At 64.3% G+C, this 57,510-nt stretch carries 48 protein-coding genes (1 of these 48 only partly in view); 30 read left to right on the plus strand and 18 right to left on the minus strand.

Annotation, left to right across the window (positions count from 1 at the left end; all coding sequences use genetic code 11):
• From ACLFLU_RS14195 to ACLFLU_RS14265, 15 genes are all read left to right on the plus strand, one after another.
• Window positions 1-1,814, plus strand: partial view of a circularly permuted type 2 ATP-grasp protein gene (locus ACLFLU_RS14195; protein ID WP_426412793.1) — the 3' portion only. The gene continues 709 nt to the left of window position 1, outside the view; only the last 1,814 of its 2,523 coding nucleotides appear in the window; the start codon falls outside the window, past its left edge; the stop codon is at window positions 1,812-1,814.
• Window positions 1,811-2,689 (plus strand): transglutaminase family protein, encoded by an 879-nt coding sequence (locus ACLFLU_RS14200; RefSeq protein ID WP_426412794.1) that lies wholly within the window; start codon window positions 1,811-1,813, stop codon window positions 2,687-2,689. The genes ACLFLU_RS14195 and ACLFLU_RS14200 overlap by 4 nt, the downstream gene beginning before the upstream one ends.
• A gap of 161 nt (window positions 2,690-2,850) precedes the next feature.
• On the plus strand, window positions 2,851-3,525 hold the full coding sequence (locus tag ACLFLU_RS14205) for a formyltransferase family protein (RefSeq protein ID WP_426412795.1): 675 nt from the start codon (window positions 2,851-2,853) through the stop codon (window positions 3,523-3,525).
• On the plus strand, window positions 3,522-5,156 hold the full coding sequence (locus tag ACLFLU_RS14210) for a tetratricopeptide repeat protein (RefSeq protein ID WP_426412796.1): 1,635 nt from the start codon (window positions 3,522-3,524) through the stop codon (window positions 5,154-5,156). The genes ACLFLU_RS14205 and ACLFLU_RS14210 overlap by 4 nt, the downstream gene beginning before the upstream one ends.
• A 315-nt stretch (window positions 5,157-5,471) precedes the next feature.
• Window positions 5,472-6,299, plus strand: a complete 828-nt coding sequence (locus tag ACLFLU_RS14215) for a metal-dependent phosphohydrolase (RefSeq protein WP_426412797.1) — start codon at window positions 5,472-5,474, stop codon at window positions 6,297-6,299.
• A gap of 119 nt (window positions 6,300-6,418) precedes the next feature.
• Entirely contained in the window at window positions 6,419-7,315 is an 897-nt protein-coding gene (locus ACLFLU_RS14220) for an alpha/beta fold hydrolase (RefSeq protein ID WP_426412798.1), read from the plus strand.
• A gap of 78 nt (window positions 7,316-7,393) precedes the next feature.
• The gene (locus ACLFLU_RS14225; protein ID WP_426412799.1) at window positions 7,394-8,917 is read left to right on the plus strand and encodes an FAD-dependent oxidoreductase; all 1,524 of its coding nucleotides are present in this window, start codon (window positions 7,394-7,396) and stop codon (window positions 8,915-8,917) included.
• Window positions 8,918-9,021: 104 nt separating this feature from the next.
• Entirely contained in the window at window positions 9,022-9,597 is a 576-nt protein-coding gene (locus ACLFLU_RS14230) for an HdeD family acid-resistance protein (RefSeq protein WP_426412800.1), read from the plus strand.
• Between the two features lie 114 nt (window positions 9,598-9,711).
• Window positions 9,712-10,923, plus strand: a complete 1,212-nt coding sequence (locus ACLFLU_RS14235) for an ABC transporter substrate-binding protein (RefSeq protein ID WP_426412801.1) — start codon at window positions 9,712-9,714, stop codon at window positions 10,921-10,923.
• A gap of 28 nt (window positions 10,924-10,951) precedes the next feature.
• Window positions 10,952-12,169, plus strand: coding sequence for an acyl-CoA dehydrogenase family protein (locus ACLFLU_RS14240; RefSeq protein ID WP_426412802.1), 1,218 nt, complete (start codon window positions 10,952-10,954; stop codon window positions 12,167-12,169).
• A gap of 151 nt (window positions 12,170-12,320) precedes the next feature.
• Complete coding sequence (locus tag ACLFLU_RS14245; RefSeq protein ID WP_426412803.1) at window positions 12,321-13,571, plus strand: efflux RND transporter periplasmic adaptor subunit; 1,251 nt, start codon at window positions 12,321-12,323, stop codon at window positions 13,569-13,571.
• Window positions 13,568-16,723, plus strand: coding sequence for an efflux RND transporter permease subunit (locus ACLFLU_RS14250; protein WP_426412804.1), 3,156 nt, complete (start codon window positions 13,568-13,570; stop codon window positions 16,721-16,723). The genes ACLFLU_RS14245 and ACLFLU_RS14250 overlap by 4 nt, the downstream gene beginning before the upstream one ends.
• Before the next feature lie 81 nt (window positions 16,724-16,804).
• Complete coding sequence (locus ACLFLU_RS14255; protein ID WP_426412805.1) at window positions 16,805-17,491, plus strand: hypothetical protein; 687 nt, start codon at window positions 16,805-16,807, stop codon at window positions 17,489-17,491.
• Between the two features lie 334 nt (window positions 17,492-17,825).
• Window positions 17,826-18,317, plus strand: coding sequence for a septal ring lytic transglycosylase RlpA family protein (locus tag ACLFLU_RS14260; protein WP_426413990.1), 492 nt, complete (start codon window positions 17,826-17,828; stop codon window positions 18,315-18,317).
• Between the two features lie 41 nt (window positions 18,318-18,358).
• On the plus strand, window positions 18,359-18,877 hold the full coding sequence (locus tag ACLFLU_RS14265) for an AAA family ATPase (protein WP_426412806.1): 519 nt from the start codon (window positions 18,359-18,361) through the stop codon (window positions 18,875-18,877).
• 169 nt (window positions 18,878-19,046) lie between these two features.
• Here ACLFLU_RS14265 and ACLFLU_RS14270 read toward each other — a convergent pair whose 3' ends face one another.
• Window positions 19,047-19,955 carry a LysR family transcriptional regulator gene (locus ACLFLU_RS14270; RefSeq protein ID WP_426412807.1) on the minus strand — a complete coding sequence of 303 codons (909 nt, stop codon included), beginning with the start codon at window positions 19,953-19,955 and terminating at the stop codon, window positions 19,047-19,049.
• 190 nt (window positions 19,956-20,145) lie between these two features.
• Between ACLFLU_RS14270 and ACLFLU_RS14275 the strand changes: the two genes are divergently transcribed.
• On the plus strand, window positions 20,146-20,559 hold the full coding sequence (locus ACLFLU_RS14275) for a (R)-mandelonitrile lyase (protein WP_426412808.1): 414 nt from the start codon (window positions 20,146-20,148) through the stop codon (window positions 20,557-20,559).
• A 2-nt stretch (window positions 20,560-20,561) separates the two neighbouring features.
• Entirely contained in the window at window positions 20,562-21,578 is a 1,017-nt protein-coding gene (locus ACLFLU_RS14280) for a zinc-dependent alcohol dehydrogenase family protein (protein WP_426412809.1), read from the plus strand.
• Here the strand turns inward: ACLFLU_RS14280 and ACLFLU_RS14285 are convergent.
• Window positions 21,556-22,050 (minus strand): low molecular weight phosphatase family protein, encoded by a 495-nt coding sequence (locus tag ACLFLU_RS14285; protein WP_426412810.1) that lies wholly within the window; start codon window positions 22,048-22,050, stop codon window positions 21,556-21,558. The genes ACLFLU_RS14280 and ACLFLU_RS14285 overlap by 23 nt on opposite strands.
• 234 nt (window positions 22,051-22,284) lie before the next feature.
• Window positions 22,285-24,024: a methyl-accepting chemotaxis protein gene (locus ACLFLU_RS14290; protein ID WP_426412811.1), complete on the minus strand. Its 1,740-nt coding sequence runs from the start codon at window positions 24,022-24,024 to the stop codon at window positions 22,285-22,287.
• Between the two features lie 274 nt (window positions 24,025-24,298).
• Between ACLFLU_RS14290 and ACLFLU_RS14295 the strand changes: the two genes are divergently transcribed.
• The 4 genes from ACLFLU_RS14295 to ACLFLU_RS14310 all read left to right on the plus strand — a co-directional run bounded on the left by ACLFLU_RS14295 (window position 24,299) and on the right by ACLFLU_RS14310 (window position 30,804).
• Window positions 24,299-25,681 carry an ethanolamine ammonia-lyase subunit EutB gene (locus tag ACLFLU_RS14295; protein ID WP_426412812.1) on the plus strand — a complete coding sequence of 461 codons (1,383 nt, stop codon included), beginning with the start codon at window positions 24,299-24,301 and terminating at the stop codon, window positions 25,679-25,681.
• Window positions 25,682-25,863: 182 nt separating this feature from the next.
• Window positions 25,864-27,450 (plus strand): B12-binding domain-containing radical SAM protein, encoded by a 1,587-nt coding sequence (locus ACLFLU_RS14300; protein WP_426412813.1) that lies wholly within the window; start codon window positions 25,864-25,866, stop codon window positions 27,448-27,450.
• The gene (gene eutC, locus ACLFLU_RS14305; protein WP_426412814.1) at window positions 27,447-28,232 is read left to right on the plus strand and encodes an ethanolamine ammonia-lyase subunit EutC; all 786 of its coding nucleotides are present in this window, start codon (window positions 27,447-27,449) and stop codon (window positions 28,230-28,232) included. Before ACLFLU_RS14300 ends, eutC begins: the two co-directional genes overlap by 4 nt.
• 205 nt (window positions 28,233-28,437) lie before the next feature.
• On the plus strand, window positions 28,438-30,804 hold the full coding sequence (locus tag ACLFLU_RS14310) for an efflux RND transporter permease subunit (protein ID WP_426412815.1): 2,367 nt from the start codon (window positions 28,438-28,440) through the stop codon (window positions 30,802-30,804).
• 84 nt (window positions 30,805-30,888) lie between these two features.
• On the opposite strand, the gene ACLFLU_RS14315 is transcribed toward ACLFLU_RS14310, so the two are convergent.
• A complete protein-coding gene (locus ACLFLU_RS14315; protein ID WP_426412816.1) occupies window positions 30,889-31,386 on the minus strand; it encodes a hypothetical protein in 498 nt (165 codons plus the stop codon).
• Between the two features lie 467 nt (window positions 31,387-31,853).
• Between ACLFLU_RS14315 and ACLFLU_RS14320 the strand changes: the two genes are divergently transcribed.
• The 6 genes from ACLFLU_RS14320 to ACLFLU_RS14345 all read left to right on the plus strand — a co-directional run bounded on the left by ACLFLU_RS14320 (window position 31,854) and on the right by ACLFLU_RS14345 (window position 37,994).
• Window positions 31,854-32,087, plus strand: a complete 234-nt coding sequence (locus ACLFLU_RS14320; protein WP_426412817.1) for a hypothetical protein — start codon at window positions 31,854-31,856, stop codon at window positions 32,085-32,087.
• Between the two features lie 188 nt (window positions 32,088-32,275).
• Window positions 32,276-33,160: a squalene synthase HpnC gene (gene hpnC, locus ACLFLU_RS14325; protein ID WP_426412818.1), complete on the plus strand. Its 885-nt coding sequence runs from the start codon at window positions 32,276-32,278 to the stop codon at window positions 33,158-33,160.
• Complete coding sequence (gene hpnD / locus ACLFLU_RS14330) at window positions 33,150-33,989, plus strand: presqualene diphosphate synthase HpnD (protein ID WP_426412819.1); 840 nt, start codon at window positions 33,150-33,152, stop codon at window positions 33,987-33,989. Before hpnC ends, hpnD begins: the two co-directional genes overlap by 11 nt.
• Window positions 33,989-35,245 carry a hydroxysqualene dehydroxylase HpnE gene (hpnE, locus tag ACLFLU_RS14335; RefSeq protein WP_426412820.1) on the plus strand — a complete coding sequence of 419 codons (1,257 nt, stop codon included), beginning with the start codon at window positions 33,989-33,991 and terminating at the stop codon, window positions 35,243-35,245. Before hpnD ends, hpnE begins: the two co-directional genes overlap by 1 nt.
• Before the next feature lie 50 nt (window positions 35,246-35,295).
• On the plus strand, window positions 35,296-37,248 hold the full coding sequence (shc, locus tag ACLFLU_RS14340) for a squalene--hopene cyclase (protein ID WP_426412821.1): 1,953 nt from the start codon (window positions 35,296-35,298) through the stop codon (window positions 37,246-37,248).
• A complete protein-coding gene (locus ACLFLU_RS14345) occupies window positions 37,245-37,994 on the plus strand; it encodes a phosphorylase (RefSeq protein WP_426412822.1) in 750 nt (249 codons plus the stop codon). The genes shc and ACLFLU_RS14345 overlap by 4 nt, the downstream gene beginning before the upstream one ends.
• A 201-nt stretch (window positions 37,995-38,195) precedes the next feature.
• On the opposite strand, the gene hpnH is transcribed toward ACLFLU_RS14345, so the two are convergent.
• Both hpnH and ispH read right to left on the minus strand, forming a co-directional pair.
• On the minus strand, window positions 38,196-39,356 hold the full coding sequence (hpnH, locus tag ACLFLU_RS14350) for an adenosyl-hopene transferase HpnH (protein WP_426412823.1): 1,161 nt from the start codon (window positions 39,354-39,356) through the stop codon (window positions 38,196-38,198).
• A 35-nt stretch (window positions 39,357-39,391) separates the two neighbouring features.
• Window positions 39,392-40,318 carry a 4-hydroxy-3-methylbut-2-enyl diphosphate reductase gene (ispH, locus tag ACLFLU_RS14355; protein ID WP_426413991.1) on the minus strand — a complete coding sequence of 309 codons (927 nt, stop codon included), beginning with the start codon at window positions 40,316-40,318 and terminating at the stop codon, window positions 39,392-39,394.
• Between the two features lie 461 nt (window positions 40,319-40,779).
• Here ispH and ACLFLU_RS14360 point away from each other — a divergent pair, with 461 nt between their 5' ends.
• Window positions 40,780-43,368 carry an MMPL family transporter gene (locus tag ACLFLU_RS14360; RefSeq protein WP_426412824.1) on the plus strand — a complete coding sequence of 863 codons (2,589 nt, stop codon included), beginning with the start codon at window positions 40,780-40,782 and terminating at the stop codon, window positions 43,366-43,368.
• On the opposite strand, the gene ACLFLU_RS14365 is transcribed toward ACLFLU_RS14360, so the two are convergent.
• Entirely contained in the window at window positions 43,336-43,971 is a 636-nt protein-coding gene (locus ACLFLU_RS14365) for a DUF2147 domain-containing protein (protein ID WP_426412825.1), read from the minus strand. The genes ACLFLU_RS14360 and ACLFLU_RS14365 overlap by 33 nt on opposite strands.
• A 142-nt stretch (window positions 43,972-44,113) precedes the next feature.
• Here ACLFLU_RS14365 and hpnO point away from each other — a divergent pair, with 142 nt between their 5' ends.
• Window positions 44,114-45,505 (plus strand): aminobacteriohopanetriol synthase HpnO, encoded by a 1,392-nt coding sequence (gene hpnO / locus ACLFLU_RS14370; protein ID WP_426412826.1) that lies wholly within the window; start codon window positions 44,114-44,116, stop codon window positions 45,503-45,505.
• 9 nt (window positions 45,506-45,514) lie between these two features.
• On the opposite strand, the gene ACLFLU_RS14375 is transcribed toward hpnO, so the two are convergent.
• The 8 genes from ACLFLU_RS14375 to ACLFLU_RS14410 all read right to left on the minus strand — a co-directional run bounded on the left by ACLFLU_RS14375 (window position 45,515) and on the right by ACLFLU_RS14410 (window position 51,624).
• Entirely contained in the window at window positions 45,515-45,820 is a 306-nt protein-coding gene (locus ACLFLU_RS14375) for a HigA family addiction module antitoxin (protein WP_426412827.1), read from the minus strand.
• 12 nt (window positions 45,821-45,832) lie between these two features.
• A complete protein-coding gene (locus ACLFLU_RS14380) occupies window positions 45,833-46,114 on the minus strand; it encodes a type II toxin-antitoxin system RelE/ParE family toxin (RefSeq protein WP_426412828.1) in 282 nt (93 codons plus the stop codon).
• Between the two features lie 68 nt (window positions 46,115-46,182).
• Window positions 46,183-46,947, minus strand: a complete 765-nt coding sequence (locus ACLFLU_RS14385) for an anti-sigma factor family protein (protein WP_426412829.1) — start codon at window positions 46,945-46,947, stop codon at window positions 46,183-46,185.
• Window positions 46,944-47,492 (minus strand): sigma-70 family RNA polymerase sigma factor, encoded by a 549-nt coding sequence (locus tag ACLFLU_RS14390; RefSeq protein WP_426412830.1) that lies wholly within the window; start codon window positions 47,490-47,492, stop codon window positions 46,944-46,946. The genes ACLFLU_RS14385 and ACLFLU_RS14390 overlap by 4 nt, the downstream gene beginning before the upstream one ends.
• 139 nt (window positions 47,493-47,631) lie before the next feature.
• Window positions 47,632-47,961 (minus strand): cupredoxin domain-containing protein, encoded by a 330-nt coding sequence (locus ACLFLU_RS14395; RefSeq protein WP_426412831.1) that lies wholly within the window; start codon window positions 47,959-47,961, stop codon window positions 47,632-47,634.
• A gap of 24 nt (window positions 47,962-47,985) precedes the next feature.
• Complete coding sequence (locus ACLFLU_RS14400) at window positions 47,986-48,930, minus strand: metallophosphoesterase family protein (RefSeq protein ID WP_426412832.1); 945 nt, start codon at window positions 48,928-48,930, stop codon at window positions 47,986-47,988.
• Between the two features lie 177 nt (window positions 48,931-49,107).
• Window positions 49,108-49,944: an alpha/beta fold hydrolase gene (locus tag ACLFLU_RS14405; protein ID WP_426412833.1), complete on the minus strand. Its 837-nt coding sequence runs from the start codon at window positions 49,942-49,944 to the stop codon at window positions 49,108-49,110.
• Between the two features lie 60 nt (window positions 49,945-50,004).
• A complete protein-coding gene (locus ACLFLU_RS14410) occupies window positions 50,005-51,624 on the minus strand; it encodes a GMC family oxidoreductase (protein WP_426412834.1) in 1,620 nt (539 codons plus the stop codon).
• Window positions 51,625-51,798: 174 nt separating this feature from the next.
• Between ACLFLU_RS14410 and ACLFLU_RS14415 the strand changes: the two genes are divergently transcribed.
• Entirely contained in the window at window positions 51,799-52,971 is a 1,173-nt protein-coding gene (locus ACLFLU_RS14415) for a M20 aminoacylase family protein (protein WP_426412835.1), read from the plus strand.
• Window positions 52,972-53,047: 76 nt separating this feature from the next.
• On the opposite strand, the gene ACLFLU_RS14420 is transcribed toward ACLFLU_RS14415, so the two are convergent.
• From ACLFLU_RS14420 to ACLFLU_RS14430, 3 genes are all read right to left on the minus strand, one after another.
• On the minus strand, window positions 53,048-54,670 hold the full coding sequence (locus ACLFLU_RS14420; RefSeq protein WP_426412836.1) for an inorganic phosphate transporter: 1,623 nt from the start codon (window positions 54,668-54,670) through the stop codon (window positions 53,048-53,050).
• 126 nt (window positions 54,671-54,796) lie between these two features.
• Complete coding sequence (locus ACLFLU_RS14425; RefSeq protein WP_426412837.1) at window positions 54,797-56,239, minus strand: UdgX family uracil-DNA binding protein; 1,443 nt, start codon at window positions 56,237-56,239, stop codon at window positions 54,797-54,799.
• Entirely contained in the window at window positions 56,239-57,474 is a 1,236-nt protein-coding gene (locus ACLFLU_RS14430; RefSeq protein WP_426412838.1) for a putative DNA modification/repair radical SAM protein, read from the minus strand. Before ACLFLU_RS14430 ends, ACLFLU_RS14425 begins: the two co-directional genes overlap by 1 nt.
• Window positions 57,475-57,510 lie beyond the last annotated feature (36 nt).

Raw genomic sequence — 57,510 nt, forward strand, 5'->3', positions numbered from 1 at the left:
GGGCCGATCGCGACGAGCCGCGGATCGGCGTGCTCTCGCCCGGTAGCTTCAGCGAGACCTATTTCGAGCACGCGACGCTGGCGCGCTATCTCGGCTTCCTGCTGGTCGAAGGCGACGATCTCGCCGTCAGCGACAATCGCATCCACATCCGGACCGTCGCAGGCCTCAAGCGCCTCGACGTGCTCTTGCGTCGTGTGGATTCCAACTCGCTCGATCCGCTCGAGCTCGACGCCTCCTCGCATCTCGGCGTGCCCGGCCTGATCGACGTGCTGCGCAAGGACGGCGTCGTCGTCGCCAACATGCCGGGCTCGGGCGTGCTGGAGGCGCGGGCGCTGCTCGGCTTCCTGCCGGCCTTGAGCCGCCGCCTGCTCGGCGAAGAGCTGAAGATGCCGCACATCGCGACCTGGTGGTGCGGCCAGCGCTCGGCGCGCGACGAGGTGCTGTCGCGGCTCGATGAGGTCGCGATCGAAGGCGCTTACCGCCGCGGCGTTCCCGGCTTCGACAGCAACGGCCCGGTGCTGGCGAGCGAGCTCGACGCCGCCGGGCATCAGCGCCTGGTCGACGCCATCAGCGCGCGCGGCATGGATTATGTCGGCCAGGAGGTGGTGCGTCTCTCCACCATGCCGGTGTGGGAGCAGGGGCAGCTCACGCCGCGTCCCTTCGTGCTGCGCGTATTTGCCGCCGCAACGCCGGACGGCTGGGCCATCATGCCCGGCGGCTTCTGCCGCATCGCGGAGCAGGCGGATGCGCGCGCGGTGTCGATGGGCGACGGCGCGCATGCCGCCGACGTCTGGGTGGTCTCGGACAAGAAGGTCCCGACCGCGTCGCTGCTGCCGGCGACCGACAAGGTCCGTATTCGCCGCATAGCCGGCGTGCTGCCGAGCCGCGCAGCCGACAATCTGTTCTGGCTCGGTCGCTATCTCGAACGCGCCGAAGCGACGCTGCGGCTGGTCCGTGCGCTGGGCTCGCCGAGTGGGCCCAACAAGGGCACTGCGGCCTCGCTGCAATCGACCGAACGGATCCAGCGCCTGCTGGTGACCTGGGGCGCGATCTCGCAGACCTCGCGCGCGGCACCGGGGCGCATCGTCGCCGAAGCCTTGCAGAGCGAGGCGCGTTTCGGCTCGGCGCTGTCGCTGGTACGGTCGGCGCAGCGCACCGCGACCTCGTTGCGCGAGCGGCTGTCGCCCGATGCCTGGCAGGTCATCACCGAGATGGCCGATCGGCTCTCCTACGAGGTCGAGGACGACGACAGCGTGCTGAGCGCGGCCGAGCTGACCTTGCAGGAGCTTGCGAGCTTCGCCGGCCTGGCGCAGGAGAACATGAACCGCGCCGCCGGCTGGCGCTTCCTCGATATCGGGCGCCGCACGGAGCGCGCCATCAACACGGCGCGTTTTGCGCGGCAGTTTGCTTATGATGAGGCCGGCGACGAGGATCTCGACATCCTGCTGACGCTGGTGGATTCCCAGATCACCTATCGCTCGCGCTATCTGCTGGCGCCGATCCTGGCGCCGGTGCGCGACCTTGCCGTGCTCGATCCCTACAATCCGCGCTCGGTGGCGTTCCAGGTGACGACACTGAACGAGCATATCGCCGCACTTCCCAGCCTGAAGGAGCACGGCCTGATCGAGCAGCCGCAGCGGCTTGCGGTGGCGGTGCAGTCCATGCTGGCGACCGCCGAAGCCGAGAAGCTCGAGGTCAAGACGCTGTTCGCGCTGGAGCAGGATCTGCTCAGCCTCGCCGAGGCGATCGGGCTGCATTACTTCCCGCACGGCACCAATGCGAGCCGGCCGGAGAAGCTGACGGGGCTGGCGTGATCTACGACATAAGGCACGTCACAACTTACGAGTACGAGAGCCCGGTCAGCTTCGCCCGCTGCACGTTGCGGCTTGAGCCGAAGGACGGCAACGGCCAGGAGCTGATTTCGCACAAGGTCGAGATCCGTCCGCGTCCGTCCGAGCGCCACGTCCGCCGCGATTTCTTCGGCACGCTGACCGAGAGCATCGTGATCGAGGCCGCGCATCGCAATTTGCGCATCGACTCGCGCTCGCGCGTCTCCGTCGAGCGGAAGCCACCGGCGCGCGATGCCGCGAGCCCGTCCTGGGAGAGCATCCGCGACATCGCATTTGAAGCGACAAGTCTCGGGCCGTCCTCGCCGGTCGGTTATGTCTTTGCGAGCCCGCTGGTACCGGTGCTGCGTCCCGTCAGCGCCTATGCTTCAGAGAGCTTTGCGCCGGGCGCCTGTATCCTCGCTGGCGCAGTCGATCTCATGCATCGCATCCGCACCGAGTTTCGCTACGACCCCAAGGCCACCGTGATCTCGACACCGCTCAACGAGGTGTTCGACAAGCGCCACGGCGTTTGCCAGGACTTTGCCCATGTGATGATCGCGGGCCTGCGCGGGCTCGGTCTGCCGGCCGCCTATGTCAGCGGATATCTGCGCACCATTCCGCCCGCGGGGCAGCCGCGCTTGCAGGGCGCGGACGCGACGCATGCCTGGGTGTCGCTGTGGTGCGGGGCGGAGCTCGGCTGGATCGACTTCGATCCGACCAACGATCTCCTGGTCGCCAACGACCACATCGTGCTGGCGGTTGCACGCGACTTCTCCGATGTATCCCCCGTGGACGGCATCATCGTCGGCTCGCCGAAGCAGAAGCTTGGCGTGGCGGTGGACGTGCTGCTGGTGGAGTGACCCGTAGTTTCACCGCTCCCGCCACGGCAACGACTACATCCAAGTGCGGGAAATTTGTTTCGGGGTGTTTCCCCAGTGTGGCGAACGGCCGTTCATTAACACGCTGTTAACGCTATCCCGCGACATATTGGCTCACTTTCAACGCTGCTGAAGCCGAGGCGATGGTCGAGGGACTTGCATTGCTGACGGACGCCGCCGAACAGGTGGCGCTGTCGCGGATCTTGCGAAGTTTCAGGCCGGATCTGACGATCTGGCCGGTGTCGGGGATCGAGCGGCTTCGCAGGATCGAGCCCGCTTCTCTCCGCAAGGCCCGGCTTGTCGCCTTCGCGTCCGGCGCCATCGTGCCGGCCGACCTGCTCGCACGCTTCGGCCATGGCGCCTACAATTTTCATCCGGGGCCGCCGAACTATCCTGGCTGGGCTCCGGCCCATTTCGCGCTCTATGACCGCGCAGATGCGTTCGGCGTGACCTTTCACGCTATGGCCGAGCGGGTCGATTCCGGCGCGATCCTCGACGTCGTCTCGTTCCCGATTCCACAGGCCTGCACTCTCATGGGGCTCGGCGAACTCGCCTATGCGCACCTGCTGCAATTGTTCGAAGTGTGGGCGGAGCCTTTGGCACGCGAGACGTCGCTGACGCCGCGCTGTGCGTTGTCCTGGAGCGGCCGCACCAATACGCGCCGCAGATACAAGGACGCTTGCGACATCCCGCTGGACATTTCCAGGGACGAGCTGTGGCGCCGCATGCGCGCCTTCGGCGGTAACCACTACGGCATCGCGCCGGCGATCAATTTGCATGGTGTCACCTTCACGGCGTCACCTCCGGAGAGAACATGACGTCACCCTCGATGGCCCTCGCGCTGCCTCCTGCCGGCACGCCGACCATATCCGACATGCTGCGCGCGGGGCGCGAGCACTACCGGCGCGGCGAGATCAGGTCCGCGATCGCAGTGTTTCAGGCCGGGCTCGCGCGCGCGGCCACGGCGTCGATCGGTGCGGCGGTCGATTGTGTCGCCGATCTGCACGCCGCTCTCGCCAACGCCTTCATGCTCTGCGACGACATCGCGTCTGCGGGCGAGCACTACAAGGCGGCCTTGCGCATCGCGCCGCATCTCGTCGCCTGCTGGTGCAATCTCGGCATCGTTCATCAACGCAGTGGCCAGGCGCAGGACGCGATTTCGCTTTACCTGGAGGCTCTGCGGCGCAATCCGGGCCATCGGCCGTCACGCACGAATCTGGTCCAGGCGCTGGTCGCGACCAGGCAGTTCGCAATCGCGCGGACCCTTCTGCTCGAATTGCTCGAGGAGACGCCGGAGGATGCCGACCTCCGCAACCAGCTCGGAAAGGTCTGCTTCGAGCTTGGCGAGACGGAGGAGGCTGCGCTGCAGTTCGAGCGGGCCGTGGCGCTCGCTCCCGAACAGGCCGAGAATTTCTACTGGGTCGGGGCGATCCGTCAGGCGCGCGGCGAACTGGAGGCGGCCCAGGTCGCCTACGCCCACGCCGCGCAAGTGCATCCGATCCTGCGCAGGCAAGCGACCAAATCGCCTCCGGCATTTCGGGCGCTGACGCTGTTTGCGCCCTTCGTCGGCAACACGCCGGTCGAATTCCTCTTCAGGGATTGCGCCTATCAGACCAGCATCCTGTCGCTGCTGCCCGGCAGCCAGCCGGATGTCGCGCTTCTGGCGCACGAGGCGGATGTCGTGGTCAACCTCGTCTCCGATGCCGACCAGGGTGCGGAGGTGCTTCCGCTCGCCGCCGCGATCGCAGGAAGCCTTGGCAAGCCGGTCGTCAATGATCCCGCAAAAATCCAGAACACCACGCGCGACGCCACGGCTTTGGCACTCGCCGACGTCGAGGGCTGCCGAGTGCCGCGCACGATCCGCATCGCGGCCGGCGAGGGGCTTCCCGACGGCCTCGAACTTGTCTTTCCGCTGCTGGCGCGCCAGGCCGGGATGCATGGCGGCGACGTCTTCGAGAAGCTTGACGACGTCGCGGCACTGATCGCGTTCCTCGCGGCTCATGCCGACCATGACCGCTACGTGATCGACTATATCGACTATCGCTCTGCCGACGGCTTCTTTCGCAAATACCGGTTCTTGTTCATCGGCGAGGAGATCCTGCCTTATCATCTGGCGATCGGAGACGACTGGAAGCTCCATCGCGATGCCACCGACATGGCGCATCACGCCTGGATGCAGGACGAGGAGGAGCGTTTTCTGCGCGCGCCCGAGCAGGTCTTCGGGGCGGCCCATTATCAGGCGTTGCGAGTCATTCGCGATCGCATCGGCCTCGACTATTTCGGCATCGATTGCGGGCTCGACCGGCATGGCCATCTCGTCGTGTTCGAGGTCAACGCCTCCATGCTGGTGCACGACCAGAATCCGGAATTTCCTTACAAGGACCTGTACATCCGCAGGATCAAGGTCGCGTTCGACGGGATGCTTGCGCGCTTCGCGCGAGGGAGTTGACGCCGCCGTCCGCAACACGGTGCAGGCGCCCAGGCCCGACCGCGGTAGCCGCCAGGCTCAGGTTCTTTCCAACAAAACGACGCCTAACGGTCGGCCATTGGCCGGGCTGCGAAGCCCGCCATGGGCCTGGCGGTAGAGTGCATCGAACCGTGACCGCAACCGCGATGCTGCGCGGCGGTACGGTATCATATTTACGTATTTTTGTTCCCGGATTTGGCCAGTCGCCCCAGATTGGGCTATGCTGAGCCTGCGTCGAGGCGAGTATGAGGCGTCAGGAGCTAGCATGGGACACCACCGACAGACGGGGCTGCATCCATGATGACGTTACCGCGACTGGCGGCTGAATCCCTGGAGAAGTTGCTGGGCACCTTCATGCGTCGCAGGTACGACGAGACCTACGCCCGGGTGGTGGAGGCCTCGACGCGCACCGCGATGGAATGCATCGGCAACAGCGACGCGCTCTATCACAATATCGAGCATACGATGCTGGTGACGCTGGCGGCCCAGGCGATCATGCTTGGCCGCAATCTCCACGCGCACATTGATGCCGACGACTACATTCATGTTCTGATCGCCTGTCTTGCGCACGATATCGGCTATGTCCGCGGGCTGTTTGCGGAGGATGACGAAGACGGTTTCGTCATCGACGAGGCCGGCACCAAGGTGTCGCTGCCGCGCGGCGCCTCGGACGCCAGCCTGATGATGTACCATGTTGACCGGTCGAAGCTTTTCGTGCGACGGCGGCTGCCGCCGATCCGTGGCGTCGACAGCGAGCGGGTCGCCCGCGCCATCGAGGGGACGCGCTTCCCGGCCCGGGAAGGCCAGGAATACGACGACGAGGCCTCGATCCTGCGCGCCGCCGACTTCATCGGGCAACTCGGCGATCCCAACTATCTGCGCAAGGCCAATGCACTCTACTATGAGTTCGAGGAGGTCGGCATGAACCGCCAACTCGGCTACGACTCGCCCGCCGACATCGTGAACCGCTATCCACAATTCTATTGGAATAGCGTCGCACCGCATATCCAGACCGAGATCGGCTATCTCAACAAGACCGAGATCGGCCGGCAGTGGATCGCCAATCTCTACAGCAACGTGTTCCGGGCCGAACGCGAGATCTCGCTGTCCGGGCCGCAGAGATAGGGGCCTGTCTTTGTAGCCCGGAAGAAGCGCAGAGAAATCCGGGATTCGCGGATTCCGGCGCTCCCGCATTCCGCTGCGCTCCATGCGGGCTACGACAGCGACCAGATCCGTGAGCAATCATGCAACCAAAAACAGCGACCACCGACATCCTCGACATCGCCTATCTCGATTACGGCGCGCCGGACGGCTGGCCCTGCATCATGGGCCACGGCTTTCCCTACGACGTGAACGCTTATGCCGAGGCCGCGCCGCTGATCGCGCAAGCGGGCGCGCGGGTGCTGGTGCCGTATTTGCGCGGTTATGGGCCGACGCGCTTCCGCTCGGCTTCGACATTACGCTCCGGCGAGCAGGCGGCACTCGGCGCTGATCTGCTCGCCTTCATGGATGCGCTTGGCATCCAGCGCGCCGTCGTCGGCGGCTATGACTGGGGCGGGCGCGCGGCTTGCGTCGTTTCGGTGCTGCATCCCGAGCGCGTGGTGGGGCTGGTCTCCGGCAATTCCTACAATATCCAGAACATCGCCCGCTCCATGGAGCCGGCCTCGCCGCCGGAAGAAGCGGCGCTGTGGTATCAATATCTCTTCCACAACGAGCGCGGCCGCCGTGCGCTGGAGCGCAACCGCCGCGGCTTTGCCCGTCAGCTCTGGGCGATGTGGTCGCCGACATGGCAGTTCGACGACGCGACCTTCGAGAAGAGTGCAGCGTCGTTCGAGAACCCTGATTTCGTCGACGTCGTGATCCATTCCTATCGCCACCGCTATGCGCTGGTCGAAGGCGATCCCGCCTATGCCGGGATCGAGGAAAGGCTCGCCCAGCAACCGCCGGTCCGCGTCCCCACGATTGCGATCGACGGCGACAGCGATGGCGTCAATTCCGGCACCGCGCATCATGCGCGCAAGTTCGAGGGCTTTTTCGAGCGGCGCGTATTCACCGGCGCCGGTCACAATCTGCCGCAGGAGCGGCCGGCCGATTGGGCCCAGGCTGTGATCGACGTGCGCAAGGCAGCCGCAAGATCCTGATTTTCGCGATCGCAGGAACTTTTCGCTGTCGCCGTCGTCCAATCCTGAGCTGCGCGTTAGGCTGCCAGGGAGGTGACCATGACCGAGGACAAGAAGCCAAGCGGCCCCGATCTGACCAGGGGCGTGGCGCTGAGCGAGTTCAAGGACAGTAAGCTGCTCGGGCATGTCGGCGAGGAGGACGTCCTGCTGGTGCAGGCCGGCAGCGAGATCTTTGCGATCGAGCCGTCCTGCAGCCACTATCATGGTCCGCTCGCCGAAGGGCTGGTGGTCGGCGACACCATCCGCTGTCCCTGGCATCATGCCTGCTTCTCGTTGCGCACGGGCGAGGCGACCCGACCGCCGGCGCTGAACGCGCTGGCGGTGTGGGACGTCACGCGCGATCGGGACAGGATCATTGTCCGGCGTAAACGCGAGGTGCCGAAGCCCTCGATGGCTCATCGCAGCGCGCCGACGCCGGAAAAATTCGTCATTGTCGGCGGTGGTGCGGCCGGCTTTGCGGCGGCCGAGACGCTTCGCCGCGAGGGATTTGCCGGTGCCATCACCATGCTCAGCAGTGACAGCGCGATGCCGGTCGATCGTCCCAACCTGTCCAAGGACTATCTCGCCGGCACCGCGCCGGAGGACTGGTTGCCGCTGCGCGGCGAGGACTATTACCAGGACGCCGGCATCGATCTCCGCCTCAACACCAACGTCGCGGCGATCGATCCGAAGACGCGCAGCGTCACGCTCGGCAATGGCGACAAGCTGCCATTCGACCGCCTGCTGCTCGCAACCGGTGCGGAGCCGATCAAGCTCCAGATCCCCGGCGCCGACCAGCCGCCCATCCACACCGTGCGCTCGGTCGCCGACAGCCGTGCCATCATCAAGGCTGCCGGCAGCGCCAGGCGGGTGCTGGTGATCGGTGCGAGTTTTATTGGTCTCGAGGTTGCGGCGTCGCTTCGCGCGCGCGAGCTCGAGGTGCATGTGGTCGCGCCGGAGGAGCGGCCGATGCAGCGCGTGCTCGGTGCCGAGATGGGCGATTTCATCCGCAAGCTTCACGAGGAGAACGGCGTCAATTTCCACCTCAAGGACACCGTAACGACGCTCGATGGCACGCGCGCCACCCTGAAAAGCGGCAGCGTGATCGAGGCCGACCTCGTCGTGGTCGGCATCGGCGTCAAGCCGCGCCTTGCGCTGGCCGAGCAGGCGGGGCTGGCGATTGATCATGGCGTCAGCGTGAGCGACTATCTCGAGACCAGCGTCGCCGGCATCTTCGCCGCCGGCGATATCGCGCGCTGGCCCGACCCGCATTCGCGGCAAAGCATCCGCGTCGAGCACTGGGTGGTCGCCGAGCGCCAGGGCCAGACGGCGGCGCGCAACATGCTCGGCAAGCGCGAACGCTTCGACGCGGTGCCGTTCTTCTGGAGCCAGCACTACGACGTGCCGATCAACTATGTCGGCCACGCCGAGAGCTTTGACGACATCGCCATCGACGGCAGCATCGGGGACAAGGATTGCCTGCTGAAATACCGCAAGGACGGCCGCGTCCTCGCGGTGGCCTCAATTTATCGCGATCTCGACAGTCTCAAGGCCGAGCTCGAGATGGAGCGGTCGCGCGCTTGATCTGCATCAACGCTGATGGCCGCCGGCGTGATCTGCTGGCTGTCGTCCCGGCGCCGTGCTATCCTGAGATGTGCCCTGGGGCTTCGCATGCAGGAGTCGTCGTCATGACAAGTACTTCGGATATCCCTCATCCCTCAAGCCTGGGATCAGGCATTGCGGCGCTGCACGCCAAATGGGGCTGGATCGTCGCCCTTGGCGTCGTCTATCTCGTCACTGGCTTCATCGCGCTCGGCAGCATGGTGATGGCGACGGTGGCGAGCGTGATCGTGGTCGGCGCGATGATGATCGTCGCAGGGTTCACTGAGGTGATCGGTGCCTTCCAGATGAAGAGCTGGGGTAAGTTCGTGCTCTGGGCCTTGCTCGGCGTGCTCTACATCATCGCGGGCTTCCTGACCTTCGAGAACCCGTTGTTTGCAGCAGCTCTGCTGACCCTGTTTCTCGGCGCCTCGCTGCTCGCCTCCGGCGCGGTGCGGCTGTTTCTCGCCTTCAGCATGAAGCGCGAAAGCCCATGGGTCTGGGTCGCGCTGTCTGCAGTCATCACGCTGCTGCTCGGGTTGTTGATCCTGGCGCGCTGGCCGGTCAACAGCGTCTACATCCTCGGCCTGTTCCTCGGCATCGACCTGATCATGGCAGGCGCCGGCTGGATCAGTCTGGGCTTCAGCCTGCGGCGGCGGCATTAACCAGCAACTCGACGCAAGACCATCTTGCGGAACTCCGCCGATCTGACGTGCTGACAAAAAGGCAGCACGCCACGCGCACGCGCCGCGCGGATGATGAAGCTCCGGGGAGAAACCATGAAAGCCGCTTTGGTCCTGGCCGCAGCGCTGGCTGCCGCCTGTCTGTCCGCGCCTGCCTCCGCACAAAAATCCTACGGTCCTGGGGTCACCGACACCGAGATCAAGATCGGCAACACCATGCCTTATAGCGGGCCGGCGTCGCCGCTCGGCATCACCGGGCGGGTGCTCACGGCCTATTTCGAGGAGATCAACGAGAAGGGCGGCGTCAACGGCCGCAAGCTCAATCTGCTGTCGCTCGACGACGCGTTCTCGCCGCCGAAGACCATGGAAGCGGCGCGGCGGCTGGTCGAGGGCGACGGCGTCGCCTTCATCTTCGCGACCATGGGCACCGCGCCGAGCTCGGCGATCGCAAAATATCTCAACAGCAACAAGGTGCCGCAGCTGTTTCTGATCAGCTCGGCCTCGAAGTGGAACGATCCCGCCAACATGCCGTGGTCGATGGCGCTGCCCTGGGCGCCGAACTACACCAGCGAGGCCGCCATCGACGTCGCCTATGCCCGCGCCAAGAACCCGAATGCGCGCTTCGCCGTGCTCTACCAGAACGACGACGCCGGCAAGGAATATCTTCGCGGTGTCAAGGAAGCGCTCGGCATTGACGCCGACAAGGCGATCGCGATGGCCTCGAGCTTCGAAGTCACCGATCCCACCGTCGATTCGCAGGTGCTGACGCTGGCCAACACCAAGGCCGACGTTTTCATGATCTACTCGGTGACGCCGCGCGCCTGTGCGCAGGCGATCCGCAAGGCCTTTGAGGTCGGCTGGCAGCCGACGCGTTTCCTCGCCTCCGGCTGTGCCAACAAGGCGACCGTGATGGCGCCGGCGGGGCTCGACGCCGGCAAGGGCGTGCTGTCGCTCGGCTCGCTGAAACCGTTCACGGCCGAGCCGAAGGACGATCCGGCGATGTCGGCCTATATCGACTTCATGAAGCGCCGCCTGCCCAATGCCGACATCAACAACGTCGCCGCGCTCTACGGCTACACGGTCGCCGAGGCGCTGGTGGTGGTGCTGAAGCAGTGCAACGACAATCTGACGCGCGAGAACATCATGGCTCAGGCCTCGAACCTGAAGAACGTGCCGCTGTCGCTGCTCTTGCCCGGCATCACGCTCAACACCACGCCGCAGGATTTCCGCCCGATCAAGGACGGCTATATGCTGCAGTTCGACGGCAACGACTGGGTCGTGGCAAGCGAGCTGCTGCGCGGCACCTGACGCGCGGAGAAGCGAACGGGAGGATACAATGGACTTTCAACACTCCGCCCGTTCGCTGGAGCTGCAGGAGCGCGTTCGCCAGTTCATGCGGACGCATGTCGAGCCGGTCGAGGAGCTCTATTACGAGCAGGTGAAGCCGGAGGCCGTGCGTTACAAGACGCCGCAGGTGCTGCAGGATTTGAAGCGGCTGGCGCGCGAGCAGGGACTCTGGAATCTGTTTCTCTCCGGCGAGCACGGCCCGGGCCTGACGAACCTCGAATACGCGCCCGTCAAGGAGATCATGGGCCGCATTCTCTGGGCGCCCGAGGTCTTCAACTGCTCGGCGCCCGATGTCGGCAACATGGAGGTGCTGGCCAATTACGGCACCAAGGCGCAGCAGGAGCGCTGGCTAAAGCCGCTGCTCGAGGGCCGCATCCGCTCCGGCTTCTCGATGACCGAGCCGCAGGTCGCCTCCAGCGATGCCACCAACATCCAGTGCGCGATCAAGCGCGACGGCGACGACTACGTCATCAACGGGCGCAAATGGTTCACCTCGGGTGCGATGAACGAGGATTGCGAGATCCTGATCGTGATGGGCAAGACCGCACCCGACGATCCCGACCGCCATCGCCAGCAATCCATGATCCTGGTGCCGAGAGCTACGCCCGGCGTCCGCATCGTCCGCGACATGCTGACTTACGGTTATGACGACGCGCCGGTCGGCCATCCCGAGATCGTCTACGAGAACGTTCGCGTGCCGGCGGAGAACATGTTGCTCGGCGAGGGCCGCGGCTTCGAGATCGCGCAGGGCCGGCTCGGCCCGGGGCGCATCCATCATTGCATGCGGCTGATCGGCTGCGCCCAGCGCGCGCTGGAATTGATGTGCCAGCGCGCGGTCTCGCGCACAGCCTTCGGCAAGCCGCTCGCCGAGCAGGGCTCGGTGCGCGAGGACATCGCGCATTCCTTCTGCGAGATCGCGCAGGCGCGGCTCTTGACCTTGCAAGCTGCCGACAGGATGGACCGCGAAGGCAACAAGGCCGCGCGCGACCTGATCGCTGCGGCCAAGATCGTGGTGCCCAGCATGGCTGCGCGCGTCATCGACCGCGCCATCCAGATCCACGGCGCGGCCGGCGTCTCGCAGGACACGTTCCTCGCCCGCGCCTATGTCTACGCCCGCTTCATCCGCATCGGCGACGGCCCCGACCAGGTCCACCTCGCCGCCGTCGGCAAGGAGCTGATCAAGCACGGCGGAGTGATGGCGGGGTAGTTCCACTGAGTCAAACCCACTCCTCTCCTCATCTTGAGGAGCGCGGATGGCGCGCGGTCGACGTCCTGCCACGGTCCTGCTATGGATGTGATTGCATTCTATCGCCACGACAGCGGATCGAGGCCTGATAAAGTGGAAGGCGCAACCGGACATGCACCTTGATAAAGCAGTGAGCGGCAGCCTGGTCGGCGCAGTCATGCTGGGGACCATCGGTCTCGGAATGGTCGCAAGCGCCGACGCCCAGGTCGGGCCAGCAGGACCTCCGGCCGTCGGCGTGATGGAAGCGGCCAAGCGGCCCGTCATCCAATCCAGCGAGTTCCTGGGACGTGTCGAAGCGACCAACCGCGTGAGCGTGGTCGCGCGCGTCACCGCCTTTCTGGAGCAGCGCCATTTTGTCGAAGGCGCCGAGGTCAAGACCGGCGATCTGCTCTACAAGCTCGAGCGCGGTCCCTTTGAGGCCGACCTCAAGTCGAAGCAGGCGCAGGTCGCGCAGTTGCAGGCGACTTTGGTCAACGCCAAGTTGACGACCGAGCGGGCGAGGACGCTCCTGAGCGGACCGGCCGGCCAACAATCCACCTATGACGCTGCAATCGCCAACCAGGAGAGCCTCGAAGCGCAAGTGCAGGCGGCGCAGGCGCAGGTCGACCTGTCGCAGATCAATCTCGATTACACCGAAATTCGCTCGCCGATCGACGGCATGATTGGGCGCACCGCAGTCACTGACGGCAACGTGGTCAGCCCGAGTTCTGGCGTGCTCACGACCATCGTCAGTCAGGACCCGATGTATGTCACGTTTCCGGTGTCGGTCCGCGAAGCGCTGGATCTGCGCGAACGCTACGCGCCACGGGGCGGCTTCAACGCAGTCGTGATTCGCCTTCGACTGACGGACGGCCGTCTCTATGAACAGACGGGCAAGCTCAACTTTGTCAATAACACGATCGCGCAGAACACCGACACGATCACGTTACGGGGTACGATTCCCAATCCACCCCTGCCGCGTCTGTCTGGCGATCGCCTGACCGTGCGCGAGCTGACCGATGGCGAGTTCGTCACCGTGCTGCTCGAAGGCGTGAAGCCGGTCGATGTCGTAGCGATCCCGCGCTCGGCCGTGCTTTCGGATCAGCAGGGTGAGTATGTTTTTGTCCTCGCCGCCGACAACAAGGCCGAGCAGCGGCGAATTCAGCTTGGTCAATCAACAGCGACGATTGCATCCGTGACGAGTGGGCTGTCGGCGGGTGAAAAGGTGATCGTCGAGGGCTTACAACGAGTGCAGGCCGGCCAGCCGGTGGCGCCGGGACCCGCGAGTGCGCTGCTTCAGTCGAGCCTGAACCCGAGCGTGGATAGCGGCAGCAGCCAGAAAACCGGCGGGCTCGGGCCGAAGCCGACGGGCACAAATCCATGATTTCGTCGGTCTTCGTCGATCGCCCGCGCTTGGCGATTGTGATCGCCTTTGTCATCACGATCGCGGGTGCGCTTGCGTTGTTGCAGATTCCGGTGGCGCAGTTCCCGGACATCGTGCCGCCGCAGGTCACGGTCAGCGCCAACTTTCCGGGCGCGTCCGCCGAGGTGGTGGAATCGAGCGTCGCCCAGCCGCTCGAGGCCCAGGTCGTCGGCGTCGACAAGATGCTTTACATGAAGTCGACCAGCGGCAACGACGGCAGCTATACCCTGACCGTCTCGTTCGCGCTCGGCACCGATCCCGACATCAATACGGTGAATGTCAATAACCGCGTGCAGAGCGCTCTCGCGCAACTGCCGACCGAGGTACAGGCGCAAGGTCTGACGGTGCAGAAACGCTCCTCGGCGGTGCTGCAGTTCATCGTGCTGTACAGCAAGAGCGGCGAGCAGGATCCGCTGTTCATCACCAACTACGCCATCATCAACGTTCTCGATGCGATATCGCGCACGCCCGGCGTCGGCCAGGCGACGCTGTTCGCCAAGCTGAACTACTCCATGCGCATCTGGTTCGACACGCAGCGCCTGACCAGCCTCAATCTGGCGCCGTCGGACGTGATCGCGGCGATCCGCGCACAGAGCGTGCAGGCACCGGTCGGACGCATCGGGGCCCGCCCGATCAGCGACGAGCAGCAGTTCCAGTTCAACGTGCAGACGCAAGGGCGGCTGACCACCTCGGCGCAGTTTGGCGATATCCTGCTGCGCGCCAATCCGGACGGCTCGGTATTACGGATCAAGGATGTCGCCCGCGTCGAGATCGGCGCGCAAAATATGGACAGCGAGTCCCGGATCGACGGGCAGGCCGGCGTGCCCATGGGCATCTATCTCGCCCCCGGCGCAAATGCGGTGACGACGGCGAAAGCCGTGCAGGCGACGCTCGCCAGATTGTCGGAGCGGTTTCCGCCCGGACTGTCCTACCTCGTGCAATACGATTCCACGACCTTTGTCACGGATACCATCCAGGAAGTGCTGAAGACGCTGGGCGAAGCCTTCCTGCTCGTCGTGGTGGTGGTGTTCCTGTTCCTCGGTAATTTGCGCGCGACCGTGATTCCGGCGGTCGCCGTTCCCGTCAGCTTGATCGGCGCCTTCGCGGTCCTCCTGGCGCTCGGCTATTCGGCCAACACGGTCTCCCTGCTCGCGATGGTGCTCGCCATCGGCATCGTGGTTGATGATGCGATCGTCGTCGTCGAGAATGTCGAGCGCGTGATGGAGGAGGAGCCGGATCTTTCGCCCGCCGAAGCCACTAAAAAAGCGATGGCGCAGATCACCGCGCCGATCATTGCGATCTCGCTGGTGCTGTTGTCGGTGTTCGTGCCGATTGCGTTCATCCCGGGAATCTCGGGAACGTTGTTTCGCCAGTTCGCGGTCACGATCAGCGCGGCGATGGTGATCTCTGCGCTGAACGCGCTGACGTTGTCGCCGGCGCTCTGTGCAGTGTTTCTGCGCCACAGCGGGCCGCGGCGCGGCGTCATGGCGCGCGTGCTGGGCGGGATCGATTGGGTTCGCGACCGCTACGCCGGCATCGTGCGCCGCCTGCTGCGCATGGCGCTGTTGTCGCTTGTCGCCGTGCTGGTGTTCGCGGCCGGAATTTTTGGCGTGTCGCGCGTCACGCCGACCGGGTTCTTGCCCGAGGAGGACCAGGGCGCGTTCTTCATTGCCGTGCAACTGCCCGACGCAGCGTCGGTCGCGCGTACCAGTGAAGTGACCAAGCAGGTCGAGGCGCTGCTCAAGCAGATTCCCGCAATCGAACACGTGCTCTCGATCGTCGGCTTTTCGTTGCTCGATGGCGGCAACCAGCCGAATTCGGCGTTCATCGTCGCGCGAATGAAGCCGTTCGCGGATCGCAAGGCGGCAGCGGATTCGGTGCAGGCGACGATCCGGCGGACGTTCAGCGCAGGCGCACAAATCCGCCAGGCTAACATTCTGCCGTTCAATTTGCCGCCGATTATCGGTCTATCGACCTCAGGCGGGTTCGAATATCAACTCGAAGCCCTCGAGGGACAGGATCCTTCGGCCGTCGGCAGCGTGGTGAGTGGCTTGATCAGCGTGGCCAACCGCGATCCGCGGCTGACGCGCGTGTTCTCGACCTACACCGCGACCAATCCCTCGATCTATCTCGACATCGACCGTGCGAAAGCTCAAGCCCTCGGCCTCAACATGAGTGACGTGTTCACGGCGTTGCAGGCAACCCTCGGCGGGGTCTATGTCAACAACTTCAACTTGTTCGGCCGGACCTGGCAAGTCAATGTGCAGGGCGAGGCGGCCAATCGCGGTGACATTTCGGACATCTGGCAAATCTACGTTCGCAACAGCACCGGCGAAATGGTGCCAATTCGCTCCATCGCGAACATCAGGATCGTGACCGGGCCGCAGGTGATCACGCGTTACAACAACTACCGCTCGGTCACCATCAACGGCGGACCTGCGGCCGGCGTGTCCTCCGGCACGGCGATCGCTGCGATGGCGGAAATCTCCAAATCCACGCTGCCGGCGGGATATTCCTTCGAATGGACCGGCACCGCCTATCAGGAGCAGGCCGCGTCGGGCCAAACCGGCATCATCCTCGGATTGGCCGTGCTGTTCGCATACCTCTTCCTGGTGGCTCTCTACGAGAGTTGGACGATTCCTGTCCCCGTCTTGCTGGCCGTCGTGGTGGGTGTTCTCGGCTCCTATGCGGCGATCAAGCTTTCCGGGCTGAATCTCGACCTCTACGGCCAGATCGGGCTCGTCGTGTTGATCGCGCTCGCCGCGAAGAACGGAATCCTGATCGTGGAATTCGCAAAGGAGCAGCGTGAAGCCGGTCGATCGGTGGAGGATGCGGCGGTGCTGGGATCGCAAATGCGGTTTCGAGCCGTGATGATGACGTCGATCGCATTCATTCTCGGCCTGGTGCCGCTGGTTGTCGCAACTGGAGCCGCCGAAATCAGCCGCCGCGCGGTCGGCACGGCAGTGTTCGGCGGGATGCTTGCTGCCAGCTCGATCGGCATTTTCCTGGTGCCGTTGCTGTATGTGACGTTTCAGCGATGGCGGGAGGCGGCGAAGCTTCGCTTCGGCAAATCCCGCCAGACGCCGCATCCGCCGGCGGTCGGTAAACACTGAAGCTCGGCTCTCACCCCGCTCTTGCGATGCCCATCGCCCTGGCGGCGGATCCTGCTCGAGCGTCCTCGATGAAGGCTTAAGATGACATTTCGCGTCTTGATCATCGGCGGCACGGGACAAGTCGGAGACGCGGTGGTGCGTGCACTCGCGGCAGAGCGCTCGTGCGCTGAAGTCGTGATGGTCAATCGCAGATCGGCATCTCTCAACGCTGGTTCTCGCGTGCGGCAGGTGGTCCTGGATACGGCATCTCCTCAGTTTCCGGCCGAAATGACCAGGCTTGCGCAAGGCATGGTTGCGCAAGGTGATCCCGTCTACGGAGCGTCCTGTGTCGGCGTCGGCAAAGGCAGCACGAAGTGGAGCGAGGAGGAGCTGAAAGCGCTCGAAATCGGGGTCGTCGGCGGCTTCGCGCGTGGTTGCCATGCCGGCGGCATCACGCGGTTTTCTCTGCTCTCGGCTGTGGGAAGCACCGCGAAAAGCAGGATCCGCTATGTGCGGGTCATGGGCCTCAAGGAAGAGACCGTCCAGAAAATTGGCTTCCAGCGCCTCGCGATTTTCCGTCCGGGAATTATCGCAGGCAATGTTCACACTCCGAATTACGTCGCCTGGTTAGGGCGTCTTGTTCCGGGACGTTTCGGCACGATCGAGCAGGACGATATTGGCCGCGCCTTTGTCGCTGAATTCCTCGATGGCTCGGCCCCGGACGGGATCGTCCATCTCGAGAACGACGCCATGAGGCAGAGATCTCGCGCTTTGACGAGTCGCGACTAAAGCCTCCTGTTGCAAAACCACGATATGCAAATGTCCTGAAGTTCCGCGTCATTGCGGTTTTCACGGGCGTTACGCAAAGGTTCTCGCGCGCTGAGCGCGTAAGACTCCGGGGATCAAAGCCCATAACTTCAGGGGTCATGTTGCTGACTCATTCCCTGTCTTAGACAGCGATAACGACAACACGATGCGGGAACCGCTCAGGTTCCTGCGACGGTTCCGCAGCCAGGGGTTGGCGCGAATCCGCAAGAGACTGGCGCAAGTTCGAAAACGCTGACGCGTTCGCTTGGCCAAGTTCTGCGGCATCGGGAACCGCACGAAAATCAAAGGAGATCTGATGGTGTTCCGCTCGAGCGCCGCAATTTGCGGCGCCCTGGTTACGCTTGCCGTTTCCGTGACCGTTGCTCGCAGTGAAACAATTGGGGTTCAGTCAAGCGCCGTCGTCGTTGCCGCCTGTGGAGATACGATCGTTGGCGCTGCATCCACGTATAATCCGTTCAAGCCCGGCAAGGAGGAGGGCGGCCCGAGAACAGCCTCCGGCGAACGTTATGATCCCGAGGTCTGGACAGCCGCGATCAAGACAAGCTTGCGTCAGAAATTTGGCGGGGTTCAGTTTGGAGCGCGACCGAAATTTGCGCTCGTCGAGGCCGTCGGCAAGAAGGTCATTGTCAAGATCAATGACGTGGGGCCGCTCAGGCCCGGTCGCATCATCGATCTCAATGAGCGCACGATGCGCCATTTCGATCCGAGCATGGAGCTTGGAGTCATTCCCGACGTCACGGTCAGGCCGCTGTCCGGCGACGACTGGACTCCTGGGCCGGTTGGCTGAACGCCCATTGCAGGCCGCAGCAGACCGATTGATGATGAGGCATGACAGGCCAGCAACCCATTCTCATCGTCTTCGGCGGCCTTCCCGGCACCGGGAAGACCATGCTTTCGCGTGAACTGACGAGGCGGCTCGCGGCAAGCTATATCCGCGTCGACGCGATTGAACAGACGTTGCGTGCGTCGGGCCACGATGTCGGCCCGATGGGCTACGTCATCGCCAATGCACTGGCGGCCGAGAACCTTCGGCTCGGCCGCATGGTTGTCGCGGACTGCGTCAATCCGGTGCGGGCAAGCCGCGACGGCTGGCGGCAAACGGCCATGCAATCATCGGCGCGCATCGCCGAGATCGAAGTGATCTGCAGTGACGTGGCTCTGCACCGTCAGCGCGCCGAAGCGCGCAAATCCGATATCGCCGGCCTCAAGCTGCCGACCTGGCCCGACATCGTCGGCCGGCATTATGAACCGTGGGATCGCGACCATTTGGTGCTCGATACCGCAAATGATTCGATCGATCATCTGCTCGAGCGGGCGGAGACCTATGTTCGCGATGGAATCGGGTGATCTGGCTCCGCGCGCGCGACATTTTGTCGGCGCCATCCCGTCATCATCCGTTCAAAATCCGTTGCTAGTCTTCCACGTGACGATTGGTTCGCCGGATGTACGCGGACTGCATCGCAAGCCTCGGCCTTCGTGCCGGGGCTTTTCGTTTTTGAGACCCGCATAAGCGGGACTAGGCGCGCCTTCTTCGTGATTCGTTGTAGCGGAGCGCGTCGACGATCACCTTGAATGCAGCCGAGTTCTGCCGCGAGGTCGGATAATAGATGTAGTACCCGTCGAATTTCGGCGACCAGTCGTCGAGCACGATGACGAGCTCGCCGGACCGGACGTGCGGCGTCACCATGTCTTCGGGAAGATAGGCGATGCCGAAGCCTTTGACGGCGGCTTCGATCATGGCGCGGGAGTCGTTGAAGGTCAGTTGCCCCTCGACCCGCACCCGGAGGTCGGGACCGTTTTTGGCGAACTCCCAAACATAATGACCGCCGGCCGCTGCGCGCCGCTTGATGCAGACATGCTTCAGCAGGTCCTGCGGATGCTTCGGCTTCGGATGCTGTTTCAGATAGGCGGGCGAGGCGACCGCGACGAGCCGCCAGTCCGGACCGATGCGCACCGCGATCATGTCTTTCTCGACGCTTTCGCCGAGGCGGATGCCTGCATCGAAGCCGTCCTCGACGATGTTGCGGAAAGCCGTGTCGAGGCTGAACTCGACCTTGATGTCGGGATATGTCGTCAGGACCGGCGCCAGCTTCGGCCAGACGGCTTTTTCCAGGGCGTGGTCCGAGAGCGTGATCCGGATGGTGCCCGACGGCTTGTCGCGCAGGGACATCAGCGCGGCGATATCGCGCTCGATCTCCTCGATGCGCGGCGCAACCGATTGCTGAAGCCGTTCGCCGGCTTCGGTCAGGCCGACGCTTCGGGTGGTGCGCGTGAGAAGCCGCAGGCCCATCTGCGATTCCAGGCGCTTGATCGTATGGCTGAGCGTCGACTGCACCACGCCCAGTTTCGCGGCGGCCTTCGTGAAGCTCCGCTCGCGGGCGACGGCCACGAAAGCCAGCAGATCGTTGAAATCCTGAGCTGCCATGGCCGCCACTATTCATGGCCCATATCGATTAATGCAAGCAAATTATAGCGGCTAATCGAATGCCACCGGCGGCGCTATGTGTTGTCGTGACCAGCGCGAGCAGCATCTCTCGGCCTGAGAGTGTGGGCGAAACGAGCGTCTGTGCCCGATCGCGCCGATTGCTGCAACAACCACCTAACGGAGGCATGTCATGAAAATCCGGCAAGCAGGCTCGCAGCCCTCGGCCCGGGCTCCGGCGGAATATTTCACCGGTACGGTCCGTATCGATTCCTTGTTTCCGGCCGTCGATCCGTCTCGCGTCGCCGGCAATCACGTCACCTTCGAGCCCGGTGCGCGTACGGCGTGGCACACGCATCCGTTTGGCCAGACGCTCATCGTGACCTCGGGCCTCGGCTGCGTGCAGCGTTGGGGCGGACCGATCGAGGACATCCGTCCGGGCGACGTGGTCTCGTTCGAGCCCGGCGAGAAGCACTGGCACGGCGCGTCTGCAAGGACCGCGATGAGCCATATCGCGATTCAGGAATCGCTCGACGGCAGCCCGGTCACCTGGATGGAACGGGTGACGGACGAGCAGTACGGCGAACCCGCCGCCAAAGGAGCATGACGATGAAGGCAACCGTTCTCCACGGCCCCGGCGATATCCGCTACGAGCAGGTCGACGACCCCAGGATCATCAGGCCGACCGATGCCATCATCAAGCTGTCGGCCACCTGCATCTGCGGTTCCGATCTCTGGCCCTATCGCGGGCTGCAGCCGAAGGAAGGCCCTGCACATATGGGCCACGAATATTGCGGCGTCGTCATTGAAGTCGGCAGCGCGGTGCGGACCATCAGGCCTGGCCAGTTCGTCGTCGGCTCGTTCTGTCTTTCGGACAACACCTGCCCGCATTGCAAATTCGGTTTCCAGTCGTCGTGCGAACAGCGTGAGTTCATGTCGGGCGCGCAGGCCCCTTACGCGCGCGTTGCACTCGCCGATGGCACGCTGGTCGCGACCAGGGAGATGCCGGGACGCGATCTCGTCCCGCATCTGCTCGCGACTTCCGACGTGCTCGGGACCGGCTGGTACGCCGCGGACGCCGCGAATGTGAAGCAAGGCTCCGTGGTCGCGGTGGTCGGCGACGGTGCGGTCGGCCTCATGGGCGTGCTTGCAGCGAAAGAGATGGGCGCGGAGCGCATCATCGCCATGAGTCGCCACAAGACGCGGCAGGATCTCGCCCGGGAGTTCGGCGCCACCGATATCGTCGTCGAGCGTGGCGCAGAAGGCATCGCACGCGTCAAGGAACTGACCCGGGGCATCGGCGCCGACTCGGTGCTCGAATGTGTCGGTACGCAGGAAGCCATGTCACAGGCCCTCGAATGCACGCGTCCGGGCGGCACGATCGGCTATGTCGGCGTTCCCCATGGCGTGACCTTCGATGGCCAGGCGTTGTTCTTCGGGCAGCGGCGCATGCTGGGCGGTCCTGCTCCAGTGCGGCGGTTCCTGCCCGATCTCATGGATCGGGTGCTCAATGGACGGATTCAGCCGGGCAAGGTCTTCGATCTCACGCTGCCGATCGACCAGGTGGCCGAAGGCTACAAGGCGATGGATGAGCGCCGCGCGATCAAGACGCTGCTGACGGTGTGACGGCGGAGCAGGGCGTTGTTGACCGGGAGCGGCCTTGCAGGCTCCCGATCAGCCGCCCAACCAGCTCATCGATCTTGCCCAGCGCCGTTGGCGGATCGAGGAATTCGATATCGTCCACGTTCCAGTATTCGACGCGATGGGCGACACCGGCAAAGCGGCGCTCGATCATGGGGCGGTGCTCGGCGTCCTTTAGCGCCACCACCAGCGCGGCTTGCGCAAAGTCGTCGACAGTGCAGAGCACCGGATCGCGCGCAGCGCCTCCAGGCGCAATGCCTTTCGCTTGCAAGGCATTCAGCGTGTAGGGCGACATCGGCCCCACGTTTTCAGGGAAGAGTTGTTCGGCGACGGCGCGCGAGAAGGCGTGCCAACCCAACCCTTCGAGCCCGGCCTGATGGTTGAAAATCTCCTCGGCGTAGCGGCTTCGATAGTAGTTGCCCGTGCAGAGAAACAGCACGCGATTGGTCTGGTTCATCAAGGAACTGCCTGCCGGAGGCGTGAGGTGAGGTTCAGAAACAGCGCCGCCATGATGGCATCATGCCAGTGTTTTGCCCGACGCGTCAAATGGATTTCGTAAAATCCGTAAGCGGCCGGGATCGGCGGTCAAGCCATTGATTTGGCTCACCCCGTCTACTGTGCATGGGGTTGTTTTCGCGATTTTGCTGGAGGCAGGCTCATCGCCGGCGTCGCGGACAGGGCGGCCGCGCGATCAACCCGCCTTCGCGACGCGGCTCTCCGCCGCGTCCGAGCGCAGGTTCTGGAAGAACTTTTCCACCTCGCGCGACAGCGTGTCCGCCGTCGCGGTCAGGCTGCTTGCAGCCGTCAGCACGGACGTCGCCGCCGTGTCGGTCTCGCCGATGGCATCGCGGAGCGAGGTGATGTTGGCGACCAGCGTCTCGTTGCCTTGGGCGGCCGATTGCGCGTTGGAGGAGATCTCGCGGGTGGCGGCGTCCTGCTGGCCGACGGCGCCGGCAATCGCAGAGGTCACCTCGTTGATCTCGCGCACCGCGCCGCCGATCTCGCGGACGGCATCGACCGCGCTGCGGGTGGAGGACTGGATCATCGCGACGTTCTGGCTGATGTCGGCGGTCGCCTTCGCGGTTTGCCCGGCGAGCGCCTTGACCTCGTGGGCGACGACGGCAAAGCCGCGGCCGGCGTCGCCGGCACGCGCAGCCTCGATGGTGGCGTTGAGCGCGAGCAGATTGGTCTGCTCGGCGATGGTCTGAATGAGGGTCAGCACGCCGTCGATGCGCTGCGTGGCGGCGGCGAGGCTCTCGATCTCGGCAATCGATTTCTCGGTGCGCTGGCCGGTCTGCTCGACCGCGCTTGCGGACTGCCGCACCTGGCGGCCGATCTCTTCGACGGATGCAGACAGCTCCTCGGCGGCACCTGCCACCGCCGTGACGTTGTGCGAGGCCTGCTCGGTGGCGTTCGCCGCCGTGCCGGCGCGGCTGTTGGCATCCGCAGTGACGCGGGTGATGGTCTGCGCAGTCTCGCGCATGACCGAGGCGTTGTCGCTGAGGCCGCGCATGATCGCGCCGATCGCCTCGCGAAACGCCTCAACGGACCGCTCGATGTGGCGCGCGCGCTCTTCGCGTGCCGCGGAATCCTGCGAGACCTGCGAGGCGAGGTTGCGGTTGCGCCCCATCGCGTCCTGGAACACTTCGATGGCGCGGGCAAGCGCGCCGATCTCGTCGGCACGGCCGGCGTGCGGCACCACGACATTCTCGGCGCCGTCGGCGACCTGCTTGATGGCCGCGGTGATCGCGGCGAGCGGCCGCGCGATCGAGCGGGCGATGATGATGATGCCGATCACGACCAGCGCCAGCGCGACGCCGCCGAGGCAGGTCAGCACGAAGGACAGCGTGCGGTTGGTCTCGGTCTCGCGCGCGATCTGCTTGGCCCGCCCGGCATAGACCTTGGACAGGGCCTCGAGATCCTTGTTCAGCGCCGAGCGCACGGCGCGGTTGGCGTCGTTGTCGCCCCATTCACGACCAGCGGCCGCATTGATCTCGACACCGCGGCGCACCAGCTCCTTGCGGAAGTCGACGAACTGCTCGATGCGCTTCTTGAAGGTGGCGAACTGCTCGGCATCGTCAGCCTTGACGATGGTCTCCCAGCCTTTCACCACATTCAGGATCTGCTCGTTGAACTTGAGCAGGCCCTCGCCGTATTTCTTCACCACCGCCGGTTCGACCGACATGTAGACGCCGCGCGACTCCATCACCACCGCATAGACCAGCGAGTTGACGCGCTCGACGTTCAGCGCGGCCGCATTCGCGGTCTCGATCGCGCTGGTCAGCTCGGCGCTGCGGCGGCTGTTATAGTCGGACAGCATCGCGATCGCCGCGGTGAGCAGGGCGAACAGCGCGAAGATCGCATAGAGCTTGGTGGCCAGCGTAAAACGGCCCGCCGGGCCGGCAGCATTTTCAGATCGGTCTGATGTCATGGTGCGGGGGCCCTAATGGCGAGAAGTGGCCGGACAGCGCGGTCTTCTAAAATTGATGCAAAACTATGCAGAGCGAAGATGGACGCAGTGTTAACGCGCAAGTCAGGGGTGTGCGCCAAAGGTCGCAGGCAGGGCGAGCCATCTCGGTGATTTGGGGCACTTCTATCGGTTCCCGGCAAGTCGACCCGGGGATCGCCCGGAATGCCCCAAACATCGGCGTGCACGCCGGCCGCCAAGCGCATATTTACTGGTCGACGAACCTGCGGAGCTGCCTTTGGTCTACCGCCACGCCATCGACGCCACGACCTACACCTTCCCCGACCTGCGCGACCTCCTCGCCAAGGCGACGCCGCCGCGCTCCGGCGACCGGCTGGCCGGCATCGCCGCAGGCAGCGCCGAGCAGATGATCGCCGCGCGGATGGCGCTGGCGGACGTCCCCCTCGCTCAATTCCTGAACGAGGCCGTCATCCCCTATGAGGCCGACGAGGTCACCCGCCTCGTCATCGACAGCCATGACGCCAGGGCGTTTGCCCCCGTGGCCTCGCTGACAGTCGGAGCCTTCCGCGACTGGCTGCTGTCGGAGGCGGCCACAGCGGAGACCTTACGCAAGCTCGCGCCCGGCATCACGCCGGAGATGGCGGCCGCGGTCTCAAAGCTGATGCGCAACCAGGACCTGATCCTGGCGGCGCGGAAATGCGAGGTCGTCACCGCCTTCCGCAACACCATCGGCCTGAAGGGCCGGATGAGCACGCGGCTGCAGCCCAACCATCCCTTCGACGATGCCAGGGGCATCACCGCCTCGATCCTTGACGGCCTGCTGCTGGGGGCCGGCGATGCCTGCATCGGCATCAATCCGGCAAGCGACGATCCGGCCGTCATCGCACAACTGCTGCGGCTGCTGGACGAGGTCATCGCGCGGTTGAAAATCCCGACACAAGGCTGCGTGCTGACCCACGTCACCACGACGCTGGCATTGATCGGGCAGGGCGTGCCGGTCGACCTCGTCTTCCAGTCGGTCGCCGGCACCGAGGCCGCCAATCGCAGCTTTGGCATCGATCGCGCCCTGCTGAAGGAAGCGCACGAGGCCGGGCTGTCGCAGAAGCGCGGCACGGTCGGCGAGAACGTGATGTATTTCGAGACCGGCCAAGGCTCGGCGCTGTCGGCGAACGCGCATCATGGCGTCGACCAGCAGACATGCGAGGCGCGCGCCTATGCAGTGGCCCGGGCCTATGCGCCGCTGCTGGTCAACAGCGTGGTCGGCTTCATTGGCCCGGAATACCTCTACGACGGCAAGGAGATCATCCGGGCAGGGCTGGAGGACCATTTCTGCGGCAAGCTGCTCGGGCTGCCGCTCGGCATCGACATCTGCTACACCAACCATGCCGAGGCGGACCAGGACGACATGGACAATCTGCTGACGCTGCTCGCGGCCGCCGGCGTTACCTTCATCATGGGGGTGCCCGGCGCCGACGACGTCATGCTGAACTACCAGTCCACCTCCTTCCACGACGCGCTCTATGTCCGCGACGTCTTCGGCGCGGCCCGCGCGCCAGAGTTCGACGACTGGCTGGTCCAGGCCGGAATTGCGGGGGCCGACTTCCGGCTTGCCGGTGACGCAGGCCTGTTGCCCGATTTTGCCTCCCGGCTGATTGCGTGAAGGGGAGGTCGCAAAAAGGTCGCAAAAAACTTCGGCCTGCCGGTTTGAACCAGGGAAACCATTGGCGTGTCTCACGAATTAGTTCGACATCGCGATATTGAGGAAATCCAGTCACAGCGTTACGTTATGTGTCTGGTGACCTCGTCAGTACCGTTCGTAGAACGTTGGTTGGGGGAAGTTCGATGCGCGCTGCAAGTAACGGAACGATCCGGCACATCCTCTGCGTCTTTCCGCGTTACACCTCATCCTTCGGCACCTTCGAGTATTCCTATCCGCTGACCGACGGCGTCCGCGCCTTCATGCCGCCGCAGGGCCTGCTGTTGCTCGCGGCCTATCTGCCGAAGGAATGGCAGGTCAAATTCGTCGACGAGAATCTTCGCCGCGCGACGAAGGAAGAGTTCGAATGGGCGGAGGCCGTCTTCGTCAGCGGCATGCACATCCAGCGCCAGCACATGAACGACATCTGCCGCCGCGCCCACGAGTTCGACCTGCCGGTTGCGCTCGGTGGTCCGTCGGTCAGCGCCTGCCCGGATTATTATCCGTCGTTCGACTATCTCCACGTCGGCGAGCTCGGCGACGCCACCAATCAGCTGCTCGAAATCCTGTCGCGCGATACGTCGCGCCCCGAGCAGCAGGTCGTGTTGACGACCAAGGACCGCGTGCCGATGACGGAGTTTCCGATCCCGGCCTATGAGCTCGCCGATGTGAAGCGCTATTTCCTCGGCAGCATCCAGTATTCCAGCGGCTGTCCGTATGAGTGCGAGTTCTGTGACATCCCCGGCCTCTACGGCCGCAACCCGCGCCTCAAATCGCCGGAGCAGATCATCGCCGAGCTCGACCGCCTGCGCGAATGCGGCATGACCGACACGGTCTATTTCGTCGACGACAATTTCATCGGCAACCGCAAAGCGGCGATGGACCTGTTGCCGCATCTGATCGAATGGCAAAAGAGGACCGGTTACGTCGTGCGGCTCGCCTGTGAGGCGACGCTCAACATCGCCAAGCGTCCCGAGATCCTCAAGAAGATGCGCGAGGCCTATTTCGTCACCATTTTCTGCGGCATCGAGACGCCGGACCCGGACGCGCTGAAGGCGATGCACAAGGACCACAACATGATGGTCCCGATCCTCGAGGGCGTGCGCACCATCAATTCCTACGGCATGGAAGTGGTGTCCGGCATCATCATGGGGCTCGACACCGATAAGCCGAACACGTCGGAGGCACTGCTTGCCTTCGTCGATGAGTCCAAGATTCCGCTGCTCACGATCAACCTGCTTCAGGCGCTGCCAAAGACGCCGCTGTGGGATCGATTGGAGAAGGAAGGACGCCTGGTCGATGACGAGGGGCGCGATTCCAATGTCAACTTCCTGCTGCCGTATGACGAGGTCGTCGCATCCTGGAAGCACGCCATGAGCGTCGCCTACGAGCCCGAGAAGGTCTATGCGCGCTTCCAGTATCAGTGCGACGAGGTTTATCCCCATCGCCTCAAGATGCCGGTGCCGGACGAGGTGAAGACCTGGGCCAACATCCGTCGCGGCCTGATTATGATGCGCAACATCTTCTGGAAGATCGGCGTGCTCGGCGATTACAGGCGCGTGTTCTGGAAGTTTGCACTGGGGCGGATTCGCCGCGGTGACATGGAAGGCCTGATCGGCTGCACCATGATCGCGCACCATCTCATCACCTTTGCGCGCGCGGCATCGAGCGGCAAGCAGAACGCGTCGAACTATTCGATCCGGCTGCGCGAAGCGTCCGTTCCCGCCGAATGAGCGACAAGCCCGTTCCGGCGCGCCCGACCGTCGACCTGAGATCGTTCACGCCTGCGCGCGTCGCGCTCGGGCGCAGCGGCGCGAGTCTGCCGACAAAGCCGCTGCTGGAGTTCACGCTGGCGCATGCCCGCGCCCGTGATGCCGTGCACGCCGCCTTCGACGCGCCGGGTCTGGTGGCCGGGGTGAGGGCGCTGGGCCTTGGTGCCACGGAGGTCATGAGCCGGGCCGCCGACCGTAGGGATTATCTGCGCCGGCCGGATCTGGGACGGCAGCTCGACGCCGGCTCCGCCGCGGCGCTGGCGGATGGCGCCACCGCGCCGTGCCAGCTTGCGATCGTCATCGGCGACGGATTGTCGGCGGCGGCGGTCCATGCCCACGCGGTCGCGCTGCTCAAAAGCCTGCTGCCGCTGCTCGGCGAAGGCGACGCTGTCGCGATCGGCCATGTCGTCGTCGCCTCAGGCGCGCGGGTTGCGCTCGGCGACGAGATCGGGGCCATCCTCGGCGCCCGCATGGTTTTGATGCTGATCGGCGAGCGGCCGGGCCTGTCCGCGCCCGACAGCTTAGGGGCCTATCTGACCTTCGCGCCGAAGCCCGGGCTGACCGATGCCGAGCGCAACTGCGTGTCGAACATCCACAAGGCTGGGTTGAGCTATGATGAGGCGGCCCGCAAGATTGCCTGGCTGGTCCGCGAGGGACTGGCGCGGGAAGTCACGGGCGTGGCGCTCAAGGACGAGAGCGCCGACCGCGCGCCGCGTCGAATCGGCACGGCTTTGCCGGAATGACGGGCATTCCGGCAAAATGGCCGCATCTTGATCGATTTGGAGACCCTTGGCGTGCTTGCGAGTCGGGCTCATCACCTGCTAAACCGCTGCCGGCGATTTTCCGCGCATTTTCAAAGGGCAAGCCTCCCATTTGTATGGCGTTTTCAAGCCGTTCGCGGGGCGCAATCAGCTCACTGACCGAACCGATTTAGGAACTGGACAAGGCATGCTCGAAAAGCACCGCGAGAATGAGGTTCATGTCGACAAGGTCGAGCAGGGGCCTACGTCCTCGATCGCCTTCGGGTTGGAGCGCATCGGGCTGATCGCGGTCCGCGCGCCGATCGTCTCCTGCATCATCCTGCTCGCGCTGATCGTCGGCGCGGTGTTCGGAATCTATCGGATCAAGATCGACGATTCGCTGTCCCAGCTGTTCCGCTCCAACACGCCGGAATTCCGCCAGTATGAAGCGGTGACAAAGAAGTTCCCGGCCGAGGAATTCGATGTCCTCGTCGTGGTCGAGGGCAAGACCCTGCTGGCGCGGAACAACCTCGAGAAGCTGCGTGACTTCATCACCGACCTGCAGCTGGTCGAGGGCACGCGCGGCCTGGTCTCGCTGTTCTCGGCGCGCCAGGCGCCGGCGCCGGGCAAGCTGCCGGCCGCGTTGTTCCCGTCCGAGCTGCCCGAAGGCGCGGCCTATGACCAATTCATTGAGACCGTCAAAAACAACGAGATCATCCGCGGCAAGCTCTTGTCCGAGGACGGCACGCTCGCGCTGATCGTGCTCTCGCTCGATCCCGAGGTGGTCGCCTCCAGCAAGCTCACCAAGACCGTCGGCGACATCCGCGCCCTGATGAAGGAGGATCTCGGTGACACCGGGCTCAGCGTGCAGCTCTCCGGCGTGCCGGTGATGCAGCTCGAGATCCGCAACGCGGTCGAGCGCGACGGCCTCACCTACAACATCCTCGGCATTCTCGCCGGTTGCGTCATCGCCATCATCTTCTTCCGCAAGATCTCGTTCATGGTGGTGGCGGCGTTCCCGCCGATGATCGCGATCCTGATCGCACTCGGCGCGCTCGGCTGGGCCAATTTCAATCTCAACATGTTCCTGAACGTGATGACGCCGCTCATCATGGTCATCAGTTTCTCGGACTCGATGCAGCTCACCTTCGCCGCACGCGACCGGCTGATCGCGGGCCAGGACAAGTTCACCGCATTCAAGAACGCGGTGCTGGTGGTGGGCCCGGCCTGCGTGCTGACGCACGGCACCGCCGGCATTTCCTTTATCGCGCTCCAGTTCTCCGACTCCGACCTGATCCGCAAATTCGGCGAGGCGGGCCTTGCCGCAACCATCATCGCGCTGATCACGGTGCTGTCGCTGGTACCGGTGTTCGGCGTGCTGTTCGTGCGCAACGAAAAGGTCTTTGCGGTCAAGTTCCAGAGCGCGGATGCCGGCGTGCAGGCGCTGCGCAATTTCTGCTACTGGATCGCAGTGCGCATGGTCGGGCGGCCCGGCCTGTTCAGCCTGATCGCACTGCTGTTCGTTGCCAGCCTCGGCGTCGTCTACGCCAATCTTCAACCACGCTATCGGCTCGCCGACCAGGTGCCGGACAAGCGCCAGGCGGTGGCCGCCAGCAATCGGCTCGACGCCAAGCTGACCGGTGCCAATCCGGTCAACGTGCTGATCCAGCTCCCCAAGGGGGAAACGCTCTACTCGCCGGAGACGCTGCAGACCATCGCTGATGTCCACGCGACCGTGGAGAAGGCGGCCGGCGTCGGCAATGTCTGGTCGCTGGAGACGCTGCGCCGCTGGCTCGCGGAAAAGGCCGGCAGCGACGACGTCGCAACGCTCAAGGAATATGTGAGCGTCATCCCCGAGCATCTGGTGCGACGCTTCATCGACGCCGAGCAGGACGCGGTGGTCGTGGCCGGCCGCGTGCCGGACAAGGACTCTAGCCAGCTCCTGCCGATCGTCGACAAGCTCGACTCCGAGCTCGACGCGGTCCGCAAGAAGCATCCCGGCTACGAGGTTGCCGTCACCGGTCTCGCCGCGATCGCCGCGCGCAATTCGGCCGGCATGATCGAGAAGCTGAACCACGGCCTCACCATCGAATTCGCGCTGGTTGCGATCTTCATTGGCCTCGCCTTCCGCTCATGGGTGGTGATGTTTGCCTGCATCCTGCCGGGCATCTTCCCGGTGGTGATGTCGGGAACGGTGCTGTGGGCGATGGGCGAGGGGCTGCAATTCGCCAGCGTCGTGGCGCTCACCGTCTCGTTCGGCCTGGGCTTGAGTGCCACCATCCACTTCCTCAATCGCCTGCGATTGGAGAGCAAGCCCGGCGTCGGTTCGGCGCTGGCGGTGGAACGTGCGACCGTGCTGGTCGGCCCGGCCCTGATCCTGACCACGGTGGTCCTGGCCAGCGGTCTCGTCGTCACCGTGTTCTCGGATCTGCCGTCGCTGCGGCTGTTCGGCTGGCTCAGCGCCTTCTCGATGGTGGCGGCGCTGGTGGCCGACCTCTTCATCCTGCGGCCGACGGCGATGTGGCTGATCAACCTGCACGCCAAGCTTCAGGGCCCAGACAAGCCCGCGATCTGAACTGGGCAGCGCACGCTGCCTCAGCAAAAAGCCCCCGGCTCGCGAGAACCGGGGGCCTGTTCCTCCTGGAAGCGGGAAGGGCGGTCAGCTCTTCGTCATCGTGATGTTGACGCCGCGGATCTCGCCCTTGGACGAGATCTGCACCGTCTGCTTGGAGCCGTTGGTGCGCAGCGACAAGTTGGCGGCGAAACCGTTGGCCTCGACGAACACGTCGATCTGACCGCCGCCGGCGGTGCCCTGGAGATTGCCGAAGATGTTGCGGTTGGACTCGCTCCAATTGCCGGAGATCCGCTCGCCCTGGCTCGTCACATCGCTGGTGAGGTCGAACTTGTAGCTGTCGGAGGCGCAGTGCAGGGCCTGTTTGAGGCTGAGACCGGTGCCAGCGACCTTGTAGTCCGCCTTGCAGCGGATGCGCTCGGTCGAGCCGTCGGACAGCGACACCGTGCCGGTGCCGGTCCACGCCCCGTCGAAGCCGGCGAACGGCCCGGACGACTGAGCGTGGCTTGCCGCAACTGAAAAGAGCAGCGCCGCACCAATGCCGGCCGCCTTGATCGCCAGTCCAGATCGCCCAAAGAATTTCATCATCAATATCCCGTTTTGGAACGACGCCCGTTCATGAAAGAACGTCTTGCCACATCGAAAGTTTAGTGTTGCGAGCCGGTGTCAGGTTCAAGACCCTGCGACGGGTTCAAAGCCTGGTAGCCCACAATGTCTGGCTCGCGAAGCGGTCTCACCCCGGATTCCCTCCGTTTCCATGTGTTTCTGGCCGAAATGGCCGGTCGGACAGATGCAGCTCTGCAACAGGTATGCAGTAAAACACCGCATGCCAGAATTATGCCGTAGTATCAACCTCTTACATCTGTCAATGAAGATCGAGGGAAGACCTGATTTGGCAGGCGCGGCGCCAATTTGGCCGCATTTGCCAGCGCTTGTGCCTTCTCCGGTGCCGCTCTTTCCGCGGCAACTTGCCATCAGAACAATCCGTTCCCGTCGTCCGCCCTGTGCTGTCCGGGACTGGTGCGATTCTGCCGTCAGAATGAAGGAATACAATGCGTAAGCTTCTCGTCGTTCTCACCGTGCTGTCGGCAACCCTGTCCACGGCTGCGTTCGCCCAGCAGGGGCGTGGCACGGACGCCGAGCAGAAGGCCTGCACGCGCGATGTGCAGAAGTTCTGCCGTCCGGTCATCGACCAGGGCGATTTCACCGTCCTGGCCTGCCTCAAGGAGAACCGGGCCAAGATCTCGCAGGCCTGCGACCAGGTCTTGAAGAACCACAACCAGTAAGCTCGGCCACTGGCCCAAAAAGGCGGCCGTGGGGCCGCCTTTTTCAGGCCGGATCCGCAGGGCTGCCATCGAGAGACAGGATTGGTTTTGCGGCCGTATTCCCCTATATGGGGGCCGCGGCGGCGCCGGCACGAGCCCGCGCGAGCGCAAAAGCCCTTCCTGTCCAAACGATTGTTGATCAGCCCTCGATGACCTCTGCGAGCGAATTGCGATCCGGCAAGGGTGACCGCGACGAGAATTTTCCCGTCGCGTCCTGGATCATTCATCCGCGTCATCGCGCGCTGATCCTGGCGTATTACAATTTCGTCCGCACTGCCGACGACATCGCCGATCACGCGACCCTGCCGGCGGACGAAAAGCTTCGCTATCTCGACCTGCTCGAGGCGGAACTGCTCGGCAAGGGCGATACCCAGGCTGAAGCCGTCGCGCTGCGGCGCGCGCTGGACGAGCGGGGCATGGCGCCGCGCCACGCGCTGGACGTGCTCATCGCGTTCCGCATGGACGTGACAAAACTGCGCTACGAGAACTGGGACGAGGTCATCCACTATTGCCGCTATTCGGCGATGCCGGTGGGCCGCTTCATGCTCGACGTCCATGGCGAGAGCACCTCGACCTGGGCCGCGTCCGACGCGCTCTGTGCGGGCCTTCAGATCAACAACCACCTCCAGGATTGCGGCAAGGATTTCCGCGAGCTCAATCGCGTCTATCTGCCGCGCGATGCACTGGCTGCAAGCGGCGCCTCGGTCGAACAGCTTGGACTTGCGCAGTCGCCGCCGGCGATGCTGGCCTGCCTGCAGGGGCTCGCCGTGCGCAACGAAGCGCTGCTGGGCGAGGGCAGGTCGCTGAGCGCGGAGATCAGGGATTTCCGCCTCGGCGTCGACGTCTCGGTGATCCAGGCTTACGCGGACCGCATCGTGCGCCTGCTGAAGGTGCGCGATCCCCTGCGCGAGCGCGTGCATCTGAACAAGTTTGAACTGCTCACCTTCAGCCTCGCCGGCATGATCGGCGAAGTCGGCCGCCGCGCGATCGGCCGCAAGGCCATCTCGAATCCGGGGACTGCCCATGACGCTTGAGGCGACCGCGCCCAGCGCCAATTATGGCTCGTCCGCATCGAACAGCTCCTTCTACGCTGCGATGCGCATCCTGCCGCGCGACCAGCGCGAGGCGATGTTCCAGATCTACAGCTTCTGTCGCCAGGTCGACGACATCGCCGATTCCGACGGCCCGCGCGACGAGCGGCTCGCCGCGCTCCAGGAATGGCGCAACGACATCGACGCGCTCTACCAGGGCAATCCACCGCCGCGGCTGAAGGACTACGTCGCCTCGGTGAAGACCTTCGGGCTGAAGCGCGAGGATTTCCTCGCCATTGTCGACGGCATGGAGATGGACGTGCCGCAGGACATCCGCGCGCCCGACATGGCGACGCTCGATCTCTACTGCGATCGTGTCGCCAGCGCCGTCGGGCGGCTGTCGGTGCGGGTGTTCGGCCTGCCGGAAGAGGACGGCATCCTGCTCGCCTACCACCTCGGCCGCGCGCTGCAGCTCACCAACATCCTGCGCGACATCGACGAGGATGCGACGCTCGGCCGGCTCTATCTGCCGCGCGAGGCGTTGCTGCATGCCGGCATCACCTCGAACGATCCGGACCGCGTGATCGCCGAGCGCGCGTTGCCGAAGGTCTGCCTGCCGCTGACGCAGCGCGCGAAGGCGCATTTCGAGAAGTCGGACGAGATCATGAACCGCAACAGGCGCCGCGCGGTGCGCGCGCCGCGGATCATGTCGAAGTACTATCACGCCATTCTGGACCTCCTGATCGCGCGCGGCTTCAACGCGCCGCGCGAGCCGGTGCGTGTGTCGAAGATCACACGCTTCGCGATCCTGTTCCGCTACGCTTTCATCTGATGCAAAACACAGCTCACATCATCGGCGCTGGAATTTCCGGCCTCTCCGCCGCTGTGCGGCTCGCCAACGCCGGCTTCAAGGTCGCCGTGCATGAGGCGACGCACCAGGTCGGCGGCCGCTGCCGCTCTTATTTCGACGGCGCCACCAATCTCACCATCGACAACGGCAATCATCTGATGCTGTCGGGCAACAGCCACGCGCTCGCCTATGCGCGCTCGATCGGCACCGAAGCGGGCCTGGTCGGGCCTGAAACCGCGCAGTTTCCCTTCGTCGATCTCAAGACCGGACAGCGCTGGCAGATCGATCTCGGCGCCGGCCGGTTGCCGACCTGGGTGCTCGACGAGAGCCGCCGCGTGCCCGACACCGGGCTCACCGATTACCTCAGGCTGGCACCGCTGATCTGGGCCTCGGAACAAACGCCGGTCGGCAAATCCATTCCCTGCGAAGGCATTCTCTATCAGCGCCTGGTGCAACCGTTGCTGCTCGCGGCGCTCAATGTCGATCCGCCCGAGGGTTCGGCAGGGCTTGCCGGCGCAATCGTGCGCGAGACGCTGCTGGCGGGCGGGCAGGCCTGCCGTCCGCTGATCGCGCGCGACGGCCTCAGCGCCGTGCTGATCGAGCCTGCCGTGAAATTCTTGGCTGAGCGCGGACACTCCGTTCAGCTCGGCCATGAGCTGCGCTCCTTCGTCAGCAATGACGGCAAGGTGACCGCGCTGAATTTCGGCGGCGAGGATGTGGTCCAGCTTGTTGCGGGTGACGTGATCGTGATGGCGGTGCCGCCGCGCTCCGCTGCGAGCCTGCTGCCCGGCCTGAAGACGCCGACCGAATTCCGCGCCATCGTGAATGCGCATTTCCGCATCGAGCCGCCAGCGGGTTCTGCGCCGATCCTGGGCGTGATCGGCGGCGTCGTGGAATGGCTGTTCGCCTTCCCGAACCGGCTCTCCGTCACCATCAGCAATGGCGACCGACTCGTCGACATGCCGCGCGAGGAACTCGCGCAGGCGATCTGGAACGACGTCTGCGAGGCTGGCGGCGTGTCGGGCGAACTGCCTCCTTGGCAGATCGTGCGCGAGCGCCGTGCCACATTTGCGGCCACGCCGGCACAGAATGCCCTGCGTCCTGGGCCGGTCACCGCGCTGAAAAACCTGTTCCTTGCCGGCGACTGGACTGCTACGGGATTGCCGGCAACGATCGAGGGATCGGTCCGGTCCGGTGATCGCGCCGCCGATCTGGTTCTGGCCGCAAAGCGGCCCTGACGGGTAATGTCTCCGTCACTTTCAATCGACACTCGGAGCAATCGAGCGACATGGATTCGGTGAACGCGACCAGCCGCGAAGCTTTGGAATCGAGCATTGAGTCAGCCACGCAAGGCGTGCTCGGCTATCAGCAATCCGACGGCCATTGGGTCTTCGAGCTCGAGGCCGATTCCACGATCCCGGCCGAATACATCCTGCTGCGCCATTACCTCGCAGAGCCGGTCGATACCGCGCTCGAGGCCAAGATCGGCAACTATCTGCGCCGCGTCCAGGGCGCCCATGGCGGCTGGCCGCTGGTGCATGACGGCGAGTTCGACATGAGCGCCAGCGTGAAGGCCTATTTCGCGCTGAAGATGATCGGCGATTCCGTGGACGCGCCGCACATGGTGCGTGCGCGCGAGGCGATCCACGCGCGCGGTGGCGCGATCAACAGCAATGTCTTCACTCGTTTCCTCCTTGCAACGTTCGGCGTCCTGACCTGGCGTTCAGTGCCGGTGTTGCCGATCGAAATCGTGCTATTGCCGTTCTGGTCGCCGTTCCACCTCAACAAGATCTCCTATTGGGCGCGCACCACCATGGTGCCGCTGATGGTCATCGCCGCGCTGAAGCCGCGCGCGAAGAATCCGAAGGGCGTCGGCATCGACGAACTGTTCCTGCAGGACCCGCGCTCGATCGGCATGACCGCCAAGGCGCCGCATCAGAGCATGGCCTGGTTCATGTTGTTCCGTGCGCTCGACGGTATCTTGCGCGTGGTCGAGCCGATGTTTCCGAAGAGCCTGCGCCAGCGCGCGATCGATGCCGCGCTCGCCTTCATCGAAGAGCGGCTCAATGGCGAGGACGGCATGGGCGCGATCTATCCGCCCATGGCCAACATCGTCATGATGTATGACGCGCTCGACAAGGACGAGAACTTCCCGCCGCGCGCGATCACGCGCCGGGGCATCGACAAGCTGCTCGTGATCAAGGGCGACGAGGCCTACTGCCAGCCTTGCGTCTCGCCGGTGTGGGACACGACGCTGACCGCGCATGCGCTGCTCGAGGCCGGCGGTGACAAGGCGGTGCCTGCTGTAAAGCAGGGCCTCGACTGGCTGATCCCGAAGCAAGAGCTCGCGGTGAAGGGCGACTGGGCGGTGAAGCGGCCCGACGTTCGCCCGGGCGGCTGGGCGTTCCAGTACAACAATGCCTATTACCCCGATCTCGACGACACCGCCGTGGTGGTGATGTCGATGGATCGCATGCGCCGGGAACATGGAGCGACCGGCTATGACGCTGCGATCGACCGCGGCCGGGAGTGGATCGAGGGCATGCAGAGCGACGACGGCGGCTGGGCCGCCTTCGACGTCAACAACCTCGAATACTACCTGAACAACATCCCGTTCTCGGACCATGGCGCCTTGCTCGATCCGCCGACCGAGGACGTCACGGCGCGCTGCATCTCGATGCTGGCCCAGCTCGGCCAGACCGAGAAGACCAGCAAGCACGTCGCTGGCGGCGTGGCCTATCTGCGCAAAACCCAGCACCCTGAGGGCTCCTGGTACGGCCGCTGGGGCATGAACTTCATCTATGGAACCTGGTCGGTGCTATGCGCCCTCAACATGGCCGGCGTCGACAGCAACGATCCGATGATGCGCAAGGCGGCCGACTGGCTGGCCTCGATCCAGAACCAGGACGGCGGCTGGGGCGAGGACGCCGTCAGCTACCGGCTGGACTACAAGGGCTGGGAACCCGCCCCGTCGACCGCCTCGCAAACGGCATGGGCCTTGCTTGCCCTGATGGCTGCTGGCGAGGTTGATCACCCGGCCGTCGCCCGCGGGGTGGAGTACCTGATTGCAACACAGAACGAAAAAGGACTGTGGGACGAGAGCCGCTACACCGCCACAGGCTTCCCCCGCGTGTTCTATCTGCGGTACCATGGCTACCCGAAGTTCTTCCCGTTATGGGCGCTGGCGCGGTATCGGAACTTGCGGAACACCAACAGCAGGGTGGTAGGGGTCGGAATGTGACTTTGGGGATGGGGGACTATGTTACCGCGGGTCAGGCCGTAGACCCGCGGCCGATATTGATCGTGACCGGTCTGGTTCAGGAGGCCCGCATTGCTGCCGGGCCCGGAATGGCGGTCATCTGCTCGTCCAGCAGCCCGACCCAGTTGCGCGCGCTCCTGACGGTGGTGGATCCCCAGACGATTCGCGGCGTCATCTCCTTCGGCGTGGCCGGCGGGCTCGACCCGACGCTGCGCTCCGGCGACGTCGTGGTGGCGACCGAGGTGCTCGCGGGCGACGCCCGCTGGGGCGCCGGCCTGTCGCTCAGCGACGACCTCATCGACAAGCTGACCTCGGGCCGCCGTCGCGTCGTGCGCGGCAGCCTCGCCGGCGCCGAGGAGGTGGTCACGGGCTCATCCGGCAAGGCGGCGCTGCATTCCGAGACCGGCGCCTCCGCCGTCGACATGGAAAGCCACATCGCGGCTGCCTACGCCGCCGAGGCCGGCTTGCCCTTCGCAGCGGTCCGCGTCATCAGCGATCCCGCGCACCGCGCGCTGCCGGCGCTTGCGCGTGCCGCGATCAAGCCGAACGGCCAGATCGACCTCGCCGCCGTGCTGCGCGGCATCGTGCGCAATCCGGGCACGCTGCATGCGCTGGTCTCGACCGGCATCGACTTCAACCGCGCGCTGCGCAGCTTGCGCGGCTGCCGCGACTTCCTGATCGGGACTGAGCTTGCCGGTAGCGAGGCGCTGGTGTCCAAGGCGGCCTGAGCCGGGTCTTCGATCCAATCAAAAGGAAAGGCCCGGTCGCCAATGGCGATCGGGCCTTTTCGATATCCGTAGCCCGGATGGAGCGACTTGTCCGCCGTAGCTCGAAGAGCGAAGGCGGAAGCGCAATCCGGGGCCTTGCAATGCGGAGGGACTGTCCCGGATTTCGCTTCGCTCCATCCGGGCTACAAGTCGGTGTCGTGCTTACGCGGCGGTCGACGCCTTCCGTGCCGCCTTCTCCGCAGCAGCCTCGGCCTCGTCCTTGCGAATCTCCGACAGGCGCTTCTGCACTTCGGCCGAGAAGATGTACTGCGCCGGACGCTGCTTCGACATGTCGATCTCCGGCGCCATCGGGCCAGAGGTCCTGATACCGCGCAGCGACACCCACATCGCCTTGATCGGGTTGTTGAGAGCGGCGGTTGCCGCCGTCGGCTCGTAGCCGCAATGGGCCATACAGTCGGCGCACTTCTCGTACTTGCCGGTGCCGTAGGTCTCCCAGTCGGTGGTGTCCATCAGCTCCTTGAAGGTTTTTGCGTAGCCTTCGCCGAGGAGATAGCAGGGCTTCTGCCAACCGAAAATGTTGCGCGCGGGCATGCCCCACGGCGTGCACTCGTATTCCTGGTTGCCGGCGAGGAAGTCGAGGAACAGGCCGGAATGCATGAAGTTCCACTTCTTGCCCTTGCCCATCGCAAAGACGTCGCGGAACAGCTTCTTGGTCTTGGTGCGGTTGAGGAAGTGCTCCTGGTCCGGGGCGCGCTCATAGGCGTAGCCGGGCGACATGGAGACGCCGACACCGAGCTCGACGGTGAGGTCGAGGAACTTTGCGATCTCCTCGGCCGGATGGCCGTCGAAGATGGTGGCGTTGACGTTGACGGTGAAGCCGCGGGCCTTCGCCGCCTTGATCGCGGAGACGGCGCGGTCGAACACGCCCTTCTGCGACACGGCCTTGTCGTGATGGTCCTTCAGGCCGTCGAGATGCACGGAGAAGAACAGGTAGGGGGAGGGCTCGAATAGGTCGAGCTTCTTCTCGAGCAGCAGCGCGTTGGTGCAGAGCGAGACGAACTTCTTGCGGGCGACGAGGCCGCGCACGATTTCGCCGATCTCCTTGTGGATCAGCGGCTCGCCGCCGGGGATCGCCACCATCGGCGCGCCGCACTCGTCGGCCGCGTCCCAGCACTCCTGCGCCGTCATGCGGCGGTTGAGGATCGCATCCGGATAATCGATCTTGCCGCAGCCGACGCAGGCGAGGTTGCAGCGGAACAGTGGCTCCAGCATCAGCACGAGCGGATAGCGTTTGCGGCCAAGCAGTTTCTGCTTGAGCAAATAGCCGCCGATACGCATTTCCTTGAAGAAGGGGATTGCCATTACACGTTTCTTTCTGGGCTTGAAATTCAGGTAGGTCAGCTTGCAGCCAGTTCGGCCGGAAGCCTGAATTCGATGTTTTCCTCGCGGCCCGGGAGCACCGAGACCGTCACCGGTCCGATCCGCCGCAGCGCTTCGATCACGTCATCCACCAGCACCTCGGGCGCCGAGGCGCCGGCCGTGAGGCCGACGGTCCTGGCACCTTTCAACCACTCCGGATTGAGCTCGCGGCCATCGGCGATCAGATAACTCGCGACGCCGGCCTCGGTGCCGATTTCGCGGAGCCGGTTCGAGTTCGAGCTATTGGTAGCGCCCACCACCAAGATCACGTCGACCAGCTTGCTCAAGTCCCTTACCGCAGATTGGCGGTTCTGTGTCGCATAGCAGATATCCCGGATGTCTGGGCCTTGAATATCTGTAAATTTGGCTTGAAGCGCCCCGATAATGTCCTTGGTGTCGTCGACCGACAGCGTGGTCTGGGTGATGTAGGCCACTGGCGTATCCGCCGGCAGCGCCAGGGTTTTGGCCTCTTCGACGCTCTGGACCAGCAGAACGGGCCCGGGAACCTGGCCCATCGTGCCCTCGACCTCGGGGTGGCCGGCATGGCCGATCAGGATCAGGGTGCGGCCCTTGGTGATGTAGCGCTTCCCCTGATTGTGAACTTTCGTGACCAGGGGGCAGGTGGCGTTCAGCACCGGAAGGTCGCGCGCGGCGGCCTCTTCCTCGACGCTGCGGGCGACGCCATGGGCACTGAAGACGGTGACAGCCTTCGGTGGAACGTCGGATAGTTCCTCGACGAAGATCGCGCCTTTATTCTTCAGGCTCTCGACGACGTATTTGTTGTGCACGATCTCATGGCGCACGTAGACGGGCGGGCCGTACTTCTGCAGGGCCTTTTCCACGATCTCGATCGCGCGCACCACGCCCGCGCAAAAGCCGCGCGGCTGCGCTAGATAAACTTCCATTGGACGCCCATCACGCAAGTTGCACCAATCCGCTCAATTGTCCCAGGCAGCACCCCGATACGGGCCAATGCTGCAATATCCGCACCATTGGTGTCGCGACCGCGGTAACCGCCCACCCCATCTGGGCCCCGGCGCATGCAAGCACAGCACTTTGTGTCAAAAAATCGGCGCTAAGGAAAGGTGGAACAAGCCCAGGGGTTCCCGGCCGGGTCGATGTTAGGTATTATAATACCTCACTTGGTGTGAGCAAGGCGGCGACATTTGTGCTCACCCCTTCGTCACTTTACCGCCTCATCTCCGCGCCTATACCGACCCTCCCGCATGATTTTGCCACGGTCTCCCGGCGTTTACTTCGAACCTTGTTCCCGCGAGAGCTACCCAAAACAGCAATAGGTTTCGCTTGGGAACTCCGATAAACAGCGGGCGTTTCCGGCAGGCTGTTAACACTAGAAAGAAAATACGTGCTGCAAAGCGTAGTCGTTGTCATCGTCAGGGCCTGTACCCGGTTTGCCTCCCTTGTCGTCGTTCTCGGGCTCCTGCTGGCGGTGGGGGCGGGCTATTACACGTCCCAGCACTTCGCCATCAACACCGACATCAATTCGCTGATTGCCCAAAATCTGGACTGGCGCCAGCGCGACCAGCAGTTCGACCGCGCCTTCGACCGCGACGCGACGATTCTCGCGGTGGTCGAGGCCAGGACGCCGGAGATGGCGACCGCAGCCGCGGACGCGCTGTTTGCCAAGCTGAAGGACAACAAGACCGAATTCCAGTCGATGCAGCAGCTCGGCACCGGTGAGTTCTTCGAGAAGAACGGCCTGCTGTTCCTGCCGACCGAGGAAGTCGGCAAGATCACCGGCCAGTTCGAATCCGCAGCGCCCCTGATCGAGATCATGGCCGGCGATCCGTCGATCCGCGGCCTGACTGGCGCGCTGGAGACCGGGCTTGCCGGCGTCAAGCGTGGGCAGGTCAAGCTCGACAACACCGAGCGGCCGTTCAACCAGATCGCGGGGACGGTCGAGACCGTGCTCAACAAGGGCAATGCGAGCTTCTCCTGGCGCGAGCTCGTCAGCGACCAGCCGCTCTCGGATTCGGACAAGCGCGCCTTCATCGAGTTCAAGCCGGTCCTCGACTACAATGCACTCGAGCCCGGCAAGGGGGCGACCGACGCGATCCGCAAGGCTGCGGCCGATCTGGACTTCCCGACCAAATACCAGGCGCGGGTTCGGCTGACCGGCCCGGTCCCGATCGCCAATGAGGAATACGCCACAGTGCAGGAAGGCGCCGTCGTCAATGGCGTCGGCACCGTCGTTGTCGTGCTCCTGATCCTGTGGCTCGCGCTGCACTCCTCCAAGATCATCTTCGCGGTGTTCATCAATCTGTTCGTCGGCCTGGCGCTGACGACCGCCGCCGGCCTGATGATGGTCGGCTCGTTCAACCTGCTGTCGATCGCGTTCGCCGTGCTGTTCGTGGGACTGGGCGTCGATTTCGGCATCCAGTACAGCGTTCGCTACCGCTCGGAACGCTACAAGCACGACGATCTCTCCGGCGCGCTGGTGCGTGCCGCCAAGCGCTCCGCGGTGCCGCTGTCGCTGGCGGCGATGGCGACGGCCGCCGGCTTCCTCTGTTTCCTGCCGACCGACTACAAGGGCATTTCCGAGCTCGGCCAGATTGCCGGCGTCGGCATGCTGGTGGCGTTCCTCTCCAGCATCACGATATTGCCCGCGATGCTGAAGCTGCTGAACCCGCCGGGCGAAAAGGAGCCGGTCGGCTATGCCTTCCTGGCGCCGCTCGATTACTTCCTGGAGAAGCACCGCGTCCTGGTCGTGGGCGGCACGTTGCTGCTGGCGCTCGCCGGCCTGCCGCTGCTGTATTTCCTGAAGTTCGACTTCAACCCGATGAACCTGCGCAACCCGAAGGCCGAGTCGATCGCGACCTTCCTCGACCTGCGCAAGGATCCCAACACCGGCGCCAACGCCATCAACGTGATGGTCACCACGGAAGAACAGGCCAGGCAGGTCGAGGCGAAGCTGGAGAAGGTGCCGGAAGTGTTGCGCGTGATGTCGCTCAACAGTTTTGTGCCGGAGGACCAGCAGCCGAAGCTGAAGCTGCTCGCGCAGGGCGCCAAGGTGTTGAACCCTGCGCTCAACCCGGACCAGGTCGACGCGGCGCCGTCGGACCAGGAGAATGTCGAGTCGTTGAAATCCTCGGTCGAAAATCTGCGCCGGACCGCCGGTGATGCCAAGGGCCCGGGCGCGGTCGCCTCGCGCCGCCTGGCGGACGCGCTGGAGAAACTCGCGAACTCGGATGAGGCGACCCGCAACAAGGCGCAGGACGTGTTCGTGACGCCGATGAAGATCGTGTTCGACCAGCTCAGGAACGCGATGCAGGCCGAACCGGTCACCCTGAAGTCACTGCCGCCCGATCTCGTGAACGCCTGGAAGAGCAAGGACGGAATCATCCGCGTCGAAGCTCAGCCGAAGGGCGATCCCAACGACAACGATACGCTGCGCAAGTTTGCGGCAGCCGTGCTCGCGGCCGAGCCGACCGCGATCGGCGGACCTGTCTCGATCCTGAAATCCGGCGATACCGTGGTGAATGCATTCATCCATGCCGGCATCTATGCGTTGCTGGTGATCGGCCTGTTGTTGTGGATCACGTTGCGCCGCATCGTCGACGTGCTGATGACGCTGGTGCCGCTTCTGGTTGCGGGCGCAGTGACGCTCGAAATCTGCGTGTTGATCGGCCTGCCGCTCAACTTCGCCAACATCGTCGCGTTCCCGCTGCTGCTCGGCGTGGGCGTCGCGTTCAAGATCTATTATGTCGTGGCGTGGCGATCCGGCAGGACAAACCTGCTTCAGACCAGCCTGACGCGCGCGATCTTTTTCAGCGCGCTGACGACGGCGACCGCGTTCGGCAGCCTGTGGCTGTCGAGCCATCCGGGCACGTCCAGCATGGGCAAGCTGCTCGCACTTTCTCTGGTGACGACGCTTGCCGCAGTGCTGCTGTTTCAGCCGGCCCTAATGGGCAAACCCCGCAATCTCAGGGAGTAGGCAGATGTCGCCGACGGGATCGGCGGTCGCGCTCTTCTGACCAGGCTTGGCCGCGACGGCGCTCTTCGGAGCTGCCGTTGCTGGAGCAGGTGCTGCGGCACCCGGCGCTGACGCAGCCTTAGGCGCCGCTCCGGTGGTTTTTGGCGCACCCTTGGCCATGGCGTTGGTGGTGCTCAAGGGGATCGGCGGACCAACGCGGGTCCAGGTCTCTCCGCCGCACAGGAAGCCCATCACGCAGCCCTTGATTTCAAGCTTATCGGTGCCTGTGGGCGTAATGGTCGCGCTGTAGAGCTGGCCATCCTTCGCGTTGTAGACCTGACCTTCCCACTGCTCGGCGCCGGCCGTCTTCTTCATGTTGATCAGGATCGCCATGCCGAGCGTCGGCCTGTTCTTTTTTGAGACATCCGGGTTGTTCTCATCGCGGCCGCCGGCCTCCTTTTCCCAGGAAACCGCGCCCCATATGCTGCCATTGCATTGGGCGACGCGGACGTTGGCGACGGCGTCAGCAACGCGCCAGTCGCCGGTGGGATCGGCGGCGAGCGCCGGAGTCAGGCCGGCGTAACCGCCTGCCAGTATTATTCCGGTGTAAAGGGCTAAACGCATGAGTGTTCCTTGGCAGTGCAACATGGTTTAAAGCTGTGCTTGCGAAGATGGTCCGAAAAAGGGCAAAAGGCCGCACAGACCCTTTTCCGTTTGCTGACCGTTTTCAGTTGACGAAGCGGCCCTCAACCGAAGTATGTAGCGGATGAACAGTCCAAATCCAGACATGTCCCAGTTGTTCGCGGACCGTCAGGCCCAGCGCAGCACCCTGCATAATCGGTATCTGAACGAGCAATTCGTCCGGGTTCTCAAGACCATCGGCTACGACGTCGGCTTCCAGAAGGGGCAGGGGCAGTACCTCTACGACCGCGAGGGGGCCCGCTATCTCGACCTCTTGTCCGGTTTTGGCGTGTTCGCGATTGGCCGCAATCATCCGGTGATGCGCGACGCGCTGAAAAGCGTGCTCGACGCCGATCTGCCCAATCTCGTTCAATTCGACGTCTCGGTGCTGGCCGGCGTGCTCGCCGAGCGGCTGTTGAAGTACGTTCCTTATCTCGACAAGGTGTTCTTCGCCAATTCCGGCGCCGAATGCGTCGAGGCGGCGATCAAATTCGCCCGCGGCGCCACCGGCCGCCCCGGCATCGTCTATTGCGCCCACGGCTATCACGGCCTGACCTATGGTGCGCTCTCGCTGACCGGTGATGCGAACTTCCGCACCGGCTTCGAGCCGCTGCTGCCGGGCTGCACCTCGATCCCGTTCAACGATCTTGCCGCGCTCGAAAAGGCGCTGGCCTCGCGCGAGGTCGCGGCCTTCGTGGTCGAGCCGATCCAGGGCAAGGGCGTCAACATGCCCACCGACGAGTTCCTGCCGGGTGCCGCTGCGCTCTGCAAGAAATACGGCACGTTGTTCGTCGCCGACGAGATCCAGACCGGCATGGGCCGTACCGGCCGCTTCCTCGCGGTCGAGCACTGGAACGTCGAGCCGGACATGGTGCTGCTGTCGAAGTCGCTGTCGGGCGGCCACGTGCCGGTCGGTGCGGTGCTGACGCGCAAGAACATCTTCGACAAGATATTCAACCAGATGGACCGCGCCGTGGTGCACGGTTCGACCTTCTCCAAGAACGATCTCGCGATGGCCGCAGGCATTGCCACGCTCGATGTCATGGAGTCCGAGAAACTGATCGAGTCCGCCGCCAAGCGCGGCGCGGAGCTCCGCCTCGCACTGACGCGCATGGTGCCCGGCTACGAGCTGCTGAAGGAAGTGCGCGGCAAGGGCCTGATGATCGGCATCGAGTTCGGTCCGCCGAAATCGCTGCGGCTGCGGGCCTCCTGGAACGTGCTGGAGGCCGCCAACAAGGGCCTGTTCTGCCAGCTCATCACCGTGCCGCTGTTCAAGGATCACAAGATCCTGACGCAGGTCGCCGGCCACGGCAGCCACACCATCAAGCTGCTGCCGCCGCTCACCATCACCGAAGAAGACTGCAACTGGATCGAGCGCGCCTTCGACGACGTCATCGCCGGCAGCCACAAGGTCCCCGGTGCGATCTGGTCGCTCGGCAAGACGCTGGTCGACAACGCGGTGCGGCGGTCGGCGTAGGCCAATCGCTCAGGCGGCTTCAGGCTTGTTCACGGTCTCGATGCGATCGAGTGCCTTGCCCAGATCCCGTTTGGCGATCTGGATGTCGTAATCATTTTGAAGATTGAGCCATAGCTCGGCCGTCGTGCCGAGCGCCTTGGCAAGCCTAAGTGCGGTGTCGGCCGTGATCCCGGTCTGCTCACTCGCAATCCGCTCGATACGCGTGCGCGGTAAGCCACAAGTCTTGGCCAGCGCGCCAGCGGACATGTTCAGCGGGATCAGAAACTCCTCCCGCAGAACCTCACCAGGATGCATGGGCTTGAGTTTTTTCGCCATCGTCGTGCTCTCCTAGTGATAGTCCACGATCTCGACCTCAGTTGGACCATCCGTCGTCCAGACGAAGCATATCCGGAACTGATCGTTGACCCTGATCGAATGCTGTCCCTTGCGATCAGCCGTGAGGGCCTCGAGGCGGTTGCCTGGCGGCGCCCTTAAGTCGCTGAGTTCACCGGCAGCGTGAAGATAGCGCAATTTCCGGCGCGCAACCTTCACGAGGTCGGCCGGAAAGCCTTTGGGACTTTCGCCGTTAAAGACCGCTTCAGTTGTTTTGTCCCGAAACGTCCTGATCACTCAAGGAGTGTATCATTATCTGATACATATGCAAGGGCTTGTATCAGTTCGTGATACATTCTCTGAGGCTACCCCTCCACATTCGCCTTCATCGCCGCCTCGAACTTGTCGACGAATTCGGTGAGCTCGTCGCCGCCGATATCGCTGACGGCCCAGAAGTTCAGGCCGCGCTCGCCCCAGCGGCGGCAGTTGAAGCCCTGCATGGTCTGCGTCTTCGGCGGCCGATGCTCGGTGCTCGCGGTCTGCGACACGAACAAATTGATGATGTGCTGCCGGCGCTTGTAGACGACGGCGCCGATGGCGCGCGCATCGACATAGTCGAGCCGGCCGCCGACCAGCGTAAAACCTTGCGCGGTGAGGTCGATCACGGGTGGGGCGACATCGAGCTTGCCGTTGAACCAGGGTTTGACGGTGTGCTGGTCGGTCGAGACCACGTCGATGAGGTGGCCGGCTTGGAGCGAGCGCAGATGCGCGGAGACGACTTCCGAGAGGATGCGCTGCTGGTCGTCCTGGCGCAGCACGACGGCGACGACGCCGGAGGCGGCGAGGGCCGAGACTGCCGAACCCATCGCGAAACCGCGCAGGACGGAACGCCGGCTCGGCTGCGGCCGCGCTTGCGGCATCGATGCCTCGATACGCGCGCGCAGGCTCGCCGGCGCGGTGTAGCGCAGCTTGGTGTCGGCGAGCACGCGCTTCATCTCGCGCTGTGCCGCGAACTCGGCCGTGCAGGCCGTGCAGGTGGCGATATGGGCTTCGACCTCGCGCGCGTGGCCGGCATCGAGCTCGTTGTCGAGCAGCGCGTGAAGCAGGATTTGTGCTTCGTCGCAGGTCATTTCGAGTGCTCCTCTTCCGCCGTCCAGGCCGCGCGCAGCATGGCGCGGGCGCGGGCGAGGCGGGACATCACGGTGCCGACGGGGGCGCCGACGGTCTCTGCAATTTCACGGTAGGACAGGTTGTTGATCTCCCTCAGCACGAAGGTTTCCTTGAACGGCTCGGCGAGCGCGTCGATCATCCTGCGAATGGCGCCGGCGTCGCGGCTGCGCAGCACCTCGGTCTCCGGGCTCGCCTCGCTCTCTTGCCACATCGGCGTCTGGTCGGCGGCGTCGGGCATGTCCTCGATCGCGGCGTGCGAGTGCGCGCGTCTGGCATATTCGGCGTTACAGACATTGCGCAGGATCGCGAACAGCCACGGCTTCATGGCCGGACCGCGATAGCTGTCAAAGTGCTTCAGCGCGCGCAAATAGCATTCCTGCACCGCGTCCTCCGCGTCGGAGGCGTCGCGCAGCAGGTAGCGTGCGAGCGTGTAGACGTCGTCGAGATAGGGGAGCGCTGCCTCGCGGAAGCGCTGCGCCTTCTGGAAATCGTCGCTGACGGGCATCGCCTTTCGCTTTGCCTCTTGCTGCGTTTCGTACGTCGTTGCGTGCTTCGTGTCGCTGTTGGGCCTGACCGATGGCACGCGAGCCCGGCCGGCGTGGGACCACCGGCCGGGCAAGACAGAGATGCCTTGGTTGGAGACGTTACTCAACCTTGATCATCCCGGTCATGTGCGGGTGCAACGAACAAAAATACTTGTAGTCGCCCGCATTGGTGAAGGTGAACGTGAACTTGTCGTCGGTATCCAGGGCCTTGGACCGGAACTTGCCGGCCGACACCACGGTGTGGGGGATGTCGTCCCGGTTGGTCCAGGTCACGGTCGTGCCGACCTTGATCTTGAGCTCCGGCGGCTGGAAGACGAAATTGTCGATATGCACCTCCATGTTGGTGTCGTCGGCACGGGCGGTTGTGACGGGCAGCAGGATGGCCGCGGCCACAGCGACCCCGAAGTCGCGGCGATTGAGTGTCTTCATGGTCAGCTTCCGTTCAGCCCTGAATCAACCCTGCAGCGGCGTGTCGATGATCGCGAGCCGCTGCTCGTTCTGCTTGAAGTTGATGCTGGCGACCCCGAGCATCGAGCGGAGCTTGGCGTCCTCGACCTTCATCGGTCCGGGCGAGGGGGCGGTGCCCGGCGCCGGCTGCGGGAAGGCGGTCGAGCGCGCGGTGTGGAAGGTGACGTTGCCCTCGACCTTCTGCATCACCTGGTGGATGTGGCCGTTCAGCACGGTGACCGAGCCGAAACCCTTGACGTATTCGAGCGCGCGGCCGCCGTCCTCGGTGCCCCAGCCCCATTCGGGATAGACGGTCCAGAGCGGGATGTGGGCAAACAGCACGATCGGGGTCGACTTGGACTTGCCGCGGAGGTCGTCCTCGAGCCAGGCGAGCTGCTCGGCGCCGAGATTGCCGAGGCCGCCGCCCTTGAGGTCGACGACGTTGACGAGGCCGACAAAGTGCACGCCGCCGGCGTCGAAGGAGTACCAGCCCGCACCCTTGGTGCCGCGGCCGTAGCGGTCGCGATAGAACTTCACCTCTTCGTCGAGGAAGTCATGCTCGCCGGGGACGTAATGCACGTCCAGCTTGGACTGCGAGATGATGCGATCGGCGTTGTCGAACTCGGAGGCTTTCGACAGATGGGTGATGTCGCCGGTGTGGATCATGAACGACGGCTTGACCGGCATCGCGTTGATCTTGTTGACGGCTTCCTCGAGCGTGCCCAGCGCATTGGGGTTGGCCGGCTTGTCGAAGCCGACATGGCTGTCGCTGATCTGGAGGAAGGTCATGCCGGGCGTTGCGGCGGTCGCGGCCTCAGCTGAATCGATGATGCCGAGCGAGCGCGGCACGCCGCCCGTGATGGTCCAGAGCACCCCGGTGCCGGCCCATGTCATGCATTCCAGCACCTTGCGGCGGCTGACGCCGTCTTCCCCGTGATCGTGTCCGCTCATCGCACGTCTCCCTTGGCCCGGAATTGGGCTTCGGGGAGGTGACCGGGGGAGGGGCAGGTTTATTCGCGGGGGCTGATGACGTTTTCGTGAGGTGGGGTCACACACGCCGTTTGAGCCGGTGGTCCGGCGGCGCGCAATTTGTTGCGCTGCGTCCGACACAGGGAGATGAACGGGGATCTACGCCGAAAATTCCCGGACCGCCTGCAGCACGAGGGCGGGCGCTTCCTGCGCCACGCAGTGGCCTGCGCCTCCGAAGGCGAGGGCCCGGGCGTGCGGGATGAGCGCCATGGCGCGTGAGGCCATCTCCTTGTAGACCAGCCCCGAGGTTTCGGCGGTGGTCACCGTCACGGGGCACGCGATCTCGCCAAACCAGGCGAATGGATTGCCGCGCGCGTCGCCGACGTAAACCTGCTCCATCGCCTCGTAGATCGGGCGCAGCATCGCCGACTCGATCTCAGGCGTGCAGCAAAGCCGCACCCGGCCGTTGTCGAGCAGCGTAAAACCGTGCCGCACATAGGCCCAGAGCGAAGCCTCGGTCCAATCCGCAAAAGCGGGCGCGGCACGGTAGCGCTCGAAGACGGCATCATGACTGTCGAACTCCGCCTGCCGGCGCAGCGCGCCCTGCACACGGGACAGCGATTGCTCGCTCAGTCCCACGGATGGACCGCGCGCCGCGTGCGGGTTCATCGCGGTCGGCTCCATCACGAACAGGCGTGCGAAACATCCTGGCCTCAGCTTCGCCGCCAGTAACAGATCGGTTGCGCCCGCGCTGTGACCGATGCCGTAGACGTCGCGCAAGCCCAGCGCGTCGATCACCCGGCAGATGTCGTCGGCATAATCCGCAAAGTGATAGGTGCGGGGCTTGTGGCTTGCACCGTGGCCGCGGCGATCGAGCCCGTAGACGGTGTAGGTCGATGCGAGATCGCGCGCGACCTCGTCCCAGACGTCGGCGACGAAGCCCGTGCCGTGCACGAGCAGGGCGGGCGGTTTGCCGCTCTCGCCCCATTGCAACATGGCGATCTCCGCGCCGGCGGGGCCAATGGAAAAGCGCTGACTGATCATCGTGACGAGATGCTACTTCGCATCCTCCAAAATCATCGCAGCGCCCTTCTCGGCGATCATCGCCGTCGGCGTGTTGGTATTGCCCGAGGTGATTGTCGGCATGATCGAAGCGTCGACGACGCGTAGGCCGCTGAGGCCATAGAACCGCAGGCGCTCGTCGACCACGGCCATGGGATCGCTCACCGCGCCCATCTTCGCCGTGCCGACGGGATGGAAGATGGTGGTGCCGATATCGCCGGCGGCCTTTGCGAGCGAAGCATCGTCGTCGCCGACGGTTGGGCCGGGCAGATATTCGCTCGGACGATATTTTGCCAACGCCTTCTGCTGCATCAGGCGGCGCGTGGTGCGGATGGCGTCGGCGCCGACCTGGCGATCGTCATCGGTCGACAGATAGTTCGGCGCGATTATCGGCTTTTCGTCCGGCGTCGCCGTGCGCAGCCGCACGGTGCCGCGCGAGGTCGGCTGCAGATTGCAGGCGCTCACCGTGATCGCAGGGAAGCGATGCAGGGGATCGCCGAATTTGTCGAGCGACAATGGCTGCACGTGGAACTGGATGTTGGCGCGCGCGCGTGTTGCGTCGGAACGCGTGAAGATGCCGAGCTGCGACGGCGCCATGGTCAGCGGACCGCGGCGGCGGAAGGCGTAGTCGAGGCCCATCAGGCCGCGGCGGAACAGATTGTAGTAGGTCTCGTTCAGCGTCCGCACGCCCTCGACCTTGTAGATCGCGCGCTGCTGCAGATGGTCCTGCAGATTGCGTCCCACGCCGGGCTTGTCCATCACGATGTCGATGCCGAGCGGCGACAGCCAGTCGGCGGGTCCGATACCGGAGCGATGCAGCACCTGCACCGAGCCGATCGAGCCTGCCGAGAGGATCACCTCGCGCTTGGCACGCGCCTCGATGATCTCGCCGTTCTGGATGAAGCGCACACCGACGGCGCGGCCCTGCTCGATGATCAGACGATCGACCAGCACATTCTTCTCGAGCCGCAGGTTCGGCCGGTTCAGCGCCGGCTTGAGGAAGCCGCGCGCCGACGACCAGCGCCGGCCGCGCTTCTGGTTGACGTGAAAATAGCTCGTGCCTTCGTTGTCGCCGGTGTTGAAATCCGGGATGCGCTTGATGCCCATTTCCTCGGCGGCATCACCAACGGCATCGAGAACGTCCCAGGACAGCCGCGGTGCCTCGATACGCCAGCCGCCGCCGGTGCCGTGATGCTCGCTCGCGCCCAGAAAATGATCCTCCAGCCGCCTGAACAGCGGCAGCACGTCATCATAGCCCCAGCCGGTCATGCCGAGCTGGCGCCAGTGATCGTAATCGGCGGCCTGGCCGCGCATCGAGATCATGGCGTTGATCGCCGAAGAGCCGCCGATCACCTTGCCGCGGGGATAGGCGAGCGCGCGGCCGTTCAGGCCCGGCTCGGGCTCGGTCTTGAACATCCAGTCCGAGCGCGGATTGCCGATGGCGAAGAGATAGCCGACCGGAATATGGAACCAGATCCAGTTGTCGTCCCCGCCGGCCTCGAGAATGAGGACGCGGTTTTTGGGCTCGCTCGATAGCCGGTTGGCAACGATGCAGCCGGCCGTGCCGGCGCCCACGACAATGTAGTCAAACTCACCTTCGAGCCGCTTTGGCATTCTGCTTCCACCCGGATGGTCTCTAAACGTTCCATCCTAATAGGCAGACGGAGACGACCGGGACAAGTCCGGCCATGCCGCATGGGCAGGGCTAGACCCGATCCCTGGCAGTTGGGTGGACTGGTGCTTGCATGTTAGACAGGCCTGCATTTTCAACAAAGCTCGAGACCTTCCATGCCCATCGTGAACCGCGTCGCCGACCTTCAACCCGATATCCAGGCCTGGCGGCGGGACATCCACCAGCACCCCGAGCTGCTGTATGATGTCCACCGCACCGCAGCATTTGTCGCGGATCGCCTGCGCGAGTTCGGTTGCGATGAGGTCGTGACCGGCATCGGCCAGACCGGCGTGGTGGGTGTGATCAAGGGCAACAAGCCGGCCGGCGAGGGGCTCAAGGTGATCGGCATGCGGGCCGACATGGACGCGCTGCCTGTCGATGAGCAGACCAACCTGCCTTACGCCTCCAAAACTCCGGGCAAGATGCACGCCTGCGGCCATGACGGCCACACCGCGATGCTGCTCGGCGCCGCGCGCTACCTCGCCGAGACCCGCAACTTCGCCGGCGATGCCGTCGTGATCTTCCAGCCGGCCGAGGAAGGCGGCGCCGGTGGCGCGGCCATGGTCAAGGACGGCATGATGGAGCGCTTCGGCATCGAGCAGGTCTACGGCATGCACAACGGCCCCGGCATTCCGATCGGCTCGTTCGCGATCCGGCCCGGCCCGATCATGGCGGCGACCGACGAGGTCGACCTTATGATCGAGGGCCTCGGCGGTCACGCCGCGCGTCCGCACAAATGCGTCGATTCCGTTCTGGTCGGCGCACAGCTGATCACGGCGTTGCAGTCGATCGTCTCGCGCAGCGTCGATCCGCTGGAATCGGCCGTGATCTCGATCTGCGAATTCCACGCCGGCAACGCCCGCAACGTCATCCCGCAAACCGCTACACTGCGGGGCACCATCCGCACGCTGACGCCGGAAGTGCGCAAGCTGGTCGAGAAGCGCGTGCGTGAAGTCGTGGCGGGCGTCGCCCAGATCACCGGCGCGAAGATCGATCTGCACTATAAGCGCAACTATCCCGTGGTGAACAACCACGCCGCGGAGACTGAGGTGGCGTCGCGCATCGCCAAGCAGGTCGCGGGCGATGCCAATGTGCTGGAGATGTCGCCGCTGATGGGCGGCGAGGATTTTGCCTACATGCTGGAAGCGCGTCCCGGCGCATTCATCTTCTGCGGCAACGGCGACAGCGCAGGCCTGCATCACCCCGCCTACAATTTCAACGACGAGGCGATCGTGTTCGGCACCTCCTACTGGGTCAAGCTGGTCGAGGAACAGCTCGCGGCGTCCTGAGCCACGATGCCGAAGCGGACATGAAAAAGGGCCCGTGCATCGCACGGGCCCTTTGGTGTTAGTAAGCGGCGGTCTCTCAGAACACGTGAGAGAACAGATAGTACAACGTGCCCGAGATGATCATCGCGGCCGGCAGGGTCAGCACCCAGGCCATGGCGATGTTGCGGATCGTGGACCATTGCAGGCCGGAGCCGTTGGCGGCCATGGTGCCGGCGATGCCGGACGACAGCACGTGGGTGGTCGAGACCGGCAGGCCGTAGACGTCGGCGGCGGCGATGGTGGCAGCCGCGGTGATCTCGGCGCAGGCGCCCTGCGCGTAGGTCAAATGCGTCTTGCCGATCTTCTCGCCGACCGTGACGACGATGCGCTTCCAGCCGACCATGGTGCCGAGGCCAAGCGCGATGGCGACCGCGATCTTCACCCAGCCCGGGATGAACTTCGTGGCGCTGTCGAGCGAGCCCTTGTAGGCGTTAAGCACGGCGACGTCGCCGGCGCTGAGCTCGGCTTCCTTGTCCTTCATCAGGAAGCGGAGCGCTTCCGAGACGAGGTACATGTCGTTGCGGGTGTTGCCGACGAGATCGGCCGGCACCTTGGCGAGCGAGCCGTAGGTGGTCACCTGCTTGGCGATGTCGCGCACCAGCACGGCGAGCGACGGGAACGTGCCTTCGTTGACCTCGTGCTGCGCGACAAAGTTGGTCACGGCGGGCCGCGGATTGCCGATCACGTTGTAGCCGGCGGCCTTGCCTTCGATGATCTTGCTGGCGGCCTCCGAGTTCTGGCTGAACGCAGCGATCTGGGTCTCGGGCAGCGCGCGGTTGAGCGCGTAGGCGGTCGGCACGGTGCCGATCAGGATCAGCATGATCAGGCCCATGCCCTTCTGGCCGTCATTGGAGCCATGGAAGAAGCTCACCAGCGTACAGGTGAGGACCAGGATGCCGCGGATCCACAGCGGCGGCGGCTGGTCGCCCTTGGGCTCGCCGAACAGGGCGGGCGTGGCGCGCAGCAGCGCGGTGCGCAGGATCAGCAGCAGGCCGGCGGCGAGCGCGAAGCCGAACAGCGGCGACAGCAGCAGCGCCTTGCCGATGTTGGTGGCCTGGGACCAGTCGACGCCCGAGGTGCCGCTGCGGCCGTGCAGGATCGCGTTCATGATGCCAACGCCCATGATCGAGCCGATCAGCGTGTGCGAGCTCGAGGCCGGCAGACCGAAATACCAGGTGCCGACGTTCCAGATGATGGCGGAGATCAACAGCGCGAACACCATCGCAAAGCCGGCGCTGGAGCCGACCTGGAGGATCAGCTCGACCGGCAGCAGCGAGACGATGCCGAACGCGACCGCGCCCGAGGACAGCAGCACGCCAAACAGGTTGAACATGCCGGACCACACCACGGCGACGTGGGCGGGCAGCGAGCGGGTGTAGATCACGGTCGCAACGGCGTTGGCGGTGTCGTGGAAGCCGTTCACGAACTCGAAGCCGAGTGCGATCAGAAGCGCGACGAAGAGCAGGAGGAAGGGAGCGAAGGTCTTGACCTGTGCACCGGCCGCATCGATGTCGACCCAGATGCTGTAAGCGACGAAGAGAAGTGCGGCGGCGATCACCCCCATATAGATCACGCCGGTGAGCGGATGAAATCCGCGATTGAGGTCTGGCCCCTTACTCAAGGCCGGCTCGATCGAGCCTGGCAAAGCAACGTCACTCATTGGAAATTCTCCTGGTCCCAAGGCCCCGGAGTTTGCGCGCGGCATGTGACAGGCAGTTGAAATGCCGGGCAGGCAGTTGAAATGATGGAACTTATCCAAGGTTTGTTGCTGTGTGTGACAGCCGTCTCAGGCGGCGTGGGCGGACTTCTTCTGCAACGCAGCGGCGATCGTCAGGTCTTCGACAAAGCGCTGATATTCCAGCTGCTTCGTCTCCGGATCGGGTAGCCGCAGCAGATAGGACGGATGCACCGTCACCAGAACCTTGCGTCCATCCGGAAGGTCTATGAGCCGTCCGCGGGTCTTGCCGACAGGCGTGATCTTGCCGAACACGCATTGCGCGGCGGTGGCGCCCATCGCCACGATGAGCTCGGGCTGGATTGCCGAAACTTCCCGCTCATACCATTGCCGGCAGGCTTTGATCTCCGGCGTTGCCGGTTTCTGGTGCAGGCGGATCTTGCCGCGCGGCACAAATTTGAAGTGCTTTACCGCGTTGGTGACGTAGACCTTGTTGCGATCGACGCCGGCTTCTTCCAGCGCACGGTCGAGCATCTGTCCGGCCGGCCCGACGAAGGGATGGCCCGCGAGGTCTTCCTTGTCGCCGGGCTGCTCGCCGACCAGCATGACGGTGGCGTCCTTCGGGCCTTCACCGAACACGGTCTGCGTCGCGTCCTCGTAGAGCGGACAGGTGCGGCAATGCGCAGCCTCCTCGCGAAGCGCGTCGAGATCGTTGGTTGCGGGTTTACGTGTCATCGGAGCCTCCGGCCGCTTCTGAGGCTTGTGCGGATCGGTTGCGGCATTGGCGATCATGGCGCCGGTCATGCGTTCGGCGTCTTCGATCAAGGGCTTAATGATCGAGGCCTCGGGCAGGTTCCTCCAGTATTTCTTCGGCATCTCCGTCTGCATCGCCTTCACCTTGAGCCGCGCCGGATTGAAGATGCTGGCGTAGTAGCGCCGCCAGGTTTCCTCGAGCCGGTCTTCGCCGGGCGCCTCGTTCTTGCTGACGCCCGGCGTGAACGACAGCGCGTGGCCATCCCAATGCGCACACAGGTCCGGCGTCAGGATCGACCAGGGCATGTCGGCAAAGCGTTTGGCGAAGAACGGCGCGGCGAGCTCCACGACGTAATGTTCCGGCTCGAACCAGGCGACGTAATGCGCTGCGCGTTCGCGACCGATCTCGCGGAAGCGCACGAAGGCGTGCATCTTGTGCTCGTCGCGATGGACCGCTCTCGCCATCGCTGTGACCAGCGCGACGTCAGGATCGGTCGCGACCTCGATGAGATCGTGATTGTCCCTCAATCGCCAGAGCAGGCGATAGAGGATCGCAAAACGCTTGACATCGCGATGCAGGATGGCGGCCTGGGCGAGGTCGAGGAATTTTGCCGACACGCTGAAGGTGCCGTCGTTCACCTCGAGGATCGGAGACGGCGCGGGCGGCGCGAACAACTCGGCTTCGCCGCCCTGCACGGCCCAGGTGACATCGGTGGGCTTCACATGATGAAGCACGAGCGTGCGGGCGGCTTTGCGCCAGCCGTCGAAATCGGTTTCGGTGTCGAGGATGATGTATTGCATCAGAATCCAAACCCCAGTTGCGTTGCCTTCGGCTTGAACCGTTCGATCAGCCCGGCAGCATCGAGATGCTGCGGCGTCGGCCGGTGATCGCTGAGCACGATGAACGGCAGCGCCTTGTTGCGGGGCACATGCAGCCGCGCCAGATCGGAGAGACGGATCGTGGTGGTGCGCCGCGTGGCGATGATGCGCTCGACCGCTTTGGTGCCGAAGCCCGGCACGCGCAGCAGCTCCTCGCGGCTGGCGCGGTTGACGTCGAGCGGGAAGCGGTCGCGGTGGCGCAGTGCCCAGGCGAGTTTTGGATCGATATCGAGCGGCAGCATCGCGCTGTCATCGACGATCTCGCCGACGTCAAAACCGTAGAACCGCATCAGCCAGTCGGCCTGGTAGAGGCGGTGCTCGCGCAGCAAAGGCGGCTGGACCAGAGGCAACGCGCGGCTGGCATCGGGGATCGGGCTGAAAGCGGAGTAATAGACGCGCCGCAGCCGGTAGGAGCCGTAGAGATTGGCGCTGGTGTGGAGAATGGTGTGGTCGTTTGCACTATCTGCGCCGACGATCATCTGCGTGCTTTGTCCTGCCGGCGCAAAGCGTTGCGGTTTCGCCTTCGTCTTTGTGCTGCGGTTTTCTTCCGCTTCATCCAGCTTCAACCGCAGCCGGCCCATGGTGCGGCGGATCGCGCGCACGTCTTTTTCCGGCGCGAATTGCTGCAGGCTCGTCTCCTCAGGCATCTCGATGTTGATCGAGAGACGGTCGGCATATTTGCCGGCGTCCGCGATGAGCGCGTCGTCGGCCTCAGGAATGGTCTTGAGATGGATGTAGCCGCGGAAGTGATGCTCCTCGCGCAGTTTTCGCGCGACGCTGACCACTTGCTCCATCGTGTAGTCGGGGTTGCGGATGATGCCGGAGGAGAGAAACAGGCCCTCGATGTAATTGCGCCGGTAGAAGTCCAGCGTCAGCTTGACCACCTCGTCGATGGTGAAGCGGGCGCGCGGCACGTTCGAGGAGGCGCGGTTGACGCAATAGAGGCAGTCGTAATTGCAGGCGTTGGTGAGCAGCACCTTGAGCAGCGAGATGCAGCGTCCGTCCGGCGCGTAGGAATGGCAGATGCCCATGCCGGGCGCGGTCGAGCCCATGCCCTTGCCGTCACTGGAATCCCGCTTCTCGGTGCCGCTGGAGGCACAGGAGGCGTCGTACTTGGCGGCATCCGCCAGGATCTCCAGCTTGCGTTGCACGTCCATCCCGGAATCCCTTTGATTCAGCTGACGAATCCGGAG

Source organism: Bradyrhizobium ganzhouense (assembly GCF_049949285.1).
GTDB classification, from domain to species: domain Bacteria; phylum Pseudomonadota; class Alphaproteobacteria; order Rhizobiales; family Xanthobacteraceae; genus Bradyrhizobium; species Bradyrhizobium ganzhouense.

Excerpts from the sequence above, each read along its gene's own strand:
- ACLFLU_RS14300 (WP_426412813.1), top strand. The coding sequence starts at position 25,864 with ATGCGCGCTGCAAGTAACGGAACGATCCGGCACATCCTCTGCGTCTTT.
- hpnC (WP_426412818.1), top strand. The coding sequence starts at position 32,276 with ATGACCTCTGCGAGCGAATTGCGATCCGGCAAGGGTGACCGCGACGAG.
- ACLFLU_RS14265 (WP_426412806.1), top strand. The coding sequence starts at position 18,359 with ATGACAGGCCAGCAACCCATTCTCATCGTCTTCGGCGGCCTTCCCGGC.
- ACLFLU_RS14215 (WP_426412797.1), top strand. The coding sequence starts at position 5,472 with ATGATGACGTTACCGCGACTGGCGGCTGAATCCCTGGAGAAGTTGCTG.
- ACLFLU_RS14415 (WP_426412835.1), top strand. The coding sequence starts at position 51,799 with ATGCCCATCGTGAACCGCGTCGCCGACCTTCAACCCGATATCCAGGCC.
- ACLFLU_RS14255 (WP_426412805.1), top strand. The coding sequence starts at position 16,805 with ATGACATTTCGCGTCTTGATCATCGGCGGCACGGGACAAGTCGGAGAC.
- ACLFLU_RS14250 (WP_426412804.1), top strand. The coding sequence starts at position 13,568 with ATGATTTCGTCGGTCTTCGTCGATCGCCCGCGCTTGGCGATTGTGATC.
- ACLFLU_RS14320 (WP_426412817.1), top strand. The coding sequence starts at position 31,854 with ATGCGTAAGCTTCTCGTCGTTCTCACCGTGCTGTCGGCAACCCTGTCC.
- hpnH (WP_426412823.1), bottom strand. The coding sequence starts at position 39,356 with ATGGCAATCCCCTTCTTCAAGGAAATGCGTATCGGCGGCTATTTGCTC.
- ACLFLU_RS14285 (WP_426412810.1), bottom strand. The coding sequence starts at position 22,050 with ATGAACCAGACCAATCGCGTGCTGTTTCTCTGCACGGGCAACTACTAT.
- ACLFLU_RS14220 (WP_426412798.1), top strand. The coding sequence starts at position 6,419 with ATGCAACCAAAAACAGCGACCACCGACATCCTCGACATCGCCTATCTC.
- ispH (WP_426413991.1), bottom strand. The coding sequence starts at position 40,318 with ATGGAAGTTTATCTAGCGCAGCCGCGCGGCTTTTGCGCGGGCGTGGTG.
- hpnO (WP_426412826.1), top strand. The coding sequence starts at position 44,114 with ATGAACAGTCCAAATCCAGACATGTCCCAGTTGTTCGCGGACCGTCAG.
- ACLFLU_RS14235 (WP_426412801.1), top strand. The coding sequence starts at position 9,712 with ATGAAAGCCGCTTTGGTCCTGGCCGCAGCGCTGGCTGCCGCCTGTCTG.
- ACLFLU_RS14260 (WP_426413990.1), top strand. The coding sequence starts at position 17,826 with ATGGTGTTCCGCTCGAGCGCCGCAATTTGCGGCGCCCTGGTTACGCTT.
- ACLFLU_RS14400 (WP_426412832.1), bottom strand. The coding sequence starts at position 48,930 with ATGAGCGGACACGATCACGGGGAAGACGGCGTCAGCCGCCGCAAGGTG.
- ACLFLU_RS14290 (WP_426412811.1), bottom strand. The coding sequence starts at position 24,024 with ATGACATCAGACCGATCTGAAAATGCTGCCGGCCCGGCGGGCCGTTTT.
- ACLFLU_RS14425 (WP_426412837.1), bottom strand. The coding sequence starts at position 56,239 with ATGCAATACATCATCCTCGACACCGAAACCGATTTCGACGGCTGGCGC.
- ACLFLU_RS14395 (WP_426412831.1), bottom strand. The coding sequence starts at position 47,961 with ATGAAGACACTCAATCGCCGCGACTTCGGGGTCGCTGTGGCCGCGGCC.
- ACLFLU_RS14205 (WP_426412795.1), top strand. The coding sequence starts at position 2,851 with ATGGTCGAGGGACTTGCATTGCTGACGGACGCCGCCGAACAGGTGGCG.
- ACLFLU_RS14385 (WP_426412829.1), bottom strand. The coding sequence starts at position 46,947 with ATGACCTGCGACGAAGCACAAATCCTGCTTCACGCGCTGCTCGACAAC.
- ACLFLU_RS14280 (WP_426412809.1), top strand. The coding sequence starts at position 20,562 with ATGAAGGCAACCGTTCTCCACGGCCCCGGCGATATCCGCTACGAGCAG.
- shc (WP_426412821.1), top strand. The coding sequence starts at position 35,296 with ATGGATTCGGTGAACGCGACCAGCCGCGAAGCTTTGGAATCGAGCATT.
- ACLFLU_RS14225 (WP_426412799.1), top strand. The coding sequence starts at position 7,394 with ATGACCGAGGACAAGAAGCCAAGCGGCCCCGATCTGACCAGGGGCGTG.
- ACLFLU_RS14210 (WP_426412796.1), top strand. The coding sequence starts at position 3,522 with ATGACGTCACCCTCGATGGCCCTCGCGCTGCCTCCTGCCGGCACGCCG.
- hpnD (WP_426412819.1), top strand. The coding sequence starts at position 33,150 with ATGACGCTTGAGGCGACCGCGCCCAGCGCCAATTATGGCTCGTCCGCA.
- ACLFLU_RS14365 (WP_426412825.1), bottom strand. The coding sequence starts at position 43,971 with ATGCGTTTAGCCCTTTACACCGGAATAATACTGGCAGGCGGTTACGCC.
- ACLFLU_RS14410 (WP_426412834.1), bottom strand. The coding sequence starts at position 51,624 with ATGCCAAAGCGGCTCGAAGGTGAGTTTGACTACATTGTCGTGGGCGCC.
- ACLFLU_RS14390 (WP_426412830.1), bottom strand. The coding sequence starts at position 47,492 with ATGCCCGTCAGCGACGATTTCCAGAAGGCGCAGCGCTTCCGCGAGGCA.
- ACLFLU_RS14420 (WP_426412836.1), bottom strand. The coding sequence starts at position 54,670 with ATGAGTGACGTTGCTTTGCCAGGCTCGATCGAGCCGGCCTTGAGTAAG.
- ACLFLU_RS14430 (WP_426412838.1), bottom strand. The coding sequence starts at position 57,474 with ATGGACGTGCAACGCAAGCTGGAGATCCTGGCGGATGCCGCCAAGTAC.
- ACLFLU_RS14310 (WP_426412815.1), top strand. The coding sequence starts at position 28,438 with ATGCTCGAAAAGCACCGCGAGAATGAGGTTCATGTCGACAAGGTCGAG.
- ACLFLU_RS14230 (WP_426412800.1), top strand. The coding sequence starts at position 9,022 with ATGACAAGTACTTCGGATATCCCTCATCCCTCAAGCCTGGGATCAGGC.
- hpnE (WP_426412820.1), top strand. The coding sequence starts at position 33,989 with ATGCAAAACACAGCTCACATCATCGGCGCTGGAATTTCCGGCCTCTCC.
- ACLFLU_RS14275 (WP_426412808.1), top strand. The coding sequence starts at position 20,146 with ATGAAAATCCGGCAAGCAGGCTCGCAGCCCTCGGCCCGGGCTCCGGCG.
- ACLFLU_RS14405 (WP_426412833.1), bottom strand. The coding sequence starts at position 49,944 with ATGTTGCAATGGGGCGAGAGCGGCAAACCGCCCGCCCTGCTCGTGCAC.
- ACLFLU_RS14270 (WP_426412807.1), bottom strand. The coding sequence starts at position 19,955 with ATGGCAGCTCAGGATTTCAACGATCTGCTGGCTTTCGTGGCCGTCGCC.
- ACLFLU_RS14245 (WP_426412803.1), top strand. The coding sequence starts at position 12,321 with ATGCACCTTGATAAAGCAGTGAGCGGCAGCCTGGTCGGCGCAGTCATG.
- eutC (WP_426412814.1), top strand. The coding sequence starts at position 27,447 with ATGAGCGACAAGCCCGTTCCGGCGCGCCCGACCGTCGACCTGAGATCG.
- ACLFLU_RS14240 (WP_426412802.1), top strand. The coding sequence starts at position 10,952 with ATGGACTTTCAACACTCCGCCCGTTCGCTGGAGCTGCAGGAGCGCGTT.
- ACLFLU_RS14315 (WP_426412816.1), bottom strand. The coding sequence starts at position 31,386 with ATGAAATTCTTTGGGCGATCTGGACTGGCGATCAAGGCGGCCGGCATT.
- ACLFLU_RS14375 (WP_426412827.1), bottom strand. The coding sequence starts at position 45,820 with ATGGCGAAAAAACTCAAGCCCATGCATCCTGGTGAGGTTCTGCGGGAG.